The sequence below is a fragment of the Dyella lutea genome (assembly GCF_024158035.1).
GTDB classification, from domain to species: domain Bacteria; phylum Pseudomonadota; class Gammaproteobacteria; order Xanthomonadales; family Rhodanobacteraceae; genus Dyella_A; species Dyella_A lutea.
In genome coordinates, this window is record NZ_JAMZEK010000001.1 from 1,196,689 (window position 1) to 1,254,359 (window position 57,671).

A 57,671-nucleotide genomic window follows, 5' to 3' on the forward strand; every position below is an offset into this window, starting at 1 on the left:
CACCACGGTCTGCAGTGTCGTGGCGGCGGGCTTGGTGGGCTTCTTCGCTGGCGTATCTTGACTGCTCTGCGGTGCGGGCGGCGGCGTGTCCTGCGCCTGCACCACACCGGTCGCGAGCAGTCCGAGCAAGGCCACCCGGCAAGCCTGCGCCAACCGTCGGTAACGGAGTGGCGGACTGAATTTGCCGGTGGTGCCCGATGGATGGCCGAAGTGCATGGTGATCTCCCTGGGTGACGATGCATCGATAATTCCGGCGATCCCCTGCATCACCGGTGGGCGCGGAGCATCCGTGAGCGTGTGCGGTGCTGTCACCATGCGACGCACCAACTGAAGCGGGCGGCCACTTGGACGGGCCGCACGAAATTGCGACAGGCAAAAAAAAAGCCCGGGGATCGCTCCCCGGGCCTTTTTCCGCCGCCGGCAGTGAAGCCGGCGTCATGAGGCGAATACTTACTTCGCCTCCTTCTCCATCAGCTTGTCGACCAGGTTCGCCGGCACTTCCTCGTAGTGATCGAAGATCATCGTGAAGTTGCCGCGGCCGGAGGTGGCCGAACGCAGGAAGTTGATGTAGCCGAACATCTCGGCCAGCGGCACAAAGCCCTGCACGTAGGCCTGCGGCCCCTTCTGGCCCTGCTCGCTCACCGAGCCGCGACGACGGTTGATGTCGCCGATGACGTCGCCGAGGTAATCGGCTTCGGTCACCACTTCCAGGCTCATGATCGGCTCGAGCAGCTTCGGCTTGGACATCCGCTGCGCTTCGCGGAAGCAGGCGCGGCCGGCGATTTCGAACGCCAGCGCCGACGAGTCGACGTCGTGGTACTTGCCGTCCACCAGGCGTGCCTTGAAGTCGAGCACTTCGTAGCCGGCCACCTGGCCCTGGCGCGACTCCACCTCGATCGCGTGCTGCACGGCCGGGATGTACTCGCGCGGCACGCGGCCACCGACGATCTCGTCGGAGAACACCACGCCCGAACCCGGCTCGCCCGGCTCGAAGATCATCTTCACTTCGGCGAACTGGCCCGAACCACCGGACTGCTTCTTGTGGGTGTAGGTGTGCTCGACGGTCTGACCGAAGGCTTCGCGGAAGCTGACCTTGGGCTTGCCCATGTTCGCGTCCACGCCCAGCTCGGTGCGCATGCGGTCGATGGTGATTTCCAGGTGCAGCTCGCCCATGCCCTTGAGCACGGTCTGCCCGGTTTCCTTGTCCACTTCCAGCTTCAGCGACGGGTCGGCCTTGACCATCTTGTAGAGCGCGGTGGACATCTTGTCGACGTCGTTGCGGCTCTTCGGCTCCACCGACACGCTGATCACCGGGTCCGGGAAGCGCATGCGCTCCAGCAGCACCGGGTGGGCCGGATCGGTCAGCGAGTCACCGGTCTCGGTTTCCTTCAGCGAGACGAAGGCGCAGATGTCGCCGGCGCGGACCTCGTCGATTTCCTTGGTGGCGTTCGCCTGCACTTCCACGATGCGGCCGATGCGCTCCTTCTTGCCGCGGGTGACGTTCTGCAGGGTGTCGCCCTTCTTGATCACGCCGGAGTAGATGCGGGTGAAGGTCAGGGTGCCGAACTGGTCGTTGATCACCTTGAACGCCAGCGCGCGGGCCGGGGCGTCGTCGGTCACTTCCTGCTCGCCGAGCACGTTGCCGTCCTCGTCCACCAGCTGGATGCCGCCGTTCTCGCCCGGGTACGGCATGTAGTCGATCACGCCGTCCAGCAGCTGCTGCACGCCCTTGTTGCGGTAGGAGGAACCGCAGAACACCGGCACCAGCTTGCCGGCCACGCAGCCCTTGCGGATGCACTCCTTCAGCTTCTCCAGCGACGGAACCTCGCCGTTGGAGAGGTAGGCGTCCATCGCCTCGTCGTCCATTTCCACGGCGGTCTCGATGCTCTGCTCGCGCAGCGCGGCGAGGTTGGCGACCCACTCCTTGTCGGCGGTGGCGCTAAGCGCCTGCACGCGCGGGTGGTTGGCCACTTCCTCCAGCGGGATCGACTCCCACTTGCTGTCCTTGTCGTCGCCCTGCCAGATGTAGCCCAGGCCAGCGATCAGGTCGACCATGCCCATGAAGTCGTCATGGCTGCCAAGCGGGACCTGGCACAGCACCACGTTGGCGCCGAGGCGGTTCTTGATGCCGTCGACGCAGTGTTTGAAGTTGGCACCGATGCGGTCCATCTTGTTGACGTAGCACATGCGCGGCACGTTGTACTGGTCGGCCAGGCGCCAGTTGGTCTCGGTCTGCGGCTCCACGCCGGCCACGCCGTCGAACACCACCACGGCGCCGTCCAGCACGCGCAGGGAGCGGTTCACCTCGATGGTGAAGTCCACGTGCCCGGGGGTGTCGATCACGTTGATCTGGTGGCCCTTCCACTCGGTCGACACGGCGGCCGACTGGATGGTGATACCGCGCTTGCGCTCCTGCTCCAGGTAGTCGGTCGTGGTCGAACCCTTGCCGTCCTTGGTGTCGTGAACGTCGACGATCTGGTGCTTTTTGCCGGTGTAGTACAGGACGCGCTCGGTGGTCGTCGTCTTGCCGGCGTCGATGTGCGCGATGATGCCGATGTTGCGATAGAGCTTGAGGGGTTTCTGTCGGGCCACTGTCGGAGTTCCGTAGGTGCGTTTTAAGGGAAGCGTGAGCAGGACAGCGCTCGTGCTGCCCCATGGAATATCGTGCGCTTTCGGTGGTTCGATGCTTGCAACGCGCCCGATTGCCCGGCGCGCAGGTGCGTCAAACTGCCGATTATAGCCGGGTTTCTTGGCAAATCAGAGCCCTGCGTTCAGTCGGCCGGCAGGGGGAGGGGCGATCCGGCAGCGAATGGCGTCCAGGCCGACCCCGGCGCGGTCCTCCGGCCCGGGCGCCCTGCGGACGGTGGTCCGCCACCGCGCCGTCTGGCGTGCAGGGATTTCCGCGCCCGGTGGGGCGCCGGGAACCCGTTCAGCCAGCCGTCGCCGAAGGATGGCCGAGGCGCCATCCCGTCGGCGTGGGGCATTCGACGGGCAAATGCCTGCCGCGCCGCCCGGACCGGGGCCGAGGCATGCCCCGGTGGCACGGGTGGCCGATGGCCCGGTCTCGCAGGACAGGGGGGGGGCGGCAGGTGCCGGCGGCTCAGGGCGCAGTGAGCCGCTCGACTCCGGGCAGCGGCGCGACGGCAGGTATCGCTGCACCCAATCGCCGCAGCCAGCGGTAATGCGAGGCGATGCCGGCGAAAAACGTGCGATGCGCATGGTACGGCACGCCGAATTCGCGGCATGTGGCTTCCACCACCTTCGCCACGGCCGGGTAGTGCACGTGGCTGATGCGTACGAACAGGTGGTGCTCCACCTGGAAGTTGAGCCCGCCGATCAGCCAGCTGAGCAGGCGGTTGTCGCGCGCGAAATCGACCGTGGTCCGCAACTGGTGGATTGCCCAGGGAGCCTCCATGCGGCCGCTGACGCCGTCCGGCTGAGGAAAGTCCGCCTCTTCCACCACGTGCGCAAGCTGGAACACGATCGCCAGCAGGAATCCGGCCACCGCCGACACCGCGGCGTAGAACAGCACCACCGTGCCCACCGGGTGAAGCGCCAGCGGCAGCCCGAACGCCAGCGTGAAAAACGCCAGCTTGCCCAACACGAACAGCGTCAGGTCCCAGCCGCGCGGCCGCTCGAAGGGCCGCTCGCCGATGCGGCCGGTCAGCATGTCGCGGAAGTCGCCGTACAGGTGCCAGCGGATCGCCGTGACGGTGTAGAGCGCCCACAGGTAGATGTGCTGGAAACGGTGCCAGGGTCGCCGCGGCTGGTCGGGCGAGAGCCGGCCGAGGACGCCGAGGTCGATGTCGCTGTCGTGCTGGTCGATGTTGACGTAGGTGTGGTGGTAGCGGGCGTGCTTCCACTGCCAGATGTACGAGCTGCCGCCGACCAGGTCGAGCGTGAACGCCATCAGCTTGTTGACCCAGCGGTGCTCCGAATACGCCTGGTGGCCGCCGTCATGCATGATGTTGAAGCCGATGCCGGCCATGGCCGCGCCGAGCAGCAGGGTCAGCGGCAGCGCCTGCCACCATGCCCGGGCCAGGAACACCAGCCCGACGTAGGCGGCGATGAAAACGGCCAGGATGATCGCGGTCTTCGCGTACATCGAGCCGGCGTCGCGCGGGTCACAGCCCCGCACCCGGAAATCGGCTTCGACCCGTCGCCGCAGTTCGCGCTGAAACGTGTTGTCGCCACTGAATCCCAGGCGTTCGCTGGTGGCGGTTGGGGGGCGATGCGTATCGTCCCGGCGTTGGGTGGACCCGTGGGACATGTCGCTGTTTTCCAGGCGGAACGGACACCGATGGTAGCCGCTATCCCGGTCGCCCCGTGCGAGCCGGGCGATCGTCAGGCGTTACCGGCCAGCAGCAGGGCCAGGCCCAGCACCGCAGGCGCGGCTTGGATCCACAACACCTTGCGCGTGGCGGTCAGCCCACCGTAGAGCCCGGCCACCAGCACGCAGCCGAGGAAAAATGTCTTCACGTGCAGGCCCTCCGGGCCGCCCAGCCACAGGCCCCAGGCGAGGCCCGCGGCGAGGAAGCCGTTGTACAGCCCCTGGTTGGCCGCCAGCACCCTGGATTGCTCGGCGAATTCGACGGTCAGCCCGAAGGCCCGCCGGCCGGCCGGCCGGGTCCACAGGAACATTTCCAGCACCAGGAACCACAGGTGCAGCAGGGCGATGATGGCGATGACGATGGAGGCGGCGGTGGCCATGGCGCGAGACCGGCAGCGGGTGGCCGGGCAGTGTCGCAAGTCACCGCGGCGGCCGGCAAATCCCGGCCGGGGACGCGACGTTTCCCTCAGGCCGCGCGGAAGGTGACCACCAGCACGTCGCGATGCGCCGGTTGCGCGGGATCCAGCGGGCTGACCGGGGTTACGCCGTGGAACACGCGGGCATCGTCGACCAGGGCGGCATCCAGCGGCCGGGTGAGGGTGAAGCTGCCCAGTTCGGTGCCGTCCGACGCCAGGATGGTGGTGGTCCCGCTGGCGATGTTGTGGCGGTCGATCATCAGCACCAGCACGTAGTCCACGCCGTCCCGGTGCATGCCCTCGGGCGTCGGTTCGCCGGCCTGCTCCGGCAGCGCCTCGATGCGGAACTGGTGCACTTCCACGTGCCACTGGCGGGCTGGCGGGGCCAGTGCGCCGAACAGGTCGCGACTGAAGGTCAGGATCCGCTGCAGGCTGTCGCCCTCGACCACCGCCGGCTCGATCGGCTCGAACCAGCGCTGTATGTCGCCCTGCAGCCGGTTGTAGGCCAGGCTCTGGAAGTGCGGCTGGTGGGGCTGGCGGACGATCGCGCCGTCCTCGCCGACGGCGAAGGTGGCGTGGCGCCGGCGCCGATGGCGGCCTTGCGCGGCGAGATAGGTGTCGGGCGCCAGGTCGTTCCAGCTCGCGGCGAAGGCCGGCCAGTCGCCAAGGGCGGCCGGAGCGCCAAGCAGGGCGCCGGTGACCGGGGCATCGAGGAAGGCGAAGCCGTCGCGCCGCAGGCGTTCGCCCAGCGCGGTGAGGTCGGGAGGGGGGGGCATGCATGAAAGCGTAGCAGCTGGCCGGCGCAATGGGCTTCGCCAGGCCGGCCCGGCCTGGCCTGGCCCGGCCGCCCGTCGCGGTGGTCGCCTCGCTGGATCGTTTCAACTGCACCGGATTTCTACATGATCAAATCTTATATGGGCGTATAGACGTCTATACGTCTGTTGACACGAACGCGCCGGCGTCGATACAGTCATCCCACTCATCGAGACCGGCGGAGGGACAGGCCCTTTGATGCCGGGGCAACCTGCAGGCGCAAGCCTGCGACGGTGCCAACTCCTGCGGGGCGCCCTCGGGTGCCACCGGTAGATGGGATGCCGCTTACGGGCGCCGACGGCGCGTCGCAACGGCAACTCACTCGGCTCTCCGCAGGTGCGATGTCACAGGAGAGTCCCGAATGTCCGCCCAGCTCGCCCACCTCCCCGTCACCGCGTCGGCCCAACCCCAGGCCGTTGCCACGCCATCGGTCTGTCCGTCCGCGCTCACCCGCCAGCGCAGCGCGCGCCGCATCACGCTGGAGCCCAAGTACGGCGGCGGCGCGCGGGGTGTCGAGGTCAGCTATCTCTGGTGCGGCGCGCCGGACGCGCCGACCGTGGTGGTGCAGGGCGGGATCTCCGCCAGCCGCGACGTGGTGGCGCCGGAAGGCGAGGCCGCCGGCTGGTGGCAGGCGCTGGTCGGCGACGGCCAGGCGATCGACCTGAACCGCTACCGCGTGCTCTCGATCGACTGGCTGAGTCCGGCCGAGCTCGGCTCCACCGCCGTCTCCAGCGAAGACCAGGCCAACGCGATCAGCGCGCTGGTCGACGCCCTCGGCATCGGCCGCATCGCCGCCTTCGTCGGCTCGTCCTACGGCGCGATGGTTGGCCTGGCGTTCGCCAAGCTGCACCCGTGGCAGCTCGACCAGCTGGTGCTGCTGGCCGGCGCGCACCGCGCCCACCCGATGGCCACCGCCCTGCGCAGCGTGCAGCGCGGCATCGTGCGGCTGGGCCAGTCCTCCGGCCAGCTCGACGAGGCGCTCGGCCTGGCGCGCCAGCTGGCAATGACCACCTACCGCGGCAGCGAGGAATTCGCCCGCCGCTTCGCCGGCTCCCCCGAACTGCGCGAAGACCGCTTCCACTTCCCGGTGGAGGACTACCTCGACCAGGCCGGCCGCCGCTTCGTCGAGCGTTTCGACGCCGAGCGCTTCCTGGCCCTGTCCGAGTCGATCGACCTGCACGACGTGCCACCGGAACAGGTGCCCACGCCGACCACGCTGATCGGCTTCCCCTCCGACCGGCTGGTACCGCTGGCCGACCTGTGCGAGCTGCAGCGCCGGCTCGCCGGGCCGGCCACGCTGGAAGTGGTCGAGTCGCCGTACGGCCACGACGGCTTCCTCAAGGAAACCGACCGTCTCGCCCTGCTGCTGCGCCAGGCGCTGCCCTGAATCGACGTTGTGGGAGCGACTTCAGTCGCGACCGCTTTGCCCCAAGCCCGCCGAAGGGGAGGAGCGTCGCGACTGAAGTCGCTCCCGCACAAGCGCGGCCATCCCCGTTCGACATCTGATGTACCGGAGAAACCCATGACCAACTCGGCCCCCAGCACCCGCGCCGTCCGCGCCGGCATCGAGTCCGACACCCAGCACGGCGCCATCGTGCCGCCGCTGCACCTGTCGACCAACTACAGCTTTACCGGGCTGGGCGGCAAGCGCGCCTACGATTACTCGCGCAGCGGCAATCCCACCCGTGACCTGCTCGGCGAGGCGTTGGCCGATCTGGAGCAGGGCGCCGGCGCGGTGATCACCGCCAGCGGCATGTCGGCGGTGGCGCTGGCGCTGGAACTGGTGCCCGCCGGTTCCACTGTGCTGGCCGCGCACGACTGCTACGGCGGCACCTGGCGCCTGCTCGATGCGTGGGCGAAGAAGGGGCGCTTCCGCGTAGTGTTCGCCGACCTCACCGACCCGGCCGCGCTGGCTGCCGGCCTGGCACATCGTCCGGCGCTGGTGTGGGTGGAGACCCCGTCCAACCCGCTGCTGCGGATCACCGACATCCGCCACGTGGCGCATGCCGCCCACACCGTCGGCGCGCTGGTGGTGGTGGACAACACCTTCCTCTCGCCGGCGCTGCAGCAGCCGCTGGCGCTGGGTGCGGACCTGGTGGTGCACTCCACCACCAAGTACATCAACGGCCACAGCGACGTCGTCGGCGGCGCGGTGGTCGCGCGCACGCCGGAGCTGGCCGAGCAGATCAAGTGGTGGGGCAACTGCAATGGTCTCACCGGCGGCGCCTTCGACAGCTACCTGACCCTGCGCGGCCTGCGCACGCTCGGCGTGCGGCTGCGCCAGCACGAGGCGAATGCCGCGCGCATCGCCGAACACCTGGCCGGTCACGGCGCCGTGCGCAAGATCTACTACCCAGGCCTGGCCGAGCATCCGGGGCACGCGCTGGCGGCGCGCCAGCAGCAGGGCTTCGGCGCCATGCTCAGCTTCGAGCTGCACGGCGAGGTGGAGGAAATCGCCGCCTTCGTCGACGGCCTGGAATACTTCTCGCTGGCCGAGTCGCTCGGCGGGGTGGAGAGCCTGATCGCCCATCCGGCGTCGATGACCCACGCCGCGATGGCGCCGGAAGCGCGCCGCAACGCCGGCATCGCCGATACGCTGCTACGCCTGTCGGTGGGCATCGAGGATGGCGATGACCTGCTGCGCGATCTCGACGCGGCGTTGCGCCGCGCCATGGCCGCCGCCGCGTCGAAACGCAAGGTGCGTGCATGAGCGCGGTGGTGGCGGACAAATCGGGCCCGGCGACGCGTTCGCTGAAAGCGCCGGCAGAGGCGCCGACCGCCGCCATCGTGCTGCTGGGCACGGGCGTGGTCGGCGGCGCCCTGCTCAAGCTCCTGTGTACGCCGGCCGCCGCGCGCATCCGGCTGGTCGGGGCGGCCAATTCGAAGCGCCAGCAGACCGAGCCGGCGAAGCTCGCCAACCGTCAGCTGCGCGAGCAGATCCGCACCGAGGGCGATCCGCGCGACAACGCCGCGCTGCTTGCCGCGCTGGACGCCAGTGGGGTGGCGGCGAAAGTGGTCGTGGATGCCACCGCCAACGCCTCGCTGGCCGCGCGCCACGCCGAATGGCTGGAGCGCGGCTATCACGTGGTCACCGCCAACAAGGCGCTGGCCGGCGGCGAACTGACCGGTTGGCGGGCGCTGCAGGCGGCCACCGCCGCTGGCCGGGCACAGTACGGCGATTCGGCCACCGTCGGCGCCGGTCTGCCGGTGCTGTCCACACTGCGCCGCCTGCGCGGCTGCGGCGATGCGCTGCTGACGCTGGAGGGGGTGTTCTCCGGTTCGCTGTCCTACCTATTCAATCTGTACGACGGCAGCGTGCCGTTCTCCTCCCTGCTCGCCGATGCGCGGCGGCTCGGCTACACCGAGCCGGACCCGCGCTCGGACCTGTCCGGCGAGGACGTGGCGCGCAAGCTGCTGATCCTCGCCCGCCACGCTGGCTTCTCGCTCAACGCCGACGAAGTGGAGGTGGAAAGCCTGGTGCCCGAGGCGCTGCGCGGCCTGTCCACCGAGGCCTTCCTCGAGCGGCTGGCCGAGCTGGACGCTCCCCTGGCGGCGCGCGTCACCGAGGCCCGCGAGCGCGGCCACGTATTGCGCTACCTGGCCCGGCTCAACCAGCGCGGGCATGCCCGCGTCGGGCTGATGGAGGTGCCGCCGACGCATCCGGCGGCGCGCCTGTACGGCACCGACAACCAGTTCGCGCTCACCACCACCCGCTACAACACCCAGCCGCTGGTGATCCAGGGACCGGGTGCCGGGCCGGAGGTCACTGCGCAGGCCCTGCTCGGCGACGTGCTGGCGCTGGCCGGGGGCTGAGCGGCTCAGGGGGCGGTGGCGTCGACCGCCGCGTGCCCAGGCGCCTGCGGACGCAGCAGCAGGCCGCCAACCAGTGCCGCGACCGCGGCCGCACCGGCTCCGGCCAGGAACGCCCGGTGGTAGCCGCCATTGAGTGCCGCCAGCGTCGAGGCACCGGCGCCGTCCAGGGCGTTCGTGGTGGCCGCTGCGAGGCTGGCGAGCACGGCCAGGCCCAGCGCGCCGCCCATCATGAAGGCGGTGTTGACCACCCCGGACGCCAGTCCCGACTGGTCCGGCGCCACGTCGCCCATCGCCGCGAGCAGCACCGGGTTGAACGCAATCCCCGCACCCAGGCCCAGCAGCATCATTGCCGGCAGCACGTCCGTGGCGAATCGTCCATCGAGCGGTGCGCGTGCGAACAGGGCCAGCCCGATCGCCGCCATCGCCAGGCCGGCGGCGAGCGGCCGGCGGATGCCGAAGCGCATCACCAGCCGCGCCGAGAGGCTGACCGAACAGACTGCCATCACCAGGTTTGCCGGCAGGAAGGCCAGGCCGACCCGGAACGGGTCGTAGCCCAGTACCTGCTGCATGTAGAGCGCCGAAAGGAAAAACCAGGCGAACATCGCCGCGCACCACAGCACGCCGATCAGGCTGGCCATGCTGAGGTTGCGGTGGCGGAACAGACCCAGCGGGATCAGCGGACTGCGGACGCGCGACTCGACGGTCACGAACAGCGCCAGCAAGGCCAGCGCGCCCGCCAGCACGCCCAGCGTGGCGGGGGAGGTCCAGCCGGCCTCGTTGCCGTTGACGACGGCGTAGATCGCCAGGGTCAGCGCCAGCGTCACGCTGGCTGCGCCGGCCACGTCCAGCCGGCCTTCGAACGGCTTGCGTGCGCCGGGGACCAGCCGCAGGGTGGCCAGTGCCACGGCGATGCCGATCGGCAGGTTCACCAGGAAGATCCAGTGCCAGCTCAGCGTGCTGGTCAGCAGGCCGCCCAACAGCACGCCGATGCTGCCGCCGCCGGCGCAGACGAAACCGTAGATGCCCATCGCCCGGGCGCGGTCGGCCGGGCCGGTGAACAGGTCCATGATCAGCGACAGCGCCACCGCCGACACCACTGCACCGCCCAACCCCTGCGCGGCGCGGGCCGCCACCAGCATCAGCTGGGACTGCGCCAGTCCGCAGGCCAGCGAGGCCAGCGTGAAGGCGGCCAGTCCGATCAGGAACACCCGGCGGTGCCCGAGCAGGTCGCCGAGCCGTCCCGCCAGCAGCAGGCAGCCGCCATAGGTCAGCATGTAGGCGTTGACCACCCAGGCCAGCGCGGTCTCGGAGAATCCGAGATCGGCCTTGATCGAGGGCAGCGCGACGTTAACGATCGTGGTGTCCAGCACGATCATCAGCACTCCCGCGCAAAGCACGTAGAACGCCAGCCAGTCGTGTCGGGCGGGTGCGGCAGCAGTCATCGGGAAGCTCCTCGGATCGTGGTCGGTCGGGCGGCTCACGGTTCCTGGATCGCCTCGACCTGGATGCGCAGCGTTACCCCCATGTGGAAGCCGTAGTCCTCGCCGGCGCTCATGCCGTAGGCGTCGCGCTGGAACGTGGCGAAGGCATCGGCGCCGCACACCTCGCGCTTGAGCAGCGGGTGCGGCATGCACTTGAAGCTGCGGATCGCCAGGGTGAGCGGATGGCTGACCCCATGCAAGGTGAGCGTACCGTCCACGCGCGTGGGCGCGCCGGCGCGGAACCCGGCCAGGTGGCCGGTGTAGTGCGCCTCGGGCCACTTCTTGGCATCGAACAGTTCCGGCCCCTGGGCCACCGCGTTGAGCTGGTCTTGGCCGAAGTCGACGCTGCGCATGTCGACGACGACGTCGACCGTGCCGGCCTGCTTCGCGCGGTCGAGCGTCACCGTGCCCCGGCTGTGGTTGAACTTGCCGCGCCAGGTCGACAGGCCGCCGAGGTGATCTGCCTCGAAGCTCGGGTAGGTGTGGTCCGGATCGATGCGGTAGGTCACCGGCGCGGCTGCGGCCTGGGCGGTGATGGACAAGGCGAGGGCGGCAAACAGCACGGTAGGGGACGGGCGACGCGGCATCGAGGGATTCCGGAAAGTGGGTTCGCCGGAACGACGGGTGACAGACGGTCGCTTCGACATGCTTCCAAAAGAACGCGCGGCCGGAGCCGCGCGTCTGGATCGAGCCCTGCCGCCGCGATCAGCGGTGGCCGGTCGTCTTCTCCACTTCGTCCTCGTCCGGCGGGATCTGCAGGTCGTCCGGATGCGCGTGGGCTTCGCTGCGCTCGGCGACGATCGAGGGCGTGCGCCAGCCCGACTTCACGCCCCACAGGAAGAACACCAGCCCGATCACCGCCACCAGCGCGAGGTCCCAGCCGTAGGGGATGTAGTCCAGGCCGCCGAACTTGGCGCTGCCGAACTTCGACACCACGGCCAGGGTGACCAGGTAGGCGATCAGCCACCACGCGCCCTTCAGGTGCGCGCCGAAGTCCTTCCAGCCGTGCTTGGCCTGGTAGTAGAAGTACACCGGCAGCGCCACGACCATCAGCAGGATGATCTCGCCGGTCAGCGGCCACTTGGCCCAGTACAGCAGCTCGGCCGACATGATGAAGGCGATCGCGGCGATGATCGGCAGCCCGGCCAGCCGGAACGGACGATGCAGCTCCGGGGCGGTGCGGCGCAGGGTCATCACGCTGACCGGGCCGGTCAGGTAGGAAATGATCGTCGCCACCGAGATCACCGCGGCCAGCGAATCCCAGCCGCGGAAGAAGAACAGGAACAGGAACGACACCGCCAGGTTCAGCCACATCGCCGGGCGCGGCACGCCGGACTTCGGATCGATGCGGCCGAAGATCGCCGGCAGCGTGCCGTTGCGCTCCATGCCGTAGATCATGCGGGCGGTGGTGGCGGTGTAGGTCATGCCGGTGCCGCTGGGGCTGACGAAGGCATCGGCGTACAGCAGGATCGCCAGCCAGTTGAGGTTGACCAGCACCGCCAGCTCGGCGAACGGCGAGCTGAAGTTGATACCCTTCCAGCCGGCCTGGGCCAGCAGGTCCGGCGGCACCGCGCCGAGGTAGGCGATCTGCAGCAGCACGTAGACCACGGTGGCCAGCGCGATCGCACCGATGATCGCGAACGGGATGCTGCGGCCCGGGTTGCGCGCTTCGCCGGCCAGGTTCACCGGGCTCTGGAAGCCATTGAAGCTGAACACGATGCCCGCCGTGGCCACCGCGGTGAGGATCGCCGCGAAGTCGTTCGCGTGGCTGCCGCCGGCCGCGCCCACCGCGAGGTTCTCGCTGTGGAAGCCGCTGGCGATCAGGGCGATACCGGTGGCCGCCGGGATGATCAGCTTGACGATGGTGATCAGGCTGTTGGAGCGGGCGAACAGCTTCACGCTCCAGTAGTTGAGCAGGAAGTACACGATCACCAGCACCGCGGCGATGCCTAAGCCCATGTGGCTCAGCTCGCCGTGCTTGCCCGGCATCGCATGGTAGAGGTCCTGCGCCCACTGCCACTTCCAGCCGGCCATGTACTGCACCGAGGCCTCGGCCTCCACCGGGATCACCGAGACGATCGCGATCCAGTTCGCCCACGCCGCGATGAAGCCGACCAGCGAGCCGTGCGAGTAGTGGCCGTAGCGCACCATGCCGCCGGACTCGGGGAACATCGCGCCGAGCTCGGCGTAGGTCAGCGCGATCGACAGGATGATCACCGCGCCCAGCACCCAGGCCCAGATCGCGCCCGGGCCGGCCAGCTTGGCGGCGTTCCAGGCACCGAACAGCCAGCCTGAGCCGATGATCGAGCCCAGGCCGGTGAACATCAGGGCGAAGGGTCCGACGTCGCGCCGGATCGCGTTCTGGTTTGCCATCGAGAAATCCCCACGCGGCGCGGTCCGCCACGGTTCAAAACGGCGATAGTGGCAAAGTGGGCCGGGGCTGTCACGTCGCGCCACGGGGTGCTTCCGCAGGAAGCTTCGGCCCGGCTGGGGCAAGATGGGCGCCTTGCCCGGCACGATGGCCCGATGCACGACGAGGTCCGCCAGCACGCCATGACGCACCCGGTATGCCGCCTGCGCCGCTGGCTCGCGGGAGCTGCCGGCCTGCTGGCTGCCAGTGTGCTGGCCGCCGCCCCGGCTCCGCTTGCGACGCCTGCGGTGGCCGACCGGGCGATCGAGCTGCAGCAGTTCACCCCGGAGCAGGGCCTGGGCAACCTGGCCGCCAATGTCCTGCTGCGCGACCGGCAGGGTGTGCTCTGGGTGGGCACCGAGCACGGGCTGTACCGCTTCGACGGCGTCGGCTTCCAGCCGGTGCGGACCTCGGTGGATCCGCTCGACCTGGTGGTGAACGACCTGTATCTCTCTCCGGCCGGGCGACTGTGGGTCGGCACCCGCCGGCGCGTTTATGTGTGGGATGGCAGCGACCTGCGCCGCGTCGCCGACCTGCCGGTGGACGACCTGCAGCGCATCGCCGGTGACGGTGGCGAAGGCGTCTACGTGCGCCGCCAGCGCCAGCTCTGGCACGTGACGGCCGATGGCCTGGTGCAGACGGTGTCCTGGCCGCAGGCGCTCACGGTCGGAGCCCTCACCGATGGTCCGCTGCTCTGGCTGGACGGCAGCCTGTGGACGAGTTGCGGCCCGGCGTTGTGCCAGCGCACCGGCAGTGTCACCCGCGTGTGGGGAGCCGCCGACGGTGTGCCCGCCGACGACTGGCTCACCCTGCATGCGTCGCCGGAGGGCGAACTGTGGGCCGGAGGCGATGCCCACCTGCTGTTCCGGCGCGCGGGTGACAGCCGTTTCGCGGCGGCGGCCGCGCCGCATCCGCTCGATGCCCTCGACCTGGATGCCGAAGGGCGCGTGCTGGCGGCCAGTGCCGGAGCGGTGTGGCGCTGGAACGGCAGCGCCTGGACCAGCTTTTCCGACGACCGCACCCTGCAGCACGCGCATCTGCGCGACCTGCTGGCCGATCCGGCCGGTGCGGTCTGGCTGGCCAGTGGCGGCCGCGGCGTATTGCGCTGGCGCGGCTACGGCCAATTCCAGAACTGGACCACCGCGCAGGGGCTGGACAGCGCGCCGACCTGGGCGATCGCCCGCGATGCCGACGGCTGGCTGTGGTTCGGCAACCAGCGCCAGGGCAACCGCCTGGCGCCGGAGGCATCGCAACTGACCCCCTGGCCAGCCGCGCTGCTGCGCCCGGGCTGGACCGACGCGATGGCGATCGTCCCGCGCGGCCGGCAGGTGTGGATCGTGTTCAACCATGGCGTGCTGGTGCGCTACGACCTGGACAGCGGCAAGGCCCTGCAGGTGGCGACCCATCTCGGCTGGGCCAAGTTCGCGCTGGCCGACCCGCAGGGACGGCTGTGGATCGGTACCCACGGCATGCTCTGGCGCGTGGATACGCCGGACGCCCCCCAGCCCTCGGCGCAGGCGCTGCTGACCGGACTGCCGCCGGACACCAGTTTCCTGGGCGCCAGCGTGGACCGGCAGGGCCGCGTCTGGGTCGCCACCACGCACGGCCTGCTCCGTTTTGCCGATGGTCGTTTCACCCTGGTCGACCTGGGGTCGCACGAGCCGGCCGGGGGCTTCGCCGACGTGGCAGTCACGCCCGACGGGACGCTGTGGCTGGCGCCGGTGAAGGGCGGGCTGCTGCGCGGCAAAGCGGGCGCCGCCGACCGCATCGACGTGCAGGATGCCGGCGATCCCCTGCTGGGCGACACCGCGCTTTACTCGCTCGACGTCGATCCGGTGGGCCGGCTCTGGGCGTTCCACGATGCGGGCGTGGATGTGCATGCGGGCGATCACTGGCGGCGGCTGGACCACAGCGACGGCCTGGTGTGGAACGACCTGGCCACCGGCGCTTTCCATGCCGACAACGACGGTTCGATCTGGCTGGGCACCGCCGGCGGCGTCTCGCACGTGCTGCATCCCGGGCGTTTCATCGATGCCCGGCTCTCACCGACGGTACTGCTCGATGCGCGGTACGGCGCTGCGCCGATCCGCGCCGGCGTCGCCGCCTCGCTGCCGTGGGACCGTCGCGCGCTGGTGGTCAGCCTGGCCCAGCCGGGCGTCACCCACCCCGGCGAGCAGCAGTGGCAGTACCGGCTCGACCCGGTCGGCGCGCCGGCGCACTGGGAAACCTCCACCACGCAGCGGATGCGCTATCCCGCGCTGGCTCCGGGCGACTACCGCTTCCAGGCGCGCGTGTACGACCCGGCGATGCGCGCCTACGCGCCACCGGTCGGCTTCGGGCTCGACGTGCGGCCGCCGTGGTGGCAGACCCCGTTGGCCCGCCTCGGCTACGCCGTGCTGGCGGTGCTCGTGCTGTGGGCGGGTTGGCGTTGGCGCCACGCCCGCCTGCTGCGTCACCAGGCCGAGCTGGAGGCGATGGTGCGCGAGCGCACCGTGGCGCTGGAGCAGGACAAGCGTGCGCTGGAGATCGCGCACCAGGCCCTGCAGTACGAGGCCAGCCACGATGCGCTCACCGGCCTGCTCAACCGCGGCGCGGCGATCGAGGTGCTGGTGCGGCTGGCCAGCGAGGACGGGCCGCCGCGGCGACGGATCGCGGTCGCGCTGATCGACCTGGACCACTTCAAGCGCATCAACGACACCTGGGGGCACCTCGCCGGCGACGCGGTGCTGGTGCAGTGTGCCGATCGCCTGCGCACGCTGGCACCGGCGAGCGCCGCGCTGGGACGCTACGGCGGCGAGAGCTGCTGGTGGTCTGGCCCGGGCTGTCTGGCGAGACGGACCTGGCCGGGCTGTTCGCGCCGCTGATGGAGATGCCCTACCGGTTCCGCGACATCGACATGCACGTGACCTGTTCGGTCGGCATCACCTGGGTGCGCGCCGGCGAGGACGTCAATGCCATCCTGCACCGCGCGGACACAGCGCTCTACGAGGCGAAGGAGCGCGGCCGGGCGCGCGTGGTGCGGGCGGACTGAGGCGTCCGGCCCGGCGCTCGATCACATTGACCACGGCACCAGGTGGAGCAGGTCGCGGCATGCGTTGAAGCGCATGCCGTAGGGTTCGAGGGGGAGTCGTGAACCGGCGAACGGGGAAGTGGCAAAGCGATCTCGCGCTCAGCACTCGATCACGTTCACCGCGAGGCCGCCGCGCGAGGTTTCCTTGTATTTGTCCTTCATGTCGCGCCCGGTGGCGCGCATGGTGGCGATCACCTTGTCCAGCGACACGCGGTGCTTGCCGTCGCTCTTCAGCGCCATGCGGCTGGCGTTGATCGCCTTCACCGAGCCCATCGCGTTGCGTTCGATGCAGGGAATCTGCACCAGCCCGCCGATCGGGTCGCAGGTCAGGCCGAGGTTGTGTTCCATGCCGATCTCGGCGGCGTTCTCCACCTGGTGGATGCTGCCGCCCAGCGCCGCGGTGAGGCCGCCAGCGGCCATCGAGCAGGCCACGCCGACCTCGCCCTGGCAGCCGACCTCGGCGCCGGAGATCGAGGCGTTCTCCTTGTAGAGGATGCCGATCGCCGCCGCGGTAAGCAGGAACTCGATCACCCCGTGCTCGTCCGACTTCGGGCAGAAGCGGTGGTAGTAGTGCAGCACCGCCGGCACGATGCCGGCCGCGCCGTTGGTCGGCGCGGTGACCACGCGACCACCGGCGGCGTTTTCCTCGTTCACCGCCAGCGCGTACAGGTTCACCCAGTCCAGGATGGTCAGCGGGTCCTTCAGCGCGGCTTCCGGCTGGCGGCGCAGGTCCTCGGCCATCGCCGGTGCGCGGCGCCCCACCTTCAGGCCGCCGGGCAGCACGCCGGGCGAGCGCAGGCCGCGCGTCACGCAGTCCTGCATCGCCTGCCAGATGGTCAGCAGGCCGGCGCGGGTCTCCGCCTCCGGTCGCCACACGCTCTCGTTGGCCAGCATCAGCTGGGCGATGGACAGGCTGTGCTTCTCGCACAGCGCCAGCAGTTCGTCGCCGCTGGCGAACGGGTAGGGTTGCTCGGTGGTGTCGGCGACGATGCGGTCTTCGGCGGCCTCGTCGTGGTTCACCACGAAGCCGCCGCCGACCGAGTAGTAGTCGCGCGTGGCCAACTCGTTGCCCTGCGCGTCGTAGGCGGAAAAGCGCATGCCGTTGGTGTGGAACGGCAGCTTCTGGCGCTTGTTGAACACCAGGTCGGCCTTCTCGTCGAACACGATCTCGTGCCTGCCGAGCAGGCGGATGCGATGGGTCTTGCGGATCCGCGCCAGCGTCTCGGGAATCGTGTCCGGGTCCACCGTGTCCGGATGCGCGCCCTCCAGCCCCAGCAGTACCGCCTTGTCGGTGCCGTGGCCCCGGCCGGTCATCGCCAGCGAGCCGAACAGCTCGGCGCGCACGCGCGTCACGCGGTCGATCACCCCCTTCTCCTCCAGCCAGCGCTCGCAGAAGCGCGCCGCCGCGCGCATCGGGCCCACGGTGTGCGAGGAGGAGGGACCGATACCGATCTTGAAGAGGTCGAAAACGCTGACGGCCATGGATGCGCTGCGGGGGAGTGGGGAAGGACCGTTATTCTAGGCGCTCCCGCCGGTCCGGCGTCTGTACGCCCGCGTGTGTTGATGAGCCACCTGATCCTCTACCAGCGCGACTACTGCCACCTGTGCGACATGGCGCTGGCGGTGATGGCCGAGGCGCACGCGCCGGATTTCGACAGTGCCTGGGTCGACGACAGCCCGCAGCTGGAAGCGCGCTACGGCACCCGCCTGCCGGTGCTGCACGACACCCGCGACGGGCGCGAGCTGGACTGGCCGTTCGATGCGGCGGCGGTACGCGCCTTCCTTCGATGCAGGGCGGGGTAGATCAGCCCGCTTTCGATCGTGTCGGCCGGTACCTTGCTTCCGCGGTGCTCTCGGTATGGAGCACTCGGCAGCACGCGCTACACGACCTGCTCGCCGGGCGGAAGCCGGATGCCTCCAGCTTCCGCCCGGGGTTTTCGGTATGGATGCGCCGCCGATGTCGTGTCCTACCGCCAGGGCAGCGGAGTAGCTCCGTTGGCTGGTGCTCCCACGACGCGCCAGCCATACGGATAGGTCCAGCTGGTGCCACCCGGTTGCGGTGCGGCTCCCGAGATGGCCGGACTGCCGGCGACCGGGCCGTACGTCATGATGGTGTGGCTTTGCGGGTTCAGGGTGTACAGGCCGGTGTTCCCATTCTGGACGAGGTAGCCAGCCGAACCCGGTGAAATGAACGGCGCCGTGCCGCTCCAGGTCTGGCTCCTCACGACGTCGGTCTGGAAGCCGCGGGCATCGAACGTGCGCTGGAGTGTCAGGCCGTAGCCCTGGCCAGTCGCGCTGTCGTAGCGCTCCAAGCCGATGCCGTTGCCGGCATGGCCGCCGCCGATGGCCCAGGCGCTGCGGGCGGGCCGGTCGGTGGAGCCCGAGCCATCGAACGCACTGGACAGGTTGTAGCTGCGGAAGCCGCTGCCGGTGCTGTCCCACACGTAGAGGTCGCCTGCCGCACTGGTCCAGAAGATGCTGAGCCGCGGGCTCGAATTGAAGTACCCCAGCGAGACCGGGTAGTACCCGCAGCTCACGTTGACCACCTTGGAACCGATTCGCTTCGACCCTTTCATCAGCCAATAGCCGAACTGGCAGTCGGACGGATCCAGCCACAGCAGGTCGTCGTAGCCGTCGCCGTTGATGTCGCCGGCACCCACCAGCTGCCAGTTGTACGGGTAGGTGCCCACGTACTCGGACTGGAAGCCACGCCCCCCGACGTTGCTCCAGAGCCAGAGGTCGCGGTTGGTGCTGGTGAACACGAGATCGCCGTAGCCGTCGCCAGTGAAGTCGCCCGAGGCACCCACGTAATAGCCCGGGGTGATATTGAACGTACGGGCGCCGGTGCGGCGGGGGCCATGGGCGGATGAGGTCATCGTCCAGATCCCCAGCTCGCTCAGGTCGGGATTGAACCAGATCAGATCCGAGGCGCCGTCGCCGTTGAAGTCGTTCGGCACGGTATGGCTTCCCGGCGCCGCATTGGTCGGGGAAAGCGCCGGCAGCGTGCCGAAAGACACCAATGTGTAGGAGGTGCTGAACGGCGTCACGGTGATCGAGACCGGAGCGGAGGCCGAGGTGTTTCCGTAGTGCGCCGCGTAGCTGAAGGTGTCCGTGCCGCTGAAGCCCGGGTCCGGGACGTAGGTCATCACCCCGTCGTTCACGAACACCTGGCCGTGGGCCGGTGCGGTCGGGAAGTCGTAGGCCATCGGTCGGCCGTTGCCGATGCTGGCCGGGAGGCGGACGACCAAGCGGCCACCATTACTGGTCGCATTCAGGGGAGCGGCGGAGACGGGGGCGTACAGGTTGATGTACTGGACGCCTCCGGTCACCGAGACGGCGAGGATCGAGCCGTCGGCCGACATCTTGGTGCGGCCCTGCACGAAGGCGTTGATGCCGACGTTGTTGAATACATCCCCCACACTGTAGCTGCCGACCTGGGTCAGGGTGGAGCTGTCGTAGATCCGGACTTCGCTGGTGGTCGTCCACGGGAGGTACAGGAGCGGGCGCACCGGGTCGTAGGTGCCCCCGATCGGCTGGGGTGCCAGGGTCGCTCCGAGTGTGATGATCTGCTGGTAGCTGCTGTCATAGACGATGGCACCATGCGCCGTCGGGATCATGAACTGCGATCCGTCAGGGCTGGTCGCCATTTCGTAGTTGAATGCGGAGGTTCCGTCGGTATACCACTGGCGTCGGACGATGTTGCCCGTATCCGCGTAGTACACGCCCCATCGGCCATCGGAGATGTTCGACTCTGCAAAGCCGATGACCTTGCGATCGGCGCTGGGAGCAAGCATGGCGCGCTGCTGGACCATGGCGAGCTGGGTCCAGATTCCAGTCGAGGGATCCAGCTTTCGCAGCGGGACATCGCCTGAGCCCGGGAACTCGGATGTCGTCAGGAGGGTGCCATCGTAGGCATATGCGACCGAAAAAATGCCAACTTCGAAAATCTGCCCGTAGATATTCGCCAGCGGCACGGTGATCTTGTTGTCGCTGAACGTATCCAGATTGACGAGATGAACCCACGTATTCACGCCGTCGTTGGCTTCGTCGGCTACCGCCAGCGTGTTGCCGTCCGGCGACAGGTCCATGCCCTTGAGCACACCACCGAGGACGATCGGCGTCGACTCGCAGTCGCAGCTGAGGTCGTAGCGCAGCACCTCGGTGCCGTTGGCGATGTAGATCATCTGCCGTGCGGTGTCGATCACCATGTCGGTACGGTTGGGCGCGGCGATGAAGGTGCCGTCGGCCTGCGCCACGCTGGCGCACAAGGCCAAGGCTGCCGCGAAGACGGCAGCAATCGAACGATGCATGTTTTCCCCCTGAAATCCCTTTGCCGGAAGCATCCTGCTGCATTCCTGTCGCTCCGGCTCCTGTGACAGGATTCACGGATACTAGCCTCAAGATGTGATGAGGGGGAGTGCCGCCGGCGCCAGACAGCCAGCGTGAAGCTGCAGGAAGGATCTGGCGCTCGATGGCGGGCGTCATGACGACACCACTCTCCCGCGCGACGCGCCTCGACGCCACGCCGACACGCCGATGCGCAGACTCGGGCTTTCGTCGAGCGGGCCATCGATCCCATGAAACAGCCACGCCGCCTGGCCTGGATCGTTTTCGTCATCGCGCTGCTGCTCATCATTGCGGTGGGCTTCTTCCGCGCGTCGATGCATGACGAGGCACGTCCGGCGTCCGGGCCGGCTCCATCCGCGTCGACGGCCCGCTAGGTTCGCTGGCGTCGATCCGGCATCAGCTTTCCGCGCCGATCGGATCCACCGCCTCGCCGTGCGCCAGCACGCAGGTGATCACGCCGGCGACCAGCAGCACGAAGGCCAGCGCCTCCAGCGTGGTCGGCGGGCGGTGTTCCCAGACGAAGCCGTAGATCAATGCGAACAGCGTCTCGAACAGGATCATCTGGCCGACCAGGGTGAGCGGCAGCAGCCGGCTCATGCGGTTCCACAACGCGTTGCCGGTGATCGAGGCGAGCAGGGCCAGAGCTGCCGATATGCCGCCGAAGCGCAGCCAGTCGCCGGAAGCATGGCACGCCGTATCGCCGAGCAGGGCGAACGGCACCAGGGCGAGCGCCAGCGCGCCGGTCACCACGCCGGTGAGCAGGCTCCAGTCGTGCGCGGAAACGTCGTGCAGGCGCGCCAGCCAGCGGCTGTTCGATACCGCGTACCAGGTCCACGCGGCCAGTGCGCCGCAGGCGCACAGCAGCCCCAGCAGCGCGCGGGTTCCGGTCGCATGGCCGCTGGGCAGCAGCGCCTGCCAGCCGATGCAGACTGCGCCGGCGATGCACAGAACGATCGAGGGCAGCAGGCGGCGCAGCGGCACCGCACCGTGGTCGCGGCTACCGATCACGGTGACCGTCACCGGCAGGAAGCCGACCACCAGCGAGGTGATGGCGATGCCACCCAGCTGCACGGCGCTGGACAGCAGCACGAAGTACACCACGTTGCCGACCAGCCCCAGTCCGGCCAGCCCGAGCCATTCGCGTCGCCCCAGCGCGTCGGTGGCCGCCCGCCAGCGCGGGGCCAGCAGCGCCAGCGCGATTGCGCCGTAGGCGGTGTAGCGCCCGGTGGTCAGCTCCAACGGCGTGAAGCCATGTAGCAGGGCGGGGGCGAGAAACACCAGCCCCCAGATCGCGCCCGCGGCCATGCCGTAGCCGATGCCGGCGGCGGTACGCGACGAGGTGGAAAGCGAAGCTCGGTTCATGTCGGCCAGCGTGGCGCAGTGTCTGCGCCCGGTCTTGTTCAGGGCTCGCCCCGGTTTTGCCGGGACGCCTGCGCCTGCCGCCGGTAGGCTGCGGGCGGCAGGCCGACGGCCCGCCCGAACGCGCGGGTGAAGGCACTCTGGTCCGCATACCCGCAGGCCAGCGCGATCTCCGCCAGCGGCAGCGACGTGTCCGCCAGCCAGCGCCGTGCCCGCTCGATCCGGCGCTCGGCCAGCCAGGCCTGCGGGGTGGTGTCGAGCTCCTCGCGAAACACCGCATGCAGCCGGCTCGAGCTCAGCCCCACGCGGGCGGCCATGTCGGCGGCGGTCCAGTCGTACTCCGGGTGCTCGGTCATGGTCGCCAGCAGGCCGACCAGCCGTGAGGCCGGCCCCGGCGCGCTGCGCTCGACCGCATCCAGCAGCAACGGCAGCCACGCTGCGGCGCGTTGCGGCAGGCCGTCGTCGCCGAGGCTGGCCGCCATGTAGTCGATCAGGTGCGCGGCGCCCGGCCCGACCGGCAGGAAGCGCCGCGCGGCCAGCCGTTCGAGCTCTGGTTCGCCAAGCGCACGTGCATCCACGTCGACCACCAGGAACCGGTTCGCGGTGCCGCTGGACTGTGCATGCCGCGCCGTTGGCGCGACGAACGCCGCCCGCGTCCGGTCCAGCCACGCCCCATGGCCTTCCACGTCCACCTCCATCGAGCCGCCCAGCGGCAGCACCAACTGCGCGAACGTGTGTGCGTCGGCGGCTCCGTCACGGCCGTAGCTGCGGATATCGAGCGAGAGGGGCGAGGCCGGTTGCATGGTGGGGGCGGCGGCGAACGGGGACGGCAGAGCATAGCCCGCCGCATGCGTCACCGTGCGCCAGGGGTTGGGCATATCGGCGCCTGGCCGGTGGCGCGGCAGGGGGGGGGCAACGGGACGCCCGTTGACCCTGCCCGGGGCGCCTGCCTAGGCTGCATCGTTCGCTTCGCGCGATCCACACGGGGAACCACTCATGCGCGCACTTCGTCTTTGCCTTCCCGCCCTGCTGCTGGCGTCCACGGCGGTGACCGCCGCCGACACGGCCATTCACGGCTTTCCGCCCGCGCTGCCGGCCGCCGATCTGGTGTTGCGCGACGCCACCATCGCCACGCTCGATCCGCTGCAGCCCAGTGCGCAGGCGCTGGCGGTGCGCGACGGCCGCATCGCCGCGGTGGGTAGCGATGCGGCGATCGCGCGCTACATCGGCCCGCACACCCGCGTGCTGGACCTGCACGGCGCCTTCGTCACGCCGGGCTTCATCGAAGGCCACGGTCACCTGCTCGGCACCGGCACCGTGCTTACCGAACTCGACCTGGGCAAGGCGCCGGACTGGGACGGCATCGTGGCGATGGTGAAGGCCGCGGTGGCCAAGGCGAAGCCGGGTCAGTGGATCGTCGGGTCGGGCTGGCAGCAGAGCAAGTGGACGCATGCGCCGCAGCCGAACATCGACGGCCTGCCGCTGCGCGCCAGCCTGGATGCGGTATCGCCGGACAACCCGGTGCTGCTGGAACACGTCAGCGGCCACGCCGTGTTCGCCAATGGCGCGGCGCTGAAGCTGGCCGGCATCGGCCACGACACGCCGGACCCGGCCGGCGGCACCATCGTGCGCGACAAGCAGGGCAATGCCATCGGCATGCTGCGCGACACCGCCGATGCGCCCGTCTACGCCGCCTACCAGCACCACGTCGAATCACTGCCGCCGACGTTGCAGGCCGCGCGGCGCGAGCACGCGCTCAAGCTCGCGATGCAGAACGAGGTCAGCAAGGGCATCACCAGCTTCGTCGACATGGGCGAGGACTTCGCCACGGTGGACTGGCTCAAGCAGCAGGCGGCCAAGGGCATTCCGCTGCGTCTGTACGTGAACATCGCCGAGGAGCCGGTGGCGGCGCTCGATGCAAAGCTGGCGAGTTACCGCAGCATTGATGACGCCGACGGCCACTTCACCGTGCGCGGCATCGGCGAGATCCTCTCCGACGGTGCGCTGGGCACGCACAGCGCGTGGTTCCTCAAGCCCTACAACGACGACCCCGGCATCACCGGCAAGAACGTCGTCTCGATGGCGGAGGTCCGGCAGATCGCCGAGATCGCCGCGCGCGACGGCTTCCAGCTCTCCGTGCACGCCATCGGCGACCGCGCCAACCGCGAGGTGCTGGACACCTTCCAGGACATCTTCACCCAGGATCCCGCCGCGCATGCGCTGCGCTGGCGCATCGAGCATGCGCAGCACCTGGATCCGGCCGACATCCCGCGCTTCGCGCAGCTGGGCGTGATCGCCTCGATGCAGTCCATCCACGCCTGCTCCGATGCGCCGTTCGTGGTACAGCACCTGGGCGAGCAGCGGGCCCGTGAAGGCGCCTACGTGTGGCACACGCTGATCGAAAGCGGCGCCATCGTGCTGGACGGCAGCGACACCCCGGTGGAGGACACCAACCCGATCGCCGGCTTCTATTGCGCGGTGACCCGTCGCGAAGGCAACGGCACCGCGTTCTTCCCCGCCCAGGCGAAGACGCGCCTCGAAGCCCTGCGCTCCTACACCTTGAACAATGCCTACGCCATTTTCGAAGACCACCAGCTGGGCTCGCTCAGCCCCGGCAAGCGCGCCGACCTGGCGGTGTTCTCCGGCAATCTGCTGACCATGCCGGCCGACCGGATCCTGCGCACGCGCGTGCTGTACACCGTCGTGGGTGGGCAGGTGGTCTACCAGCGCCCCGGCGCGCAGGCATGGAAGCACGGCGAGCTGTTCGCGCCGATGCCGGAGTTCGATCACGTGAACTGAGCGGCGGCGGGTGGCACGTGTCCGGCAATCGCGCGGACACGGCTGTCTCCCGATTGCGCGATCAAATGCGTGGCGCCCATGAAGCCGAGGTCGGTCTCCGACCTCGGTTACATCGTCAGGCACTGCGCGGACCGTGTCGCGGATCCGAACATCCGCATACATGGCCGGGGCGCGATATCCGCGCCCCGCCTCTCAGATCGGGCGACCGTGGCTCGTGTCCACGGCGTTCCAGTACCAGTAGAAGTAGCCGTGCTTGAGCTGCAGCAGGGTGTGGGTCTGGACGCTGTCGTGCTCGATGTCGCCCCAGCAGGCGCGCGCCGAATTGCGGTTGTTGTGCAGGTCGATGCACTCCGGATCGGGCAGCTCAGGCTTGGGCGGGATGTACAGCGCCGAGCCCTGCGGCACCCACAGGTCGGCCAGACGGATCCGGCCGAGTTTCGGCCAGTAACGCCCCACCGAGATCACCAGCGGAAAGCGCGGGTCGGTGGAGGCGAACACGTGGGGAAAGTCGTGGTGTTCCAGGTCGGTGCAGACCACCGACAGCAGCCGGTTGCCGGTGTTCTGGTAAGGCGACCAGTGCCCGGCGAACACGCCGTACTCGTATTCCACCTGATCGAGCTGCTCGACCGGGCAGCTCATGCGCACCGCCTGACCCTTCTCCACCAGGGTGATGCCGAACGCGGCGGCGACGTCGCGGGTGGCCCACAGCGGCTGGTAGGACACCTTCTCGGCCACGAAACGCAGCTGGGTCTCCACGCCGTAGGGCGCGTTGGGCTTCACGCCGATGACCTGCGAGACGATGTGCTCATGACCCATCGCCATCTGCGGGTTGGTCGGTGCGACCTCCAGCGGCGTGACGCCCTTCGGTGGCCTGGCCAGGTAACGGGGCTTGCCCTTGTCGTTGAAGAAGAAGGGGGTCTTGGTCAGCGAGACTTTCTGCGTCGACTTGCTGATTTCGAACAAGGGTGGATCGAGGTACCCCTTGGGCATCGCGCAGCTCCATGGACTCGGGAATGGTGGTTGCGTGTGGGTGAGGCTGGGTCGGGAAGCCCCATGCTTCGGTCGATGGTAGACGGGGCCGATGCGCGCTACCAGACGCTTCGAATCGCGACGCAGGTTGCTACGGATATAGGGCGCATGCCGGCCCGGATCACCGCCCTGTCCAGCCAAAAGCCCGGTGCCTGGCGCCCGGTTGATTCCCTCCGTCCCTTTATCCGCCGGTGCCGCTGTGCCACGGAGAGCGTGTGACCATATTGCCCCACGCTCTGCGCACTCTCGATCAGGGGGCATGCCCGTCGATCCGGGCGGGAGAGTTGTCGCTTCTGGAGCGGGAGCGGCGTGTGCCGCACCCAACGATCCATGGAATGAACCCGAGGCGTCGGGACGTTAGGGAGTCGCGGCATGTTCAATACCTGCTTGATCCGCTTCGCGGTAAACCAATCCAACGACAACAACGAGATCGCCAAGGAGCTGCAGACGACGCTGCGGCGCGAGGCGCCCGCGCCGGTGTTCGTCATCGGAAGCTGGCAGACCGGTGATTTCTGCCACATCTATGCGGCCATCGTGCGGCACTTCTCCGAAACCCCGCATTCGCCATGCAGCATCCTCGTGCTCTGCGCCGAAGGATTTTCCGCGCGGTTCCTTCTCGCCGACATCGAATTCGCCATAAAGCCCTTGTGCGACAGCGTCGGCGGACATTTCACGCTGTACCACACCGACGTTCTCAGCAAAAACAGGCTCATCGAAGCGATGGGTCGGCTGATGAGGACGGAGCGCAACGCGAAGGAACCCTTCGACGCGACGTTCCTGGCGTCCGACCTGGTCAAGGGCATGCGGGCGGGCCAGCCGTTGACGCCGATATGGGCGGCCGTGACGCGGAAGGCCGAGTCCAGCCACTACCGGGACTACTCCGGTGTCTGCGCCTCGTTCATGGAGGAGTACGTGCAGAAGTTTGGCCTCTCTTCCGGGCGAGAGCGCTTCGTCTGCCTGTGGGGACGTACCTCGGGCATGCCGACGGAAGCCAGGAAGCTGGGCGGCGCCAATCCCCAGTACGACTCGTCGGAGGACGGCAATCAGCAATTGTGCCTGGCGCTGAAATACAACATCCCCGCAATCAAGGCGATCTTCACCGTTGGCGACGGATTCAACGACGCGACCAGGCGGCTGCCGCACGTATTCGATCTGGGCGAGTTCTGGCGGCGCATGCAGGTGGTCAAGGGGCGCTTCCAGGAGAATGGCTTTTTCGACTACATGACCGCATTCTTCGATTGCGACGTGGTGCACCTGGGGATGAAGAGCGGTGGGATGGACTCGCTGGGCGTCTGGGGCCAGAAGGTCGTCTTCATCGATTCAGTCCGTTCCCCCGCGATCACGGCCAGCCGCGTCCGCGCGTGGGAGACGCCGTCCATCGTTCCGGTGCCGATCGGCGCCATGCCCACCTCGCTGGGCAAGGCGATCGAAAGCGCACGCGAGGAAGACCCGAAGTCTTTCAAGACGACCTTCGCTTCGGCCAAGAAGGTCACGGAAATGCGCGACAGGGCAGCGCGGGCAGGCCACGACAACCTGTTCGAGAACGACGACCTGGCGGCGATCGTCGCGGCGGTCCGGAAGATGTTCGGAAATTAAAGGGGCGCGTCCAGCTGGACGGGCGCGTCGTTTGGCGGGGTGCGATCGCATGCTCACCTAAATTGGCCACGGCCCCTTTTCTCCGAAGCATGGGGGCATCGACGCCGCGCATGCCCCTGGCCCGGAAGCTCCGCCCGAGAGCGCACCTTGACCCCTGCCTTGGCGAGTCTTCCGTCGAAGTCGAAGGATCTAGGCGGCCACAACAGGAACCTTGCCAACGAACAGCATGCTTGCCGGTGACCAGTAGATCACCGTCAACAACCACATGTGGACAAAGCCAGTCAGGCCACCGACGAACAGACTCAATGGCCCGAACACGGCCTCGCCGCGTAGTGGGGCAGCAAGTAATGCCAGCAACAATGCGACAGCCAGGAGGTGCCGCCCCCAGGTCCTGAGCATGAATGTGCCCACGATGCCAAGCGTCAGCAGGGCAAGCTGAGCCAGCGCGACGATCTCCAGCAGCCACACTGGAACGAGCAAACCCTGATAGTTCCAGGTGCTGGCACGGTGTGCGACGGAGCCGAGGTAGCCGTGTCGTTCAGCCCATATCGACAGCATGGTCGCTGCGCAAAGTATGCCGAGCGCTACGCAGGTCGTGCGGATCTGGGTGCGTGTGACCGTGAGCATGGAGATCCCATCCTTGGAGGTGGCGCTTCGACGATAACGCCGAGCATCGGGGGCAGGAAAAGCGGCCCAGAGCGCACGTGCTCATGACCGGGAAAAGTGCGAAGTCGACTCTGGACCCATTTGGGGTCGCTGCATTCGAGTCGCGCGACAGGACGGGCTGCTGCCGGATCAGTCCTTGACCATCGCCTGGAACAGGTAGTGGTGCGAGCCGCCCTTGAACCCCTCCACGGCCACGCCACCCTGGGGCCGCCATCCCTCGCGCATGGCGCGGTTGATCTGTTCGGCCAGGTCCCTGGTGGCCTGCTCCACATCGGTCCCGAGGAATTTCGTCGCGTTGACCCGCAATATCTGGTGCTGCATGCCTCATCCCTTCTGCCAATGCGTGAGCGCCCACGCCACGGATTCAAGTGGCGGTGCCGTCCAGTCTAGCCGCACGGAGCAACGCCTCTTTGCCGCGATGGTCCGCTTGCGCGATGGCGTGCCGGCACGCGCCTGGAGCGGATCCGGTTGGACGACCGCCAGGCCAGGCTGCGATCCGTGGCCGTCGGCCCGATCGCGAGCGACCGTCCGAGGCCGAATCAGCGGCCTTCGTCCCGTTGGACGGGCGAGTTCTTGACGAAGCGGCGCTCGTCGATGGCGTATCCGACCGCCTGATAGAACGCATGTGCCGCCGGTCGGTGGTCGCCACTGGTGACCTCGATCCGTCTTGCCCCGGCACCCCACGCCCACGCCTCGACAGCCTTCACCAGCAGGCGGCCGAGGCCGGCTCTCTGCGCGGCCTTGCTGACGGCAAGCGCGGTGATGCGGACGAGGTAACCGCTGACGTGGAAGAGCGGCAGGCGGTGCGCGCTGGCAACGCCCATAACCCGACCGTGGGCATCTTCGGCGACGAATACCTTGTCGTTGGCAGCGGTGGAGAAATCCCGCAAACGTTCGAGCACCAGCTCCTCAGCTGTGTCGTATCCCAGTTCTGCCAGGCACGAAGCGATAGCCGCTGCGTCGTCAGGAACTGCTATCCGTACATGCATCGGCTTCTCCGGGAACATCGTCAGATCCACTTCGACGGGTCGGACAAGTGCTCACGACCCACGTGATGACGGCGGAATTTAATTGGCCACGTCCCCATTTTCTTAGCCGGTGGGGCGGCCGTGGCTCGTGTCCGGCGCGTTCGACGAGAACAGGGTCAGATTTACTTTCCGCGGGTCAGATAAGCGAACCTAACCCCGTTGTCGATAGATGGGATTGCCGCCGTCGTTGTAGAAGTAGGGCGTATCCGCCAGCGACACCTTATGGGTGAACTTGCTGACTTCGAACAAAGGCGGATCAAGGTATCCGTTGGCCACTGCGCGGCTCCGTGGAATGAATCGGGATCGAAGAGGTTGCGAAGGCAAGGCTCGATCCGGAAGCCTCGTCCACTGGTCGACGGTAGATGGCGTGTATGTCTGCCTCCAGAGACGACGGAGCGTTGCGCAGGTTGTTGCGGGCTGAGCAATTTGCTCCAGTCTCTGGCTTTCGCTTGCGTCCGGCCAAGGTGTGGCTGTCCTGGGTCGAATTAATTGCCTCCGTCCCATTAATTTCGCTAATAGATATGTTCGTCATAAAGTGACGACCTTGTTACTGCTGCCGAAAGATCAAACCGTCGGCAGACATCTTGTAACGATTCAGTAAGCCATGATGGTGATATGTAGAGATTCTCAATGAGGGTGTTTGGGTCGATTGTAAGGGCATGATTATCTGCGATAATTGAAGAGCGGGCAGCCTGCGACGCGTCTGGGGCTTGCCAATACATAACCCTAATCTCACGCTCGTGTTCGAAGCTCTTTCGCTTCAGGAATGGCGGAACTAAGACGTTCAGCTCGGGAGTTGGTTCAGTGTCAAAGTCTATGTACTTTACCTTGCCTATGTAATAACTCTTTTCGTCAGATATGGATCTTTGCAACGCCCCGACGGTTGACTGAATGGCCACCCCCGATTTCCCCGAGTAAAGGTCCCACAGTGCCGCTGATTCATGCTGACTAGAGTGCCAGCAACTCACATATATAGAGGATCTGATTTGGCTAGACAATTCGAGAAAACCGTCCACTTGTCCGGCAGGCCAGTTCGTTCTCGCAGCTTCCACGACTCGCCTGGGCCATGAGCCTTCCCATGGATCTCTGAACGCGTCGAGTCTGCATAAAAAAAGCGATCGTTTATGGAGTAGAGATAGGAGCTTCTCCAAATCTATGTAGCGCCAGATTGTTGTTTCCAGCGCGGGATTTTCAATGTGTGGATGGCTTGAAAGCATAGATGTGGGCCTATTAAGAAGGTATGAGCAAGGTCAAAAGCCTGGTCAGAGTGCACTTTCGAGTGTCTGCTTCGGGTAAGCGGTCGTCTACTTTGGTCCGGCTATTCGTGGCTCAAGCGCTCCGAGCTTTCAGGCGCTTGAAAATCTCCTCCCGCGCCTCCCGCAAAATCGAATCCCGGTCCAGGCTCTCCACCACATCCGCAACAGCGCGTTTGGCCCCGAGCGCGCCCCAGGACTTGCCCGCGACGAGGTAGCGTTCGGCGGCGCGGCCGATCAGCACGGTGGCGTAGTAGCCCATGGCGCCCTGCGCAGCGGCGGTGACGAGGACGGAGAGGCCGGCGCTGACGCCCTTGAGCGCGGAGGCGACCAGTTGCATGCCCCAGATCGCACCCATCAGGGCGATCAGTTGCGCGGAGATGGTGGCGACCAGTCGGCCGGATTCGGCGCGGGTGAGCGGCAGGCCGTAGACGCGGGAGAGCTGCACCACCATCGCGGCGTCCAGGCCGGCGGCGGCGAGCAGGTCGGCGACCGGCACTGGATTGAGCGCGACGGCGAGGCCCTTGGCCAGCGCGTAGTTGCGGATGAGTTGGGCGGCGACGCTGCGGCGCGTTTCGGCGATGCGCGCGCTGACCTGGTCGGTGAGGCGGCTGGCGTGCAGGCCAGCGTTGAGCGCGGTAAGCGTGCGGCCTTCGCGTTCGGCGATGGCGCGCAGGCGTTCGCGCAGGGCGGCGACCTGCGGCGGGATCGGTTCCAGTCGCTCGCCCTGTGTGTCGACCACGCGCCTGGGCGCGGGACGTGCGGCGACGGCGAGCACGTCGTCCGGCGCGACCAGGCCGGCGACCTTGCCGCGCAGGTGTTCCAGCAGGTCGGTGCGTTCGCCCTCGCCGTAGCGGTCGGCCTTGTTCAGCGCCAGCAGCAGCGGGCGCTGGGTGGCGGCGAGCGTGCGCAGGGCGTCCAGTTCGTCGCGGGTGAGGTCGCCGTCGCAGACGAACACCACCAGGTCGCTGATCTCGGCGACCTCGAAGGCGAGGCGCTCGCGCGCTTCGCCGTCCAGTTCGTTGATGCCGGGGGTGTCGACCAGCACAAGGCCGTCGGCGGCCGCCTCGTCCAGCGGCGCCTGCGCCGCTTCGGTGGTGGTGCCGTGGAGCACGCCGACCGCGAACGCCTCGCGGCCGAGCAGGGCATTGCCCAGCGCGGACTTGCCGGCGGAGACGCGGCCGAATACGGCGACGTGCAGCTCGCCGTGCTCCAGCCGTTTCAGCATCGCCTCGACGCGGGCGAAGTCGGCGGCCATCGCCTCGCGCACGCTGGGCGGGATCTGCGGATCGTCCAGCAGGTGGCGCAGGCTGTCGGCGACGCGATCGGGTGCGTCACCGCTCGCGCGCGGCGCTGGCGCATCGGCCCGGACCGGCGTGAACCGGTCGCGCAGGCGTTGCCACCAGCCGCCGTGCATGGCGGGCTTACTTGGCGACGAGGTTGAGGTGCGCGGTGACCGTCACGTCGTTGGCGATCACCGAGGTGTCGGCGTAGTCGCCGCCACCCACGCCGAAGTCCAGCCGCTTCACCGTGCCCTTCACGTCCAGCGTGGCGGCCTTGCCGCTCGGGGCGAAGTTCACGGTCAGGCTCACCGGCTTGGTCACTCCGCGCAGCGTGAGCGTGCCGTCGGCGGTGACCGTGCCGCCGTTCTGGTGGAACGCGGTGGTGACGAAGTGCGCCTTGGGAAACTTGGCCACGTCGAAGAAGTCGCTGCCGGGCAGGGCGCCATCGCGGTCGCTGTCGCCGGTCCTGGCGGTGGCGAGGTCGACGGTGACGTCGAACGTCGAGGCGTCGAGATGGGCCGGGTCGTAGGCGATGGCCGCATCGAACTTCTCGAAGTGGCCGTCGAAGCCGGCGCCCTGGAAGCTGCCGTGGAAGGCCAGCGTGCTGCCGGCGGGCTGCACGGTGTAGTCGGTGGCGCTGGCCAGTGCCGGCAGCGTCAGGGCGAGGAAGACAAGGGCGAGACGTTTCATGTGGGGCTCCTTTCGGGGATTCAGTCGCGCGGACGGCCGAACGGCAGCATCCGGCGCAGCACGTTGTCGTTGTCGAACACGTGGTGCTTGAGCGCGGCGCCCACATGCGCCACCAGCACCAGCAGTAGCGCCCAGAACAGCAGCTCGTGCGCTTCGTGCGCGACCTTGGCGAGGTCTTCGTTCTTGGCGGCGATGGCCGGCAGGTTGAACAGCTTGAAGTACTGCAGCGGGAAGCCGCGCAGCGAGTTGAACCACCAGCCGGTGAGCGGCAGCGCCACGATCATCAGGTACAGCACACCGTGCACCGCGTGCGCGGCGAGCTGCTGCCAGCGCGGACCGGGCTCGTCCTTCGGGCGGCGGTCGAACGCGCGCCACACCAGGCGGAGCAGGAACAGCGCCAGCACGGTGAGGCCGATCGACTTGTGCCAGGCGTACACGCTGATCTTGCTCATCGACGGCGTCATGTCGGTCATCAGCAGGCCCCACACGCCGTTGACCAGGATCGCCAGCGCCATGATCCAGTGGAAGAACTTGGCGACGACGCCCCACTGGCGGTCGGTGCTGCGAAGGCTCATGGCGTGTCCTTGGAGAAGGTGGCGGAAGCAGGGATGGCGCGGTCGTCGCGGATCGCCTCGATCTCCAGCCGCACCAGCACCTGGTCGCCGATGGAGTGCTTGAACGCGGTGATCCCGAAGTCGCGGCGATCCAGCGCGGCGGTGGCGGAGAAGCCGGCGACGGTATGCAGGCCGAAGATGGTGCGGGCCAGCCGGTTGAACTGGAACGTCACGTCCACTGGCTTGGTGATGCCGCGCAGGGTGATCTGGCCGTGGATCACGCCGTGGCTGGCGTCGGTGCGCTCCACCGAGGTGCTGGCGAAGTGCGCGTAGCGCTGGCCGGCGGCGTCGAGCAGGGAGGGTTTCAGCACCGCCTTGTTCCAGTCGGCGTCGCCCATGTCCAGGCTGTCCAGGTCGATGTCCAGCGCGGTGGACGAGCGGTCCCAGTGGTCCGGGTCGAAGCGCAGCCAGCCGCGGGCGATGTGGAAGCGCCCCCACGGCCGCGAGTAGCCGTCGTGGGTGATGTTGAAGAGCACCTGGCTGTGCACGGTGTCGAAGCGGTAGCTGTCGGTACCGGCACGCGCCGGAGCGGCGAAGGCCAGGGCGAGGCCGGCGAGCAGTATCGGGGCGGTCAGGCGCGGAGACATGCGGCGAGTCTGGATGAAGTCACATGACGGTGCCAGCGCGCTGGCGGGAACAGTTTGTCTCCCTGTGGGCGACGTTGGTTCCGTGGCCGCGGGCATCAGTCGATCGTGTCGCGATCCCGGTCGCGCTCGCGCCAGGCTTCCAGCGTGAGCGCGGCCATGCGTTGCAGCCGGCTGCTGCTTGCGTCGGCCAGCATCGATTTCAGCCGCTCGCCGGCGTCGTGCTGGTCCAGCGCGTGGCGCTCGGCCAGCGAGCCGGCCAGTGCGCGTCCCATCGCATCGAAGATCAGCGCGTAGGCGAAGGCGTGCAGCACACCGCCGCCCAGCGTGCCCAGGCCGGGGAAGGCCTTCAGCGCGTTGCCGGCGATGGCCAGCACGATGGAGCTGCCGGTGCGCACGGTGAGTTTGGCCTGGCGCACGAAGTCGTCGATCTGCACCTCGCTGACGCGCACGCCATACAGCGCCGCCAGCTCGCGGGTGAGCGCGGTGGCCAGCGCGCCCTGGATCAGCAGATCGCTGCCGGGAGCCACCGCCGCCATTGCGCCGACCACGGCACGGCGGGCGTAGCGTCTGACGATGCGTTCAGCCGCCTCGGCGCGGGTGCTCGCCTCCAGCGTGCCGGTGCGCTGGTGCAGTTCGGCCAGCACGGCGTTGGCACGGTCGCCTTCCAGCGCCTCGGCGCCAGGCGCGGTGAGCCGCGAAAGTGACTCGAGCAGCGGCGCGATGGCCGGTGCGCGGGCGCGTTCCACCTGCTCGCTGCCGCCGTCGGGAAGGGCGCGCACGAAGCGCTCGCGGCCGCCGGCGCTGATCGCTACCACGGCCGCGGCGGCGCCGTCGGCGGTGCGGCGCAGGCGCGCGAGCAGCGCCTGCAGGTCGTCCGCCGGCCACTGGTCGGCCTTGTTCAATGCCAGCACCAGCGGCTTGCCGAAATGCGCCAGCCAGCGCACCTCCTCGGCCTGGCTGCGGGTGAGGTCGCCGGCGCAGAGGTAGATCACCGCATGGGCGCGCAGCGCTTCGGCGCGGGCCAGCGCCTCGTGTGCCTCGCCACCCGCCTCGCGGCTGCCGGGCACGTCGGCCAGCACCAGCGCGCGGCCGTCGGGCAGGTTGCCGTCGACATGCTGCACCTGGCGCGTGGTGCCGCCGCGCACGTCGCTGGCCGCATCGGCATGCGGCGCCAGCGCGCGCAGCAGGCTGGACTTGCCGGTGGAGATCTCGCCGAACAGCGCCACGTAGACGCGCCCGCCGGCGCGGCGACGGTCCAGCTCGCCCAGTTCGGCGCGCAGTGCGCCGGTGTCGGCGCCGCGTTCGTCCAGGGTGGCGATGCGCTGCTCCAGGCTGGCGCGGTCCGGCGCGGCGACCGGGCGTCGCTTGCGCGGTGGCCGCAGCAGCCACCACAGCACGGCGGCGCCGAGCAGGGCGAAGAACACCAGTACTGCACCCAGCGTCCACTGCAGCCAGGTCGGCAGGGCGAGAAAGCGCTGCGCCAGTGCCAGCGCGCGTTCGGCGGCGCCGAACAGCAGCCACAGCAGGGCGGCGACGGCGAGGGCGGACAGCAGCAGGCGCAGGCGGCGTGACATGATGCCGATTCTAGGCGCAGCGGCTGCGGAACTGCCGGCGCGCGCCCTGCGTTGAGGTGGGCATCGGCGTTTTTTGGCATCATCCGGGTCCTGCGCCGGTGATGGTGCGCGGCGCGGCCGCGCTGCCGGGAGGGGGCCGGGAGGCACCGCGCGACAGCAGGGGAAGCTCATGGTGTCGTTGTTGTTCGGATGGATGTTCGCCCTGGCTGCGACCGCGGGAGGCGCGCCAGCCACTGCCCACCCCGCGGCCCCGCCGCTGGCCACGCCGCAGTTCCGCCGCTACGGCATCGCCGATGGCTTGCCGGGCGCGGCGGTGAACGCGGTGATGCAGGACCGCGAGGGCATGATGTGGTTTGGGGGCTCCGGCGGCGTCAGCCGCTATGACGGGGCCGGCTTTACCACCTGGGTGCACGAGCCGGACGACCCGGCATCGCTGGGCAGCCAGGACGTCACGCAACTGATGGACGCGGGCGACGGCACGGTGTGGATCGGTACTGGAGACGCTGGCGTGGACCGGCTCGATCCGGCCACCGGGCGCGTGCGGCACTGGCGTCACGACGACAAGCGCGCGGACAGCCTGTCCGACGACGTCGTCTATTCCCTCGCGCTGGCGCCGGACCGCAGCCTGTGGATCGGCACCGCGGCGGGACTCGACCACCTGTCGGCCGACGGCCGCACGCTCGCCCACGTGCCGTACCTGGCGGCCTTCGGGGGCAAGCCGGGCACCCGCGACACCGTGGTCGGCGCGCTGCGCGCCGAGGCGGACGGCACGCTGTGGATCGGCACCTGGTCCGGCGTGCTGCTGAAGCGCTTGTCCGACGGGCACATCGAGCGCGTGCCGGTGCGCAACGTCAGCGACAAGCCGAACCAGATCTGGCGCATCGAGGGCAGCGGTGCCGACCTGCGCATCGGCACCAAGTTCGGCCTGTACCGGATCGTCGACGGCGTGGCGCAGCCGGCCTATACCGCGGCGCAGATGTCACCCGGCTACGTGTTCGCCAGCACGCGTGACCGCGCCGGCCGCCTGTGGATGGCCACCCTGCATGGCGTGGTGCTGGACGATCCGCGCAGCGGGCTGCACGCGTTCCACCGCCAGCCGCTGCTGGTCGGCGGCCTGCCCGGCGAGTGGACCTGGCGCGTGCTGGCCGATCGCGAAGGCGGCGTGTGGCTGACCTTCTACGACGGTGGCGTGGCCTACCTGCCGCCGAACTGGCAGAACTTCGCCCGCTTCACCCACGTGCCGGACGACCCGGGCAGCCTCAGCGACAGCATGGCCTCCGGCGTGGCGCCGGCGGCCGACGGCACACTTTGGATCGGCGAGCCCGGGCGTATCGACCGGCTCGATCCGGTCACCGGCAAGGTCGAACACGTGCTGTCGGACCTGAAGACCGATCCCGTCGCGATGGTCGAGCAGGACGGCGCCCTGTGGTTCACCCTGCGCGGCCTGCTCGAGCGCTATGCAGACGGCCGCAAGCAGACAGTCGACCCGCAACGGCGATGGCTGAAGCGGCCTGAGATCCTCGCCAGCGGCGGCCCGGGTGTGCTGTATGCCACGGTGTCCGGTGCGGCGATCGTGCGCATCGACACCCGGACGCAGGCGATCACGCCGGTGCCGATGCCGCCGGACGCGAACCAGCCGGACCTGCGCCCGGCCGCGCTGGGCCTGGCCGACGGCGTGCTCTGGTACGCCAACCACGAGGGCGTGATGCACTGGGATTCGGCGCTGGGACGGTTGGCTTTCGTGCCAGGAGTGCCGCGCGGCGAGGATGTGCTGGGCGTGTCGTTCGACGCGGCGGGCTTCTGGCTGATCCGGCAGGACCGGCTCGAGCATTACCGCTGGAACGATCACCGCGCCACCCGCGACCGCGTGGTCGATGCGTCGAACGGCTGGCGAGCACCCGTGGTGCGCGACCTGTACGAGGACGCCAAGGGCGCGCTGTGGATCTTCACCGAGACCGGCCTGTGGCGACTGGAACCCGGCGCGACCCGGTTGCATCGACTGGGCGCCGAGGACGGCCTGATGAACAGCGAATTCCTCGGCGGCGTCGCACAGCCGGTGTCCGGCGGGCCGGTATACGCGCCCACGCACGGCGGCGTGGTCGGCTTCGATCCGGAGCAACTGGACGAGCGCGGCGTGCCAACGCGGGCGCCGCCGGTATCGCTGGCGGCGATCAGCGTGCGCGGGCGGGATGCGCGCACGCTTTCCGGCGAGGGCCTGCGGCAGCTCGACCTGGGCTGGCGCGACCGCGACCTGCGGGTGAAGGCGCGGGTCGCCTCGTTCGTGAATCCGGCGGGTAACCGCTATCGCTTCCGCCTGGTCGGGCTGGACCACGACTGGGTGGATCTTGGCGCGCACGGCGAGCGCGAATTCGCCGGCCTGCGTCCGGGCGACTACACCCTGCAGGTGATGGCCGCCGGGCCGGACGGGCCGTGGGGCCAGCTCGCCGTGCCGCTGGCGATCCATGTGCAGGCCCCGCCCTGGGACCGATGGTGGGCCTGGGCCGGCTATGCCCTCGTCGCGGTGGCTACGGCGGCCGCGCTGGCACTGGCGTGGCGGCGGCGCGAGGCGCAGCGGCACCGCATGCAGATGGCCGAACAGCAGCGCCTGCTCGCCGAGCAGGCAAATGCGGCCAAGACGCAGTTCCTGGCCACGCTGAGCCACGAGATCCGCACGCCGATGACCGGCGTGATCGGTATGGCCGAGCTGCTGCTGGCCACGCCGTTGCAACCCGGCCAGCGCGAGTACGCGCAGGCCATGCAACGCTCGGGCACGATGCTGTTGAAGCTGCTCAACGACGCGCTGGATCTGGCCCGGATCGAGGCCGGCCGCTTTGAGCTCGAGCCGGCACCCTTCGCGCCGCGCCAGTTGCTGGACGACGTGGCGCGACTGGTCGACGGACAGGCGCGCGCCAAGGGCATCGATTTCCGGCTGGAGATCGCCGCCGACCTGCCGGTGTCTTTGATGGGCGACATGCTGCGCATCGAGCAGATCCTGCTGAACCTGGCGACCAACGCGGTGAAATTCACCGAGCACGGCAGCATCACGCTGTGCGGACAGCGCATCCCCGGCGGCGTGATGTTCAGCGTCAGCGATACCGGTCCGGGCATTCCCGAGGCCAGCCAGTCGCGCCTGTTCGGTCGCTTCGAGCAGGCCGAGGGGCCGCAGCGCCGGGCGGGCAGCGGGCTGGGCCTGGCGATCTGCCGTGAGCTGGTGACCCTGATGGGCGGCTCGATCGAGCTGGAGTCGCGGTTGGGTCAGGGCAGCACGTTCCGCGTGCGTCTGCCGCTGGCCGAGCTGGCGCCGGTGGCGGCCGCGCTTCCGGCGACGGCATCGCCGTCCCCGGCATGGCAGGTCCTGCTGGTCGAAGACGACATCACCGTGGCCGCCGTGATCCGCGGACTGCTGGAGCGGCAGGGGCATGCCGTGGTGCATGTGGCGAATGGTCTGTCCGCGCTGGCCGAGCTCGAGCGCGGCCCGCCCGACGTGCTGCTGCTGGATCTGGACCTGCCCGGCCTCGACGGCTTCCAGCTGGCACGGCTGATCCGTCAGCGCGAGTGCGGCCGGGAGCACCTGGCGATCGTGGCGATCACCGCCCGTTCCGGCGGCGACGAGGAGCTGCGCGCACGGCAGGCCGGGATGGACGGATTCCTGCGCAAGCCGCTGTCCGGCGCGCAACTGGCAAGGGCGATGGAAGCGGCGATGGCCAGCGCGGCCGTGCCGGCCTGATCCGCGGGGCGCGGGTAAGGGAGCGCGCAATTTGGCATGATCGCGGTTGCGCCCGGTTGTCCGGTGCGCAAGGGGATCGCATGTTTTTGTCGTTGCTGATGTCGATCGGTCTGCTCGCCGGTGGGGGTGTCGCGCCAGCGTACGCGGCCGCGCCGGAGACATCGGTCGACGCCGGCGGTGCGCTGCCCACCCCGCAGTTCCGTCGTTTCGGTACCGCCGACGGCCTGCCGAGCAGCAGCGTGTACGCGGTCGTGCAGGACCATGACGGCGCGATGTGGTTCGGCACCAAGGGCGGGCTGGCGCGGTACGACGGTGTCGGCTTCCGGGTGTTCCACCACGTCGCCGGCGACCCGACCTCGTTGCCGGACAACACCGTGGGCGCGCTGCTGGTGGACCATGCCGGCCGATTGTGGACCAGCGGCCTGGAGGCGGGACTCAACCGCTACGACCCCGCCACCGGCGGCTTCGTGCACTGGCGGCACGATCCGGCCGATCCGGCCAGCCTGTCGATCGACAAGGTGTGGACCATCGCCGAATGCTCCGGCGGCACGATCTGGGTCGGCACCGAGGCGGGGCTGGACCGCATGCGTGCGGACGGACGCCATTTCGACCACATCCTTCCGCCGGAGGTCGACGGCCATCCCGGCAGGTTCGGCGCGGTGGGCGCGCTGTACGTGGATCGCCACGACCGGTTGTGGATCGGCAGCGCGAACGGCGTGTTCCGGCGCGATCCGGACGGCCGCATCCGCGCCATCAAAGGCGTGGATCCGGGACTGCTGATCGATGCCTGGGCGATCGAGGGCGATGCCGACGACGACGAGATTCGCATTTCCTCGACCCACGGCCTGTTCTTCGTCGGTGACGACGACGTGGCGCGTCCGCTCGACGTGCCGGGTCTGCCCGACACCAACATCATGACCAGCGCGCGCGACCGCGCCGGCCGCCTGTGGATCGGCACGCAGAAAGGGCTGTTCCTGCAGCCGGCACCGCACCAGCCGCTGGTGCCGGTGATCGACCGGCCGGTGATGTACGGCAACCTGCCCGGCAGCTGGGTGTGGAAGATCCTGCCCGACCGCGAGGGCGGGTTGTGGTTCGCGCTGTACGACGGCGGTGTCGGCTACCTGGCACCGGGCTGGTCCGGCATGAGCCGCTACACGCACATTCCGGACGATCCGGACAGCCTGCGCGACTCAATGGCCACGGCGATGGCGCATGCACGCGACGAGCAGGTGTGGGTGGGCGAGCGTGGCGGCCGGGTGGACAAGCTCGATCCGTCCACCGGACGGGTGCAGCACGTGATCACCGGCCTGCATGGCGACGTGGTCGGCATGACCGAGGATGCCGATCACAACCTGTGGATCGCCACCAAGGGCTCGTTCTACCGCTATCGCGACGGTCACGTCGACCAGGTCGACCCGCAGCAGCGCGTCCTCAGGAATCCGCTGGAGGTGGAGGCTGGACCGGATGGCCGCCTGTACGTGCGCACTTTCAACCAGGGCCTGTTCCGCATCGATCCGAAGACGCTGGCGGTCAGCCCGGTGGCGATCGTCGGCGGCGACGACCGCGCGCGCTGGGGCAGCCAGATGACCCTGCGCTTCGGGGTGTTCTGGTACGCGGGCGACGGCGGTCTGTACCGTCTCGATGCCAGCCATGATCACTTCGAGCCCGTGCCCGGCGTGGACAACAGCCAGGCGGTGAACGCCTTTGACACCTCGCCCGACGGCTTCTGGCTGGCCCGGCCCGACGGACTGGAGCACTACCAGCTGGCCCGCGACGGCCTGCGGCTGGACCGGCGCGTGCTGGCAGACCAGGGCTGGCCCTCGATCAACGTGGTGGACCTGCGCATCGACGCGCATCGCCGCGTGTGGATCTTCGGCAGCGACGGACTGTGGCGCTACACCCCCGACACCGGTCGTTTCCGCCAGATGGGCTTGCAGGATGGGCTGGCCAACGGCGAGTTCTTCCGCGGCTACAGCCGTCTGGCTGATGGCACCATCTACGCGCCGACCTTCGGCGGCGTGGTGGGATTCAACCCCGACCGCATCACCGAGCAGGATGGCGACGCACCGCTGGAGATCACCGGGGTGCACGTGCGCCGCAACGGCCGCCTGGTCGAACTGCCGGTGTCGGGCGTACTCCACGTGGGCTGGCACGACCGCGAGCTCGGCGTGGTCGCGCGGCTGTATTCCTATATCGATCCGGCGGCCAACCATTACCGCTTCCGCCTGTCAGGGCTGGATGGCAGCTGGGTCGACGTGGGCAACCGCGGCGAGCGCGAGTTTGCCGCGCTGGAGCCGGGCAGCTACACGCTGGACGTGATGGGCGCCGGGGCGAACGGCCGCTGGACCGAGCTGTCCGCGCCCCTGGACATCCGGGTCGATGCTCCGCCGTGGGAGCGCTGGTGGGCCTGGTTCGGCTATGCGATCGGATTGCTGCTGCTGGCGATGCTGGCGCTGAAGCTGTGGCAGCGCCGTGTGGACCAGCGCCATCGGCTGGACCTCTCCGAACAGCAACGTCAGCTGGCCGAGCAGGCCAGCGCGGCGAAGACCCGCTTCCTCGCCACGCTGAGTCACGAGATCCGCACGCCGATGACCGGGGTGATGGGCATGGCCGAGCTGCTGCTGTCCACGCCGTTGCGACCCGAGCAGAGCGAGTACGCCCAGGCCATGCAGCGCTCGGGCGCGATGCTGCTGAAGCTGCTCAACGACGCGCTGGACCTGGCGCGCATCGAGGCCGGACGGCTGGAGCTGGAGCTGGCGCCGTTCGACCCCTACGAGCTGTTGCAGGACGTGGCCCGCATGACCGCGGCGCAGGCGCGCGGCAAGGGTATCGGCTTCACCCTGGAGGCGGCGGCGGGTTTGCCGGGTCGCCTGGTGGGCGATGCCATGCGGATCAAGCAGATCCTGCTCAACCTCACCGGCAACGCGGTGAAGTTCACCGAACGTGGGCGCGTCACGCTGGCCGCGCGACCGCTGCCCGGCGGCGTGGAATTCAGCGTGCGCGATACCGGCCCCGGTATTCCCGAGGCCAGCCAGTCGCGGCTGTTCCAGCGCTTCGAGCAGGCCGAGGGGCCGCTGCGCCGTGCCGGCAGCGGGCTGGGCCTGGCGATCTGCCGCGAACTGGTCACCCTGATGGGCGGCGCCATCGATCTCGAGTCGCGGCTGACCATCGGCAGTGTGTTCAGCGTGCGGCTGCCGCTGCCGTTGCCCGAGGATGAACTGCCGGAGCCGGCGGTGCCAGCGGTCGACGCCGGCGGCCGGCCGTCCTGCCGGGTGTTGCTGGTGGAGGACGATGCGATCGTCGCGTCGGTGATACGTGGCCTGCTCGAAGCGCAAGGTCACCGCGTGACCGGTGTGGCGCACGGCCTTGCCGCGCTGGCCGAGCTGAGCACGGCCAGCTTCGACCTGATGCTGCTCGACCTGGACCTGCCCGGCGTCGACGGTTTCCAGGTGGCCCGGCTGGTGCGCCAGCGCGAGCTGGTCGGCACCCATCTTCCGATCGTGGCGATCACTGCACGTTCGGTTGCCGGCGACGAGGCACGTACGCGCGCGGCGGGCATGGACGGATTCGTGCGCAAGCCGGTGTCCGGCGCGCAGCTGGCGCGGGCCATCGAGGACACCCTGGCAGCGGTGGACCTGCGCGCGGGTCGCGCCGACCAGCCGACCGCCTGAGGCGGCCGGCCGGTTACATGTCGAACTTGTTGACCGTGAAACCCAGCCCGGCGTACTCGCGCCAGCGCCGCCGCGATCCCTCGCGCTCGGCCGGGTCGGCAGCCACCACTTCCAGCACGCGCTCGTAGCGCCCTTCCGGACGCTGCTCGCGCAGGTTGATCAGCAGCGGGCGGTCCGGTGTCTCGATACCCGGCGGCACCAGCAGCACCGCTGTCTGCGCGTCATCGTCGTCGCCCGCGAGCTGGTGCGGGATGAACGCGTCCTCGTCGAAATCCCACAGCAGCTCGTCCAGCGCCTCGGCCTGCTCGAAGTCGCGGCACAGCACCAGCGTCGGCTGCTGCGCCGCGTACGCGCGCTTGGCCAGCTCGCAGGCCAGCAGCAGCGGCTGCTCGCGGAAGCGCGGCTTGTCGATCAGGTAGAAGTCGGCGCGGGGCATGAAGCGAGGAGTGAGTAGAGAGGAGTGAGAAGTGAGAAGTGAGAGAAGGGCGGAGGCGGAGAGGTTGAGGTGGCTTGCGCAAAGGCTGCCGGTTGGTCGCCGCCTTTTACGGCTTTGTTCCGGTCGCGCGCTACTTGCGGGTATCCGAGGGGTGGGGAGTGACAGGGAAGGTCGTGTGGCGACAGGCCCGACGCTTTCTCTCACTTCTCACTCATCCTCCCTCACTTCTCGCTCGACGCGCTTCGATCGATCAGCCACTGCGCCAGCAGCGGCACCGGGCGGCCGGTGGCCAGGCCCTTGCGGCCCTCGTCCCAGGCGGTGCCGGCGATGTCCAGGTGGGCCCAGCGCTGGCCTTCGGTGAAGCGCGAGAGGAAGCAACCGGCGGTGATCGCGCCGGCGCTCTTGCCGCCGATGTTGGCGACATCGGCGAAGCCGGACTCGAGCTGGGTCTGGTAGTCGTCCCACAGCGGCAGGCGCCACGCGCGGTCGAGCGTGGCCTCGCCGGCGGCGAGCAGTTCGGTGGCGAGGTCGTCGTGCTTGCTCATCAGGCCGGTGGCGTGCTTGCCCAGCGCGATCACGCAGGCGCCGGTGAGCGTGGCGGCGTCGACGATCGCCTGCGGCTGGTAGGTCTGCACGGTCCAGGTCAGCGCGTCGCAGAGGATCAGGCGGCCCTCGGCGTCGGTGTTGAGCACCTCGATGGTGAGGCCGGACAGGCTGGTCAGCACGTCGCTGGGACGGTAGCTGTCGCCGTCGGGCATGTTCTCCGCGGCGGGCACCACGCAGACCAGGTTGAGCTTCACGCCCAGCTTCACCGCCGCGACGAAGCTGCCGAGCACGCCAGCGGCGCCGCCCATGTCGAACTTCATCTCCTCCATGCCGGCACCGGGCTTGAGGCTGATGCCGCCGGAGTCGAAGGTGATGCCCTTGCCGACGAACGCGTAGGGCTTGTCGCCCTCGGCGCCGCCGGTGTACTCCAGCGCCACCAGCTTGGGCCGGTTGGCCGAGCCGCGGCCCACGGCCAGCAGCGAGCCGAAACCGAGCTTCTCCATCTCCTCGTGGTCGAGCACGCGGCAGCTCACGGTGTCGGCGTGTTCGGCGGCAAACGCCCGTGCCTGCTCGGCGATATAGGCCGGATTGCAGATGTTCGGCGGCAGGTTGGCCAGCTCGCGGGCGAAGCGGACGCCCTCGGCGATGGCCACGCCCTGGTCCAGGCCGGCCTGCAGCTCGGCGCCGCCGGCGAAGGCCACGCTGGCCAGCTCCGGCTGCGCGCTCTTCTCGCGCGGCTTGAACGTCGCGGTGTAGCGGTAGCTGGCATGATCGGTGGCGAGCACGGCGGTGCGCAGGCGCCAGGCCGCGTCGCGACCGGGCACGTCGATCTCGCTCAGGTAGGACACCGCGCTGTCCACCGGCAGTCGGCCCAGTGCGCGGGCGGCGTCGGCGTGGACGCGCTGGAAGCGGGCTGCATCGAAGGCCTTCTGCTGGCCCAGGCCAATCACCAGCACGCGCCGCGCGGTCACGCCGGCCGGAGCGAACAGCACCGCGGCACTGCCGCCCTTGCCGGTGATGTCGCCGCTCTCCACCTGCCGCTTGATCGCACCCTCCGCCGCGCTGTCGATGCGCGCCGCGGCGCTGGTGAGCACGCCACCCTCGTATACGCCTACCACCACGCAGGCGGTTTCGACGGCTTCGGGGGAGGCGGAGGCAAGGCTGAACTGGAGCGTCATGTAAGGGTCCTGCAGTAGGCGCCGGCATGGCCGGACAGGCTAGACTTGCGGTTTGCCGACGCCCCGAGGGACCCGGCGCAAGCCCCTGATTCTATCGCATGCTGAGCATCCTCGACCGTTACTTCCTGCGCGAGCTGGGCCAGACCATGGCGGCCACCGCCATCGTGCTGGTCACGGTGCTGGCCGGCAGCACCTTCGCCCACGTGCTGCAGCAGGTCGCCAACGGCAGCTATCCGGCCAGCGTGATGTTCCAGGTGCTGGGGCTGAACATGCTCGACGGCCTGTCCAACCTGCTGCCGCTGTCCGGCTACGTCGGCGCGCTGTGGGCGATGGGGCGGATGTATCGCGAGAGCGAGATGCACGTGCTGGCCTCCTCCGGCATGGGCGCGCGCGGCCTGTTCCGTCCGGTGGCGATGCTCGCCGTCGGCATCGCGCTGGCGGTGGGCGTGGTGTCGCTGTGGCTGGGGCCGTGGGCCTCCAGCACGTCCGCCGCGCTGATCGATGCGGCCAACCGCTCCGTGATCGCCGCCGGCCTCGACGCAGGACGTTTCACCGAACTGCCGGGCAAGGACGGGGTGATCTTCGTCGATTCGCTCAGCCGCGACGGCAGCCAGCTCGGTCGCACCTTCATCGCCACCGAACGCAAGTCCGGCGACGGCACCGTTCACCTGCGCCTGATCACCGGCAAGCACGGCCAGCTGTTCCAGGAGAGCGACGGCGAAGGCCGCTTCCTCGGCCTGCGCGACGGCTGGCAGTACGACGTGCCATTGGGCGGCGACAACTGGCGGCGCATCCGTTACCAGGGCAACGACGCCTCGCTGAGCAACGTGCAGGACGACGGCGACGACAACAACCCGATCCACAACGTGGACACGCTGGCGCTGACCCGCACCGACTCCAACGAGGCGCGGGCGGAACTGGCCTGGCGGGTGGGTTCGCCGGTGATGGCGCTGGTGCTGATGATGCTGTCGCTGCCGTTGGCCAGGCAGAACCCGCGCGAGGCGCGCTACGGCCGGCTGCTGCTGGCGGTGCTGGCGTTCTTCCTCTACTACAACCTGCTGGCGCTGTGTAACGGGCAGATCAGCAAGGGGCACTGGCACGGCTCCGGCCCCATGTGGCTGGTCAGCCTGGTGGCCTTCGGCATCGGGGCGTGGATGTTCCGCAACCAGTATCAGCCGCGTCGCGTGCGTGCGGCCGCGGGGGCATCGGCATGAGGGCGCTGCGGCTGCGCCGGGTCGACTGGCTGATCGGCACCACGGTGCTCGGCTCGCTGTTGACGGTGTGGATCCTGATCGCCGGCCTGGACGCGCTGCTGCAGTTCCTGCGCCAGCTCGGCCACGTCGGCAAGAACGGCTTTACCGTGGCCGATGCGGCACTGTACGTGCTGGTGACCTTCCCACGTCGTCTCTACGAGAACTTCGGCTACGCCACGGTGATCGGCGGTCTGCTTGGCCTGGGCAGCCTGGCCGGCAGCGGCGAGCTGACCGCGCTGCGTGCCGCAGGCATGTCGCAGCTGCGCATCGCCGCCTCCGCGGCCGGCGTGGTGGCGGTGCTGATCGTCGGCGTGGTGATCCTCGGCGAGACGGCCGCGCCGTGGGGCGACCAGAAGGCCCAGGCGATGCAGCTGGCGCAGCGTTCTGGCGGACTCGGCATGGCCGGCTCCACCGGACTGTGGGCGCGCGACGGCGACCGTGTCATCAACGCCAAGCGCAGCCTGCTCAAGGAAGTGGACGGGCACAACCAGGTGGAACTGGCCGACGTGCGCGTCTTCACTTTCACCCCGGATGGGCAGCTCACCCGTTTCGACTGGGCGAAGAGCGCGACCCACGACGGTCGTCAGTGGACCCTGTCGCAAGTGCGCAGCACCACGCTGGACGCCACCGGTACCCACAGCACCACGGTGGCCAGCGAGCCATGGAGCGTGAGGCTCAACCCGCGCGTGCTGGAGCAGTCGCTGGTGCAGCCGCAGTACCTGCCGATGCGCGACCTGCGGCGCAACATGCGCTATCTGGAGGCGAACGGACAGAGTCCGGGCGTCTATGCCGTGGCGTTCTGGACCCGTGCGCTGTACCCGCTGAACGTGCTGGTGCTGGTGCTGTGCGCGATGCCGTTCGCCTTCGGCAGCCTGCGCTCGGGCGGCCTGGGCAAGCGCATCTTCATCGGCATCCTGATGGCCATCGCCTGGTACTTCCTGCAGCAGGCGCTGATCAATTTCGGCACCGTCTACGGCGTGCCGCCGATGCTGGCCAACCTGCTGCCAGCCCTGGTGCTTGCGTCGATCGCCTGGTTCTACTTCCGCCGGCATCGCTGAGGTCTGCGTCGTCCCGCCACGCCGGGGCGTCTTGCAGCGGGGCCGCAGCCGTGGCCATGATGGCTGGGCGCGGCTTTTCGCCGATGCCGAGGACACGCCATGCAGACGCCGCTGATCGGTCGCTCGTTCTCCCTCATCGAAAAGGTCGGCCTGCTGGCCATCCTGGCGGCGACGCTGTTCGCCGGTTTCAGCGAGGTAAAACAGATGGTCCGGGCCGGCCACGCCGGCGTCAGCGACCTGCTGCTGCTGTTCATGTACCTCGAGCTGGTCTCGATGGTCGAGGTGTACTGGACGGCGGGCAAGCTGCCCGTGCGCATGCCGCTGTACATCGCGATGGTGGCCCTGGCGCGGCACATGCTGGTGGACCAGCAGTTGCCCGCGCTCGATCTGCTGGGCACGGCGGTGGCGATCCTGCTGCTGGCGGTGGCCGTGGTCGTGGTGCGCTACGGCCACCTGAAACTGCCGTACCGCGATGCGATCGACTCGCGCCACCTGAGCTGACCGTCGCCTTGTTCGCCCGATCGGTTCCAGGTCGACGCGCACAACGGTGACGGTGCCGGAGCCCGGCTAGTGCGTCAGGGTGTTCTGCTTGCCCAGGACGTCGCGCCGCCGCTGCCACGTCTCGGGCGTCTGCGGCTTTACGAACAGCGCCGCCAGTTCCGGATGGTTGGTCTTGGCCCGTCGCTCGATGCGCCCGATGCAGGCCTCGATATCCGGCGTGGCAAGTCGGTCCTCGAACTCCGCGCTCAAGGCGGCCACCACCCGATCCGGCCCCATCTGCACGGTGAAGACGCCGTTGGCGCTGCGCACGCCCGGGTCCGTCGAAGCGATGTCCATCAGCGAGCGGGCGACCGCCGGGCGGGCGGCTTCGCCAATCAGCAGCCCCTTGGTTTCGCGCGCAAGCACGAATGCCGACGCCGCGAGGATCGCACCGATTGCCAGCGATGCGATGCCGTCAAGCGCCGGCATTTCCAGCCAGTGGGACAGGCCCACCCCGGCCAGGGCGGCGGCCAGCCCGCTCAAGGCAGCGGTGTCTTCGAGCAGTACCGTGAAGATACTGGGGTCCTTACTCTGACGGACCGCCTCCAGATATCCCTGCGTTCCCTTGCGGGCGACGGAACTCGCGTAGCGCGATGATCCAGGTCGAGCCCTCGAACAGCGCCGAGACACCGAGCACCACGAGGCTGGTCACGAGATGTTCGGTGGGCTCGGGTGATCGCAGGTGCACCACGCCCTGGTAGAACGACACGCCTGCACCCATGGCCAGGATCAGTAGCGAAACGATGAAGCTCCAGAAGTAGAGCTCGCGCCCGTGACCGAAGGGGTGCTCGTCGTCCGCCGGCTGGCGCGAGCGATGCAGGCCGTACAGCAACAGCAGCTCGTTCGTCGTGTCGACCAACGAATGCACCCCTTCACTGAGCATCGCCGAGCTGCCGGACAGGGCGGCGGCGGCGAACTTGGCGACGGCGATGGCGAAATTGCCGGCGAGCGCGGCGATAACCACCATGGTGGACGCGCCGGAATGGCCGGTACGGTGGGACATGTGCCTCCTCCTACACAGGTGGGGCGAAGGGTGCCGCGCCGTACGTCGATCCACTGTGGAAGCGATGGCATCCCGCGCATGCTTGTGGCGCGACGGAGCGCGCGGCATGCTCGCGGTTTCCACGGAACTGACGAGAGCACGCGATGGCTTGGGTGGACCTGCGCAGCGACACCGTGACGCAACCGACCGCAGCGATGCGCGCGGCGATGGTCGAGGCGGCAGTGGGCGACGACGTCTACGGCGAGGACCCCACGGTCAACGCGCTGCAGCAGCGGCTCGCCGACGATCTGGGCTTCGAGGCCGGGCTGTTCGTGCCCACCGGCACCCAGTCCAACCTGATCGGCCTGATGGCGCACTGCGAGCGCGGCGACGAGTACATCGTGGGCGCCGACGCGCACACCTATCGCTGGGAGGGCGGCGGCGCCGCGGTGCTGGGCTCGATCCAGCCGCAGCCGATTCCGCAGGACGCCGACGGCACGCTGCCGCTGGAGAAGGTGGCTGCGGCGATCAAGCCGATCGACCCGCACTTTCCGCGCACCAAGATCCTCGCGCTGGAGAACACCTGGTGGGGTCGCGCGCTGCCGCTGGATTACCTTGCCGCGGCACGCGCGTTCACCCGCGAGCGCGGCCTTGGCTTGCATCTGGACGGCGCGCGGCTGTTCAACGCAGCGGTCGCCTGTGGCGTGCCGGCGCGCGAGATCACCCAGCACTTCGACAGCGTGTCGGTGTGCCTGTCGAAGGGTCTGGGCGCACCGGTGGGTTCGGTGCTGGTCGGCTCGGCGTCCTTGATCGAGAAAGCGCGGCGCTGGCGCAAGGTCGCCGGCGGCGGCTGGCGCCAGGCCGGCCTGCTGGCCGCCGCGTGCACCTATGCGCTGAATCACCACATCGATCGCCTCGCCGACGACCACGCTCGCGCCGCGCGCCTGGCCGAGGGGCTGGCGGCGATCCCCAACGTGAAGCTGCTCGGCCAGCACACCAACATGGTCTACGTCGACGTGCCGGTGGAGCAGCTGCGCGATCTGGACGTCCATCTGCGTGCGCGCGACATCCGCATCGGCATCGGCTACACGCCCACGCTGCGCCTGGTGACGCATCTGGATGTGGACGACGAGGGCGTGGCACGCACGGTGACGGCGTTCGAGGCGTTCTTCGCCGCGTAGGGTGATGGACGGCTTCGGTGCGCCGGTTATGCTGGGCCGTCGTTCTTCATGGAAGAGGAGTTCCTGATGCGACACCTGCGCATCCTCTGGCTCGGTGCAGCCGTGATGCTGACCGCCTGCCAGCGACCGGGCGATGCCCCGGCCGGGCCGCAGCAGGCGAGCCTGTTGCCGCCCGATCAGGCATCCGCCCACGTGATCGCGGCAGCCCCGCCCGCCGCGCATACCGCCGCCTCCGTTGCAGGTTCGCTGCCTGCGCCGCTGGCGCCGATCCGTGCGGTGGGGACGGACGAAGCAATCAAGCCGTTCGACTTCGCTGGAACCTCCGGCGGCATCGGCCCGGCCGTGTGTCGTTTCGACGGGCTGCAGTTGCCCCCGGGCACCAAGGTCTACGCCGCCGGTGGTTACGGTGGCGCGGCGCAGGCGTTCCAGATCGACCAGAGCGGCCATCAGGCCACCCGCATGGACGTGGCGGTGAACCAGCCATCGGCGCCCGTCGTACTGATGCTCGGCAGCTACGAGCCCACCGTGTGGAACGTGGGCTGGTCACCGGGCACGCGCATCCTCGCGGTGCTGGTCAGTGGCTACCACCGGCAGGTGATCAACGGCCTGCCATCGGGCGTGCCACGCATCGTCAGCACCCGCGACAACCACGGCGCCTGTCCGTCGTTCTCGCTGTCCGGCGATCGTCTCGACTCGCTCAATTCGGCGGCCCGGCTGGTGTTCGGGCGCAACGTCGACATGGTGTTCCCCGCGCGCAGCGGCAAAGTGCTGGTCAGCGAGAGTGGCGCCGAGGCGGGCCGCTGGGTGACCGACCGCGCAGCGCAGGCCGCCGAGTCGTTCCGCCTGGCCGATGCGCCGCTGGCCGGTGAAGCTGGACTGGAGGAAGCCGTGCGCAAGGGCTATCTGCGCGAGGCGACGCCTGCGGATGTACGCGATTGGCAGATGGCCGCCGCCGCGGCTCGCGGGCCGGGCGATGTGCCGCCGGTCTACGGCGGCACGAAGCCCCGGCCGATCGGGATGTATCACGCCTACGTGGTGCTGAAGCCGTTCACCCTGCCGGCTGGCCTGTACGGCGCCCACAGCGCCACGTTCTTCGTGCCGAAGGGCCTGCCGCGCCCGAAGGGCACGCTGGGGCACTCCACCCTGTACGACTTCAACACGCTCAGTTGTGCCGGTGTGGCGTGCTGGCATTAGGCGAGCCGGTCAGCGATAGCGCTGACGAACAAGCCGCGCGGCGGTGGACTGCCTCGTGCCAGCGCCGACCGATCAGAAAATCGACAGCCCGGTCAGGCTGGTGAAGCGCTCCAACGCCAGGCTGCCTGCCAGCGAGTTGCCCTTGGCGTTGAGCGCCGGCGACCACACCGCCACCGCCAGCTTGCCGGGGATCACTCCGACGATGCCGCCGCCGACGCCGCTCTTGGCCGGCATGCCCACGTGGTAGGCGAAGTCGCCCGCCGCGTCGTAGGTGCCGCAGGTGAGCATCAGCGCGTTGATGCGCTTGGCCAGGTCCGGCGACAGCAGCGCCTTGCCCGACCACGGGCAGCGGCCCTGATTGGCCAGGAACAGGAAGCCGCGCGCCAGGTCGGTGCAGCTCATCGCCAGCGAGCACTGATAGAAGTAGAAATCCAGCACCGCCTCGATCGGCTGCTCGAGGTTGTCGAAGCTGCGGATGAAGTTGGCCAGCGCGGCGTTGCGGTAGCCGTGCGACTTCTCCGACGCGGCCACTTCCGGGTCGTCGCGCAGCGCGGGATTGGCCGCGCAGCCACGCACCGCAGCCAGCAGCTCGGCGCGCGCGTCGGCGCGGCTCCCCAGCACCACGTCGGCCACCACCAGCGCGCCGGCGTTGATGAACGGGTTGCGCGGCACGCCGTGTTCCACTTCCAGCTGCACCAGCGAGTTGAATGCGCTGCCGGAGGGCTCGCGGCCGACCCGCTCCCACAGCCGCTCGCCGACCGCCTGCAGGGCGAGGGTGAGCGTGTAGACCTTGGAGATGCTCTGGATCGAGAACGGCTCGTCGGCGTCGCCGGTGCGGTACAGCTGGCCATCCAGCGTGACCACCGCCATGCCGAACTTCCCGCGCGGCACACTGGCGAGGCGCGGGATGTAGTCGGCCACTGCGCCCTGCGCCAGCACCGGACGCAGCTCGTCGCGGATCGCGTCGAGGACGCGCTGGTAATCCGGCGCGCTCATGCGCGTCGGGCCGTGCCGTGCGGACGATGGAGCATCACGCCTTGCGCTGGTCGAACTGCCGGATGAAGTCGCGCACCTGCGGGTAGACCGTCTCGCGCCAGCGGCGGCCGCTGAAGATGCCGTAGTGGCCGGCACCCTCGATCACGCGGTGCATGCGCGAGCGGGCCGGGATGCCGGTGCACAGGTCGTGTGCCGCCTCGGTCTGGCCCAGGCCGGAGATGTCGTCCAGCTCGCCTTCCACGGTAAGCAGCGCGGTGTGCTTGATCGCCGACGGATCGACCCGCTCGCCCGCCACGTCCCACACGCCGCGCGGCAGCAGGAACTGCTGGAACACCTTGGCGATGGTGTCGAGATAGAACTGCGCCGGCATGTCGAGCACGGCGTTGTACTCGTCGTAGAACTTGCGATGCGACTCGGCGTCGTCGAGGTCGCCGCGCACCAGGTCCTGGTAGAAATCCCAGTGCGAGTTGAGGTGGCGGCTGGGGTTCATCGCGATGAAGCCGGCATGCTGCAGGAAGCCCGGGTAGACCTCGCGGCCGGCACCCGGATAGTTGCTCGGCACGGTGTGGATCACGTTGCCCTTGAACCACGACAGCGGCTGGCGCGTGGCCAGGTTGTTGACGCTGGTGGGGCTGCGACGCGGGTCGATCGGGCCGCCCATCATGGTCATCGAGCGCGGCGTGGTCTCGCCGCGCGAGGCCATCAGCGAGATCGCGGCCAGCACCGGCACGGTCGGCTGGCACACCGAGATCACGTGCAGCGAGTCGGCGCCGATGTGGCGGATGAACTCCTGCACGTAGGCGACGTAATCGTCCAGGCCGAACGAGCCCGCGCTGGCCGGGATCATGCGCGCATCGACCCAGTCGGTGATGTAGACCTTGTGATCGCGCAGCAGGGTGCGCACGGTGTCGCGCAGCAGCGTCGAGTGATGCCCCGACAGCGGCGCCACCACCAGCACCACCGGGTCGTTCTTCATCTTCTCGATGGTGTCCGGGTCGTCGCTGAAGCGCTTGAACCGCTTGAGCTGGCAGAACGGCTTGTCCAGCGCCACGCGCTCGACGATGGCGATCTCATGGTCGTGCGCGATCGCCTGGTGGATGTCGAATTCCGGCTTCTCGTAATCCTTGCCGATGCGGTGCATCAGCTCGAACCCCGCCGCCCAGCGCTCGATGCCCGGCCACTGCGCGAGCGGGCTGGAGGGATCGTTGAGCATCTTGGCGTTGGCGTCGGCAAAGTGGCTCAGGGGGCCGAGGAAGGCACGCTGCCACTCGTGAATCTGGTAAAGCATAGGCAAGACCGTCGAACTCTAAAGTCCTGATCTTAGTTCCTTTCAAGTTGAATTGTGTTGCGGTGCCGCAAGAATTTGCACAGACCGCCGGCGCACAGGCTCAGCCGGCGCGGCGGACCTCGGTACCGGCGACGAGATCGTGCAGGGCGCGGCGGCGCGGGTCGACCAGGGCGACCGCGAACCAGACTGTCCAGGTCGCCAGCATCGCCAGTGCGGCCTCCCGCAGGCCGATCATCGGCGACAGGCCCAGTGCCAGCAGCGGCAGTGCGGCGACGGCCAGGCGCAGCAGCAGGCGCGCCGTTGGTACCGTGGCGCCGCTGGCGGACACCACGCGCAGGCGCCACGGACGCATGCCCACGGTCTGCCCGCCGCGCCGCCAGGACGCCACGAAATAGCCGCCCACGCAGGCCGCCTCGAAGAACGGGAACCACCACGCCCTCAGGTGCTGGTGCTCGTCGAGCAGATGGCCGCCGGTCAGGGCCAGGCCGACCATGTTGGCCACCAGCATGATCGCCACCACGATCAGCAGGTCGTAGACCAGGGCGATGAGGCGGAGCCAGAGCGGGGCGGGGAGCGAAGCGGTCGTGTCGGTCATCGGCGGCTTGCGTGAGGCGCGCGCCACGCCGAGCATGGTGCGCATGAGAGAGAACGAATCGCCCGGCAGTATCGCCGAAGCCGACCAGCGCAGCATCGCCACTTTCCTGGAGGGGGTGTGGTCGGAGGACGGTCTGTCCGATCGCACGCTCGACGCCTACCGCCGCGACCTGGAGGGCCTGGCGCGCTGGCTGGCGACGCGCGGGCGCAGCCTGCGCGATGCCCGGCGCGAGGACCTTTCCGCCTACCACGGCGCGCAGCCGGTGGCGGTGCGCTCGCTGGCGCGGCGGCAATCGGCGTTCCGCCGCTTCTACGGCCACCTCACCCGGCACGAGCCGGGTTTCGAGGATCCGACCCGGCTGATCGAGCGACCGAAGATGCCGCGCAGCCTGCCCAAGGCGCTGGCCGAACGAGAGATCGAGGCGCTGCTGGAGGCGCCGGACACCGGCACCACGCTGGGCCTGCGCGACAAGGCGATGCTGGAGCTGATGTACGCCTGCGGCCTGCGCGTGTCCGAACTGGTGGAGCTGCCACTGGCCGGGCTGAACCCTCGGCAGGGCGTGTTGCGGGTCACCGGCAAGGGCGGAAAGGACCGGCTGGTGCCGGTCGGCGAGATGGCGCTGGAGCGCATCGAGGCCTACCTGCGCGAGGCGCGACCGGTGCTCGCGCGCGGGCGCCAGCCGGCGGCGTTGTTTCTCAGCCGACGCGGCGAAGGCATGACCCGGCAGATGTTCTGGACCCTGGTCAAGCGCTACGCCGTGCGGGTCGGCATCACGCCCAAGCGCATCTCGCCGCACGTGCTCAGGCACTCCTTCGCCACCCACCTGCTCAACCACGGCGCCGACCTGCGCGCCTTGCAGATGCTGCTCGGCCACAGTGCACTGAGCACCACGCAGATCTACACCCTGGTGGCCAAGGAAGGACTCAAGCGCCTGCACGCGCAGCACCATCCGCGAGGGTGACGAGGCGGCCTGCCGCATGACGCGGTCGCCGGAACGGTTCAGGCGGCTGTGCCAGAATCCTGGCTCTTTCGGCGGCACATCGGGGCCGCCGCACGCATGACGAGGTTGGCGCGATGTGGAAACAGCTGGTCCTGGCCCTGGTCCTGGGGGCGATGTCGGTGGCGGTCGCGGCGGCCGACGGCGGTCGTGACAACGGCGTGTCGCCGGGGGCCGAGCGCGCGGTTCGTGCGGCGATCGCCAGTTTCGGGCCGGGCGTGAAGATCGAGCGCATCGCGCCGGCGGAGGTCCCCGGCTTCTACCGCGTGATCGCCGCCGGCCAGATGGTCTACGTCAGCGACGACGGCAAGTACATGCTCAACGGCGACCTGGTGCAGGTCGACGGCCACAAGAGCCTGGGTGATGCCGCCTGGGCCAGTTTCCGCAAGGCCCAACTGGCCTCGGTGCCGGCGTCGCAGCGGATCGTCTTCGCGCCGCCGCACCCGAAAACCACGCTGACCGTGTTCACCGACGTCAACTGCGGCTTTTGCCGCCAGCTGCACGAGCACATCGGGGACTTCATGAAAGCCGGCATCGCGGTCGAATACCTGGCCTGGCCGCGAGAGGGTGTCGCCACCACCGCGGGGCGGCCCACGCCGACTTATACCGAGATGGTCTCGGTCTGGTGCGCGGCCGACCGCAAGCAGGCGTTCGCCGAGGCCAAGGAAGGGCACGAGCCCAAGCCCGCCACCTGCAACAACCCGGTCAAGGCCCAGTACGAGCTTGGCCAGCGGATCGGGGTCAGCGGCACGCCCGCGATCTTCACCCCGGACGGCCGCGAGCTGGGTGGTTACGTCACCGCCCAGCAGGTGCTGGACGACCTCGCCAGGCACCCCGGTTCGGGCAGCTGATCCGGGGCAGGCCCGGGGGCAGGGCGATGCGGTGGTGCAGCATCGGGTAGAATGGCGGTTTTCCCGTACAGCGCCATTCCCCCTCGCATGATCGCTTTCGACGGGCAAAACGCCCTTTCGCCGTTCCGCCTCGACCGTCTCAACGCCCGCCTCGATGTGCTGCATCGCGGTGCTCGTGTGCAGGCGTCCTGGTTCGTTTACTTCCTCGATGCCGACCGCGTGCCCGAAGGCGAGCAGCGCAAGCGCCTGCTCGAGGTGCTCGAGGCGAAGGATGCCGAGCCGGAGGAAGCCACGCTGTGGGTCGTACCGCGGCTGGGCACCATCTCGCCGTGGTCGAGCAAGGCCACCGACATCCTGCATGGCGCCGGCTTCGACGTGCGCCGCGTCGAACGCGGCATGGCGTGGCTGGCGGTGGGTCTGCCCGAGGCCGGTGCCCCTGACCACGAAGCAGTGATGGGCGTGCTGCACGACGCGATGACGCAGTCGGTGCTGACCGACCTTTCCCGGGCGCAGGGCCTGTTCCTCGCCGGTACCCCGGGCGACCTGGTGCACATCCCCCTGGGCAGCGACCCGCTGGCGGCGCTGGCCGAGGCCAATGCGCGGCTTGGCCTGGCGCTGGCCGAGGACGAGATCGAATACCTGGCCGCCCGCTACGGCGACCTGGGCCGCGACCCGACCGACGCCGAGCTGTTCATGTTTGCTCAGGCCAATTCGGAGCACTGCCGCCACAAGGTGTTCAACGCCAGCTGGACGGTCGACGGCGAAGAGCAGGACAAGAGCCTGTTCGCCATGATCAAGAACACCCACCAGCACGCACCCGCGCACACGCTGTCGGCCTACAAGGACAACGCGGCGGTGATCGAGGGCAGCGAAGGCAAGCGCTTCTTCACCGACGACGACGGCACCTGGCGCGCGCACAGCGAGCGCATCGACTACGCGATCAAGGTCGAGACGCACAACCATCCCACCGCGATCGCGCCGTGGCCCGGTGCCGCCACCGGTGCCGGCGGCGAGATCCGCGACGAGGGCGCGACCGGCCGCGGCGCCAAGCCCAAGGCCGGCCTGACCGGCTTCTCGGTATCCGACCTGCGCATCCCCGGCCACTGGCAGCCGTGGGAGGTGGAGCGTCCGCTGCCGCCGCGCATGGCCACCGCGTTCGAGATCATGCGCGACGGCCCGCTCGGTGCCGCGGCGTTCAACAACGAATTCGGTCGTCCCTGCCTGGGCGGCTACTTCCGCACCTACGAGAACGAGCTGCCCGGTCAGGTCGGCTTCCGCCGCGGCTACGACAAGCCAATCATGATCGCCGGCGGCCTGGCCAACATCCGCGCCGACCACGTGCAGAAGCGCGAACTCAAGCCCGGTCACAAGGTGATCGTGCTGGGCGGCCCGGCCATGCTGATCGGCCTGGGCGGCGGCGCCGCCTCGTCGGTGGCCTCGGGTACCTCCAGCGCCGAGCTCGATTTCGCCTCGGTGCAGCGCGACAACGCCGAGATGGAGCGCCGCTGCCAGCAGGTGATCGACGCCTGCTGGGCGCGCGGCGACCACAATCCGATCGTCAGCGTCCACGACGTCGGCGCCGGCGGCCTGTCCAACGCGATTCCCGAGCTGCTCAACGATGCCGGTGTCGGCGGCGAGATCGACCTGTCCAAGGTGCCGTGCGACGACCCCTCGCTGTCGCCGATGCAGGTGTGGAGCAACGAGTCTCAGGAGCGCTACGTGCTCGGCATCGCCGAGGCCGACCTGGCCGAGTTCGAGGCCTACTGCGCCCGCGAGCGCTGTCCCTACGCGGTGGTCGGAACGGCGACCGAAGCACGCGTGCTGCGCGTGACCGATCCGCGTCGCGCGCTCACCGTGATCGACCTGCCGATGGATGTGCTGTTCGGCAAGCCGCCGCGCATGCATCGCGACGCCAGGCGCATCAAGGCGCGCATCGACCTGGTGCCCGACCTGTCCGGCGTGGGCATGGACGAGGCGGTGCTGCGCGTGCTGCGCCTGCCGACGGTGGGCTCGAAGAACT

At 69.0% G+C, this 57,671-nt stretch carries 45 protein-coding genes, 1 pseudogene and 1 riboswitch (2 of these 47 only partly in view); of the genes and pseudogenes, 18 read left to right on the forward strand and 28 right to left on the reverse strand.

The features are described from left to right. The 5 genes from NC595_RS05270 to NC595_RS05290 form a co-directional block, all read right to left on the reverse strand. Positions 1–216, reverse strand: the beginning of a protein-coding gene (locus NC595_RS05270; protein WP_253565232.1) for a TonB-dependent receptor. Its footprint begins 2,676 nt before the window's first position; only the first 216 of its 2,892 coding nucleotides appear in the window; the start codon lies at positions 214–216; its stop codon lies off the left edge, out of view. Between the two features lie 234 nt (positions 217–450). Beyond that, positions 451–2,592 carry an elongation factor G gene (gene fusA, locus NC595_RS05275; protein WP_253565233.1) on the reverse strand — a complete coding sequence of 714 codons (2,142 nt, stop codon included), beginning with the start codon at positions 2,590–2,592 and terminating at the stop codon, positions 451–453. A 508-nt stretch (positions 2,593–3,100) separates the two neighbouring features. Then, positions 3,101–4,270 (reverse strand): fatty acid desaturase family protein, encoded by a 1,170-nt coding sequence (locus NC595_RS05280; RefSeq protein ID WP_253565234.1) that lies wholly within the window; start codon positions 4,268–4,270, stop codon positions 3,101–3,103. A gap of 74 nt (positions 4,271–4,344) precedes the next feature. After that, positions 4,345–4,710, reverse strand: a complete 366-nt coding sequence (locus tag NC595_RS05285) for a DUF1304 domain-containing protein (RefSeq protein ID WP_253565235.1) — start codon at positions 4,708–4,710, stop codon at positions 4,345–4,347. Between the two features lie 86 nt (positions 4,711–4,796). Continuing rightward, on the reverse strand, positions 4,797–5,522 hold the full coding sequence (locus NC595_RS05290; protein WP_253565236.1) for a 2OG-Fe dioxygenase family protein: 726 nt from the start codon (positions 5,520–5,522) through the stop codon (positions 4,797–4,799). 200 nt (positions 5,523–5,722) lie between these two features. Continuing rightward, positions 5,723–5,839: riboswitch (SAM riboswitch) on the forward strand. Positions 5,840–5,920: 81 nt separating this feature from the next. Here NC595_RS05290 and metX point away from each other — a divergent pair. The 3 genes from metX (at position 5,921) to NC595_RS05305 (ending at position 9,372) form a co-directional block, all read left to right on the forward strand. Next, positions 5,921–6,946: a homoserine O-succinyltransferase MetX gene (gene metX / locus NC595_RS05295; RefSeq protein WP_253565237.1), complete on the forward strand. Its 1,026-nt coding sequence runs from the start codon at positions 5,921–5,923 to the stop codon at positions 6,944–6,946. Positions 6,947–7,081: 135 nt separating this feature from the next. Next, positions 7,082–8,269, forward strand: a complete 1,188-nt coding sequence (gene metB / locus NC595_RS05300; protein WP_253565238.1) for a cystathionine gamma-synthase — start codon at positions 7,082–7,084, stop codon at positions 8,267–8,269. Continuing rightward, the gene (locus NC595_RS05305) at positions 8,266–9,372 is read left to right on the forward strand and encodes a homoserine dehydrogenase family protein (protein ID WP_253565239.1); all 1,107 of its coding nucleotides are present in this window, start codon (positions 8,266–8,268) and stop codon (positions 9,370–9,372) included. The genes metB and NC595_RS05305 overlap by 4 nt, the downstream gene beginning before the upstream one ends. Positions 9,373–9,377: 5 nt before the next feature. Here NC595_RS05305 and NC595_RS05310 read toward each other — a convergent pair whose 3' ends face one another. From NC595_RS05310 to NC595_RS05320, 3 genes are all read right to left on the reverse strand, one after another. Continuing rightward, positions 9,378–10,814 carry a DHA2 family efflux MFS transporter permease subunit gene (locus NC595_RS05310; RefSeq protein ID WP_253565240.1) on the reverse strand — a complete coding sequence of 479 codons (1,437 nt, stop codon included), beginning with the start codon at positions 10,812–10,814 and terminating at the stop codon, positions 9,378–9,380. A 35-nt stretch (positions 10,815–10,849) separates the two neighbouring features. Continuing rightward, positions 10,850–11,440, reverse strand: a complete 591-nt coding sequence (locus NC595_RS05315) for a YceI family protein (protein ID WP_253565241.1) — start codon at positions 11,438–11,440, stop codon at positions 10,850–10,852. A gap of 118 nt (positions 11,441–11,558) precedes the next feature. Beyond that, the gene (locus NC595_RS05320) at positions 11,559–13,226 is read right to left on the reverse strand and encodes an APC family permease (protein WP_253565242.1); all 1,668 of its coding nucleotides are present in this window, start codon (positions 13,224–13,226) and stop codon (positions 11,559–11,561) included. Positions 13,227–13,379: 153 nt separating this feature from the next. On the opposite strand from NC595_RS05320, the gene NC595_RS20430 reads away from it, so the two are divergent. Beyond that, positions 13,380–16,127 (forward strand): ligand-binding sensor domain-containing diguanylate cyclase, encoded by a 2,748-nt coding sequence (locus NC595_RS20430; RefSeq protein ID WP_289623581.1) that lies wholly within the window; start codon positions 13,380–13,382, stop codon positions 16,125–16,127. After that, positions 16,070–16,294, forward strand: coding sequence for a diguanylate cyclase domain-containing protein (locus NC595_RS05335; protein WP_253565243.1), 225 nt, complete (start codon positions 16,070–16,072; stop codon positions 16,292–16,294). Before NC595_RS20430 ends, NC595_RS05335 begins: the two co-directional genes overlap by 58 nt. A 138-nt stretch (positions 16,295–16,432) precedes the next feature. Here NC595_RS05335 and NC595_RS05340 read toward each other — a convergent pair whose 3' ends face one another. After that, positions 16,433–17,815, reverse strand: coding sequence for an L-serine ammonia-lyase (locus NC595_RS05340; RefSeq protein ID WP_253565244.1), 1,383 nt, complete (start codon positions 17,813–17,815; stop codon positions 16,433–16,435). A gap of 81 nt (positions 17,816–17,896) precedes the next feature. Between NC595_RS05340 and NC595_RS05345 the strand changes: the two genes are divergently transcribed. Further along, positions 17,897–18,136: a glutaredoxin family protein gene (locus NC595_RS05345; RefSeq protein ID WP_253565245.1), complete on the forward strand. Its 240-nt coding sequence runs from the start codon at positions 17,897–17,899 to the stop codon at positions 18,134–18,136. 164 nt (positions 18,137–18,300) lie between these two features. On the opposite strand, the gene NC595_RS05350 is transcribed toward NC595_RS05345, so the two are convergent. The 4 genes from NC595_RS05350 to NC595_RS05365 all read right to left on the reverse strand — a co-directional run bounded on the left by NC595_RS05350 (position 18,301) and on the right by NC595_RS05365 (position 22,917). Continuing rightward, positions 18,301–20,643, reverse strand: a complete 2,343-nt coding sequence (locus tag NC595_RS05350; RefSeq protein ID WP_253565246.1) for an FG-GAP-like repeat-containing protein — start codon at positions 20,641–20,643, stop codon at positions 18,301–18,303. 171 nt (positions 20,644–20,814) lie between these two features. Further along, positions 20,815–21,000, reverse strand: coding sequence for a hypothetical protein (locus NC595_RS05355; RefSeq protein WP_253565247.1), 186 nt, complete (start codon positions 20,998–21,000; stop codon positions 20,815–20,817). 76 nt (positions 21,001–21,076) lie between these two features. Next, complete coding sequence (locus NC595_RS05360) at positions 21,077–22,042, reverse strand: DMT family transporter (RefSeq protein ID WP_253565248.1); 966 nt, start codon at positions 22,040–22,042, stop codon at positions 21,077–21,079. 38 nt (positions 22,043–22,080) lie between these two features. Then, on the reverse strand, positions 22,081–22,917 hold the full coding sequence (locus tag NC595_RS05365) for a helix-turn-helix transcriptional regulator (RefSeq protein ID WP_253565249.1): 837 nt from the start codon (positions 22,915–22,917) through the stop codon (positions 22,081–22,083). Between the two features lie 118 nt (positions 22,918–23,035). On the opposite strand from NC595_RS05365, the gene NC595_RS05370 reads away from it, so the two are divergent. Next, positions 23,036–24,838 (forward strand): amidohydrolase, encoded by a 1,803-nt coding sequence (locus NC595_RS05370; RefSeq protein ID WP_253565250.1) that lies wholly within the window; start codon positions 23,036–23,038, stop codon positions 24,836–24,838. Between the two features lie 192 nt (positions 24,839–25,030). On the opposite strand, the gene NC595_RS05375 is transcribed toward NC595_RS05370, so the two are convergent. Continuing rightward, the gene (locus NC595_RS05375; protein WP_253565251.1) at positions 25,031–25,828 is read right to left on the reverse strand and encodes a hypothetical protein; all 798 of its coding nucleotides are present in this window, start codon (positions 25,826–25,828) and stop codon (positions 25,031–25,033) included. 411 nt (positions 25,829–26,239) lie between these two features. Here NC595_RS05375 and NC595_RS05380 point away from each other — a divergent pair, with 411 nt between their 5' ends. Next, positions 26,240–27,463, forward strand: coding sequence for a hypothetical protein (locus NC595_RS05380; protein ID WP_253565252.1), 1,224 nt, complete (start codon positions 26,240–26,242; stop codon positions 27,461–27,463). Positions 27,464–27,652: 189 nt separating this feature from the next. On the opposite strand, the gene NC595_RS05385 is transcribed toward NC595_RS05380, so the two are convergent. The 8 genes from NC595_RS05385 to NC595_RS05420 form a co-directional block, all read right to left on the reverse strand. Next, positions 27,653–28,090 carry a hypothetical protein gene (locus NC595_RS05385; RefSeq protein WP_253565253.1) on the reverse strand — a complete coding sequence of 146 codons (438 nt, stop codon included), beginning with the start codon at positions 28,088–28,090 and terminating at the stop codon, positions 27,653–27,655. Between the two features lie 168 nt (positions 28,091–28,258). Then, entirely contained in the window at positions 28,259–28,450 is a 192-nt protein-coding gene (locus NC595_RS05390; protein WP_253565254.1) for a DUF1737 domain-containing protein, read from the reverse strand. Between the two features lie 218 nt (positions 28,451–28,668). Continuing rightward, entirely contained in the window at positions 28,669–29,136 is a 468-nt protein-coding gene (locus NC595_RS05395; RefSeq protein WP_253565255.1) for a GNAT family N-acetyltransferase, read from the reverse strand. A 1,350-nt stretch (positions 29,137–30,486) separates the two neighbouring features. Then, on the reverse strand, positions 30,487–31,827 hold the full coding sequence (locus tag NC595_RS05400) for a GTP-binding protein (RefSeq protein WP_253565256.1): 1,341 nt from the start codon (positions 31,825–31,827) through the stop codon (positions 30,487–30,489). Positions 31,828–31,834: 7 nt separating this feature from the next. Next, positions 31,835–32,383 carry a YceI family protein gene (locus tag NC595_RS05405; protein ID WP_253565257.1) on the reverse strand — a complete coding sequence of 183 codons (549 nt, stop codon included), beginning with the start codon at positions 32,381–32,383 and terminating at the stop codon, positions 31,835–31,837. Between the two features lie 20 nt (positions 32,384–32,403). Continuing rightward, on the reverse strand, positions 32,404–32,958 hold the full coding sequence (locus NC595_RS05410) for a cytochrome b (RefSeq protein WP_253565258.1): 555 nt from the start codon (positions 32,956–32,958) through the stop codon (positions 32,404–32,406). After that, positions 32,955–33,584: a YceI family protein gene (locus tag NC595_RS05415; protein WP_253565259.1), complete on the reverse strand. Its 630-nt coding sequence runs from the start codon at positions 33,582–33,584 to the stop codon at positions 32,955–32,957. Before NC595_RS05415 ends, NC595_RS05410 begins: the two co-directional genes overlap by 4 nt. Before the next feature lie 95 nt (positions 33,585–33,679). Beyond that, positions 33,680–35,158: a GTPase domain-containing protein gene (locus NC595_RS05420; RefSeq protein ID WP_253565260.1), complete on the reverse strand. Its 1,479-nt coding sequence runs from the start codon at positions 35,156–35,158 to the stop codon at positions 33,680–33,682. A gap of 169 nt (positions 35,159–35,327) precedes the next feature. Here NC595_RS05420 and NC595_RS05425 point away from each other — a divergent pair, with 169 nt between their 5' ends. Next, a complete protein-coding gene (locus NC595_RS05425; protein ID WP_253565261.1) occupies positions 35,328–38,885 on the forward strand; it encodes a hybrid sensor histidine kinase/response regulator in 3,558 nt (1,185 codons plus the stop codon). 80 nt (positions 38,886–38,965) lie between these two features. Further along, complete coding sequence (locus tag NC595_RS05430) at positions 38,966–42,556, forward strand: hybrid sensor histidine kinase/response regulator (RefSeq protein ID WP_253565262.1); 3,591 nt, start codon at positions 38,966–38,968, stop codon at positions 42,554–42,556. A gap of 13 nt (positions 42,557–42,569) precedes the next feature. Here NC595_RS05430 and NC595_RS05435 read toward each other — a convergent pair whose 3' ends face one another. After that, positions 42,570–42,992, reverse strand: coding sequence for a DNA polymerase III subunit chi (locus NC595_RS05435; protein WP_253565263.1), 423 nt, complete (start codon positions 42,990–42,992; stop codon positions 42,570–42,572). A gap of 221 nt (positions 42,993–43,213) precedes the next feature. After that, complete coding sequence (locus NC595_RS05440; RefSeq protein ID WP_253565264.1) at positions 43,214–44,716, reverse strand: leucyl aminopeptidase; 1,503 nt, start codon at positions 44,714–44,716, stop codon at positions 43,214–43,216. Positions 44,717–44,814: 98 nt separating this feature from the next. Here NC595_RS05440 and lptF point away from each other — a divergent pair, with 98 nt between their 5' ends. The 3 genes from lptF (at position 44,815) to NC595_RS05455 (ending at position 47,528) form a co-directional block, all read left to right on the forward strand. Then, complete coding sequence (gene lptF, locus NC595_RS05445; protein WP_253565265.1) at positions 44,815–45,930, forward strand: LPS export ABC transporter permease LptF; 1,116 nt, start codon at positions 44,815–44,817, stop codon at positions 45,928–45,930. Beyond that, positions 45,927–47,027, forward strand: a complete 1,101-nt coding sequence (gene lptG, locus NC595_RS05450; protein ID WP_253565266.1) for an LPS export ABC transporter permease LptG — start codon at positions 45,927–45,929, stop codon at positions 47,025–47,027. Before lptF ends, lptG begins: the two co-directional genes overlap by 4 nt. 99 nt (positions 47,028–47,126) lie before the next feature. After that, positions 47,127–47,528: a phosphate-starvation-inducible PsiE family protein gene (locus NC595_RS05455; protein ID WP_253565267.1), complete on the forward strand. Its 402-nt coding sequence runs from the start codon at positions 47,127–47,129 to the stop codon at positions 47,526–47,528. Between the two features lie 66 nt (positions 47,529–47,594). On the opposite strand, the pseudogene NC595_RS05460 reads toward NC595_RS05455, so the two are convergent. Beyond that, positions 47,595–48,570, reverse strand: a pseudogene (locus NC595_RS05460) (cation diffusion facilitator family transporter). A gap of 143 nt (positions 48,571–48,713) precedes the next feature. Here NC595_RS05460 and ltaE point away from each other — a divergent pair. Together ltaE and NC595_RS05470 are read left to right on the forward strand one after the other, a co-directional pair. Next, complete coding sequence (gene ltaE, locus NC595_RS05465; protein ID WP_253565268.1) at positions 48,714–49,730, forward strand: low-specificity L-threonine aldolase; 1,017 nt, start codon at positions 48,714–48,716, stop codon at positions 49,728–49,730. A gap of 66 nt (positions 49,731–49,796) precedes the next feature. After that, entirely contained in the window at positions 49,797–50,924 is a 1,128-nt protein-coding gene (locus tag NC595_RS05470) for a hypothetical protein (RefSeq protein WP_253565269.1), read from the forward strand. A gap of 72 nt (positions 50,925–50,996) precedes the next feature. Here NC595_RS05470 and NC595_RS05475 read toward each other — a convergent pair whose 3' ends face one another. The 3 genes from NC595_RS05475 to NC595_RS05485 all read right to left on the reverse strand — a co-directional run bounded on the left by NC595_RS05475 (position 50,997) and on the right by NC595_RS05485 (position 53,848). Beyond that, complete coding sequence (locus NC595_RS05475) at positions 50,997–51,920, reverse strand: glutaminase (protein ID WP_253565270.1); 924 nt, start codon at positions 51,918–51,920, stop codon at positions 50,997–50,999. 34 nt (positions 51,921–51,954) lie between these two features. Then, entirely contained in the window at positions 51,955–53,208 is a 1,254-nt protein-coding gene (locus NC595_RS05480) for a polyhydroxyalkanoate depolymerase (RefSeq protein WP_253565271.1), read from the reverse strand. Between the two features lie 100 nt (positions 53,209–53,308). Continuing rightward, a complete protein-coding gene (locus NC595_RS05485; protein ID WP_253565272.1) occupies positions 53,309–53,848 on the reverse strand; it encodes an RDD family protein in 540 nt (179 codons plus the stop codon). On the opposite strand from NC595_RS05485, the gene xerD reads away from it, so the two are divergent. The 3 genes from xerD to purL form a co-directional block, all read left to right on the forward strand. Beyond that, a complete protein-coding gene (gene xerD / locus NC595_RS05490) occupies positions 53,847–54,764 on the forward strand; it encodes a site-specific tyrosine recombinase XerD (protein ID WP_253565273.1) in 918 nt (305 codons plus the stop codon). The genes NC595_RS05485 and xerD overlap by 2 nt on opposite strands. A 113-nt stretch (positions 54,765–54,877) precedes the next feature. After that, positions 54,878–55,651 carry a DsbC family protein gene (locus NC595_RS05495; RefSeq protein WP_253565274.1) on the forward strand — a complete coding sequence of 258 codons (774 nt, stop codon included), beginning with the start codon at positions 54,878–54,880 and terminating at the stop codon, positions 55,649–55,651. Positions 55,652–55,738: 87 nt separating this feature from the next. After that, positions 55,739–57,671: the beginning of a phosphoribosylformylglycinamidine synthase gene (gene purL / locus NC595_RS05500; protein ID WP_253565704.1), read on the forward strand. The gene runs 1,934 nt beyond the window's last position; the window shows 1,933 of its 3,867 coding nt (coding positions 1–1,933); its start codon is at positions 55,739–55,741; the stop codon falls past the right edge of the window.

Coding starts and splice junctions, on each gene's coding strand:
- NC595_RS05340 (WP_253565244.1), bottom strand. CDS start 17,815: ATGGCCGTCAGCGTTTTCGACCTCTTCAAGATCGGTATCGGTCCCTCC.
- NC595_RS05350 (WP_253565246.1), bottom strand. CDS start 20,643: ATGCATCGTTCGATTGCTGCCGTCTTCGCGGCAGCCTTGGCCTTGTGC.
- NC595_RS05370 (WP_253565250.1), top strand. CDS start 23,036: ATGCGCGCACTTCGTCTTTGCCTTCCCGCCCTGCTGCTGGCGTCCACG.
- metB (WP_253565238.1), top strand. CDS start 7,082: ATGACCAACTCGGCCCCCAGCACCCGCGCCGTCCGCGCCGGCATCGAG.
- NC595_RS05375 (WP_253565251.1), bottom strand. CDS start 25,828: ATGCCCAAGGGGTACCTCGATCCACCCTTGTTCGAAATCAGCAAGTCG.
- NC595_RS05470 (WP_253565269.1), top strand. CDS start 49,797: ATGCGACACCTGCGCATCCTCTGGCTCGGTGCAGCCGTGATGCTGACC.
- NC595_RS05415 (WP_253565259.1), bottom strand. CDS start 33,584: ATGTCTCCGCGCCTGACCGCCCCGATACTGCTCGCCGGCCTCGCCCTG.
- lptF (WP_253565265.1), top strand. CDS start 44,815: ATGCTGAGCATCCTCGACCGTTACTTCCTGCGCGAGCTGGGCCAGACC.
- NC595_RS05440 (WP_253565264.1), bottom strand. CDS start 44,716: ATGACGCTCCAGTTCAGCCTTGCCTCCGCCTCCCCCGAAGCCGTCGAA.
- NC595_RS05405 (WP_253565257.1), bottom strand. CDS start 32,383: ATGAAACGTCTCGCCCTTGTCTTCCTCGCCCTGACGCTGCCGGCACTG.
- NC595_RS05360 (WP_253565248.1), bottom strand. CDS start 22,042: ATGAACCGAGCTTCGCTTTCCACCTCGTCGCGTACCGCCGCCGGCATC.
- NC595_RS05420 (WP_253565260.1), bottom strand. CDS start 35,158: ATGTCACGCCGCCTGCGCCTGCTGCTGTCCGCCCTCGCCGTCGCCGCC.
- NC595_RS05320 (WP_253565242.1), bottom strand. CDS start 13,226: ATGGCAAACCAGAACGCGATCCGGCGCGACGTCGGACCCTTCGCCCTG.
- NC595_RS05280 (WP_253565234.1), bottom strand. CDS start 4,270: ATGTCCCACGGGTCCACCCAACGCCGGGACGATACGCATCGCCCCCCA.
- NC595_RS05410 (WP_253565258.1), bottom strand. CDS start 32,958: ATGAGCCTTCGCAGCACCGACCGCCAGTGGGGCGTCGTCGCCAAGTTC.
- NC595_RS05495 (WP_253565274.1), top strand. CDS start 54,878: ATGTGGAAACAGCTGGTCCTGGCCCTGGTCCTGGGGGCGATGTCGGTG.
- NC595_RS05380 (WP_253565252.1), top strand. CDS start 26,240: ATGTTCAATACCTGCTTGATCCGCTTCGCGGTAAACCAATCCAACGAC.
- NC595_RS05345 (WP_253565245.1), top strand. CDS start 17,897: ATGAGCCACCTGATCCTCTACCAGCGCGACTACTGCCACCTGTGCGAC.
- NC595_RS05390 (WP_253565254.1), bottom strand. CDS start 28,450: ATGCAGCACCAGATATTGCGGGTCAACGCGACGAAATTCCTCGGGACC.
- ltaE (WP_253565268.1), top strand. CDS start 48,714: ATGGCTTGGGTGGACCTGCGCAGCGACACCGTGACGCAACCGACCGCA.
- NC595_RS05395 (WP_253565255.1), bottom strand. CDS start 29,136: ATGTTCCCGGAGAAGCCGATGCATGTACGGATAGCAGTTCCTGACGAC.
- NC595_RS05480 (WP_253565271.1), bottom strand. CDS start 53,208: ATGCTTTACCAGATTCACGAGTGGCAGCGTGCCTTCCTCGGCCCCCTG.
- NC595_RS05455 (WP_253565267.1), top strand. CDS start 47,127: ATGCAGACGCCGCTGATCGGTCGCTCGTTCTCCCTCATCGAAAAGGTC.
- NC595_RS05315 (WP_253565241.1), bottom strand. CDS start 11,440: ATGCCGCGTCGCCCGTCCCCTACCGTGCTGTTTGCCGCCCTCGCCTTG.
- NC595_RS05425 (WP_253565261.1), top strand. CDS start 35,328: ATGGTGTCGTTGTTGTTCGGATGGATGTTCGCCCTGGCTGCGACCGCG.
- NC595_RS05400 (WP_253565256.1), bottom strand. CDS start 31,827: ATGCACGGCGGCTGGTGGCAACGCCTGCGCGACCGGTTCACGCCGGTC.
- NC595_RS05435 (WP_253565263.1), bottom strand. CDS start 42,992: ATGCCCCGCGCCGACTTCTACCTGATCGACAAGCCGCGCTTCCGCGAG.
- NC595_RS05290 (WP_253565236.1), bottom strand. CDS start 5,522: ATGCCCCCCCCTCCCGACCTCACCGCGCTGGGCGAACGCCTGCGGCGC.
- NC595_RS05285 (WP_253565235.1), bottom strand. CDS start 4,710: ATGGCCACCGCCGCCTCCATCGTCATCGCCATCATCGCCCTGCTGCAC.
- NC595_RS05485 (WP_253565272.1), bottom strand. CDS start 53,848: ATGCGCACCATGCTCGGCGTGGCGCGCGCCTCACGCAAGCCGCCGATG.
- NC595_RS05475 (WP_253565270.1), bottom strand. CDS start 51,920: ATGAGCGCGCCGGATTACCAGCGCGTCCTCGACGCGATCCGCGACGAG.
- NC595_RS05305 (WP_253565239.1), top strand. CDS start 8,266: ATGAGCGCGGTGGTGGCGGACAAATCGGGCCCGGCGACGCGTTCGCTG.
- NC595_RS05310 (WP_253565240.1), bottom strand. CDS start 10,814: ATGACTGCTGCCGCACCCGCCCGACACGACTGGCTGGCGTTCTACGTG.
- NC595_RS05385 (WP_253565253.1), bottom strand. CDS start 28,090: ATGCTCACGGTCACACGCACCCAGATCCGCACGACCTGCGTAGCGCTC.
- lptG (WP_253565266.1), top strand. CDS start 45,927: ATGAGGGCGCTGCGGCTGCGCCGGGTCGACTGGCTGATCGGCACCACG.
- NC595_RS20430 (WP_289623581.1), top strand. CDS start 13,380: ATGCACGACGAGGTCCGCCAGCACGCCATGACGCACCCGGTATGCCGC.
- metX (WP_253565237.1), top strand. CDS start 5,921: ATGTCCGCCCAGCTCGCCCACCTCCCCGTCACCGCGTCGGCCCAACCC.
- NC595_RS05355 (WP_253565247.1), bottom strand. CDS start 21,000: ATGCATCGACGCGCGGAAGAAGCCCACCGCAATGATGAGCAGCAGCGC.
- xerD (WP_253565273.1), top strand. CDS start 53,847: ATGAGAGAGAACGAATCGCCCGGCAGTATCGCCGAAGCCGACCAGCGC.
- NC595_RS05365 (WP_253565249.1), bottom strand. CDS start 22,917: ATGCCCAACCCCTGGCGCACGGTGACGCATGCGGCGGGCTATGCTCTG.
- NC595_RS05430 (WP_253565262.1), top strand. CDS start 38,966: ATGTTTTTGTCGTTGCTGATGTCGATCGGTCTGCTCGCCGGTGGGGGT.